The organism is Micromonospora sp. NPDC048063 (genome assembly GCF_043202855.1).
In the GTDB taxonomy this organism is placed as follows: domain Bacteria; phylum Actinomycetota; class Actinomycetes; order Mycobacteriales; family Micromonosporaceae; genus Micromonospora.
In genome coordinates this window covers 679703-734109 of record NZ_JBIDBG010000001.1, presented here as the reverse complement: position 1 = coordinate 734109, position 54407 = coordinate 679703, and the positions used below count along the sequence as shown (strand labels likewise).

Annotated in this window: 56 protein-coding genes (2 of these 56 running past the window's edge); 33 read left to right on the top strand and 23 right to left on the bottom strand. The window is 73.0% G+C overall.

The annotated features are described in order from the left end of the window. Positions 1 to 1682, bottom strand: the 5' portion of a protein-coding gene (locus ACGFZ2_RS03270) for an ATP-dependent Clp protease ATP-binding subunit (RefSeq protein ID WP_393449661.1). The gene continues 874 nt to the left of window position 1, outside the view; the window shows 1682 of its 2556 coding nt (coding positions 1-1682); the start codon lies at positions 1680 to 1682; its stop codon lies off the left edge, out of view. Positions 1683 to 1896: 214 nt separating this feature from the next. Between ACGFZ2_RS03270 and ACGFZ2_RS03265 the strand changes: the two genes are divergently transcribed. From ACGFZ2_RS03265 to ACGFZ2_RS03245, 5 genes are all read left to right on the top strand, one after another. Then, positions 1897 to 2301, top strand: a complete 405-nt coding sequence (locus tag ACGFZ2_RS03265) for a hypothetical protein (protein ID WP_393449658.1) — start codon at positions 1897 to 1899, stop codon at positions 2299 to 2301. A 124-nt stretch (positions 2302 to 2425) separates the two neighbouring features. Next, positions 2426 to 2686, top strand: coding sequence for a hypothetical protein (locus tag ACGFZ2_RS03260; protein WP_089000636.1), 261 nt, complete (start codon positions 2426 to 2428; stop codon positions 2684 to 2686). 9 nt (positions 2687 to 2695) lie between these two features. Next, complete coding sequence (locus tag ACGFZ2_RS03255) at positions 2696 to 3979, top strand: hypothetical protein (protein ID WP_393449655.1); 1284 nt, start codon at positions 2696 to 2698, stop codon at positions 3977 to 3979. Next, on the top strand, positions 3972 to 6635 hold the full coding sequence (locus tag ACGFZ2_RS03250) for an FtsK/SpoIIIE domain-containing protein (RefSeq protein ID WP_393449652.1): 2664 nt from the start codon (positions 3972 to 3974) through the stop codon (positions 6633 to 6635). The genes ACGFZ2_RS03255 and ACGFZ2_RS03250 overlap by 8 nt, the downstream gene beginning before the upstream one ends. Further along, positions 6632 to 7297 carry a hypothetical protein gene (locus ACGFZ2_RS03245; protein ID WP_393449649.1) on the top strand — a complete coding sequence of 222 codons (666 nt, stop codon included), beginning with the start codon at positions 6632 to 6634 and terminating at the stop codon, positions 7295 to 7297. Before ACGFZ2_RS03250 ends, ACGFZ2_RS03245 begins: the two co-directional genes overlap by 4 nt. Before the next feature lie 66 nt (positions 7298 to 7363). Here ACGFZ2_RS03245 and ACGFZ2_RS03240 read toward each other — a convergent pair whose 3' ends face one another. Then, the gene (locus ACGFZ2_RS03240; protein WP_393449646.1) at positions 7364 to 8632 is read right to left on the bottom strand and encodes a cupin domain-containing protein; all 1269 of its coding nucleotides are present in this window, start codon (positions 8630 to 8632) and stop codon (positions 7364 to 7366) included. Between the two features lie 9 nt (positions 8633 to 8641). After that, on the bottom strand, positions 8642 to 8977 hold the full coding sequence (locus tag ACGFZ2_RS03235) for a hypothetical protein (RefSeq protein ID WP_393449643.1): 336 nt from the start codon (positions 8975 to 8977) through the stop codon (positions 8642 to 8644). Between the two features lie 187 nt (positions 8978 to 9164). Here ACGFZ2_RS03235 and ACGFZ2_RS03230 point away from each other — a divergent pair, with 187 nt between their 5' ends. Beyond that, a complete protein-coding gene (locus ACGFZ2_RS03230) occupies positions 9165 to 9911 on the top strand; it encodes a PIG-L deacetylase family protein (protein ID WP_393449640.1) in 747 nt (248 codons plus the stop codon). A 112-nt stretch (positions 9912 to 10023) separates the two neighbouring features. On the opposite strand, the gene ACGFZ2_RS03225 is transcribed toward ACGFZ2_RS03230, so the two are convergent. The 9 genes from ACGFZ2_RS03225 to ACGFZ2_RS03185 form a co-directional block, all read right to left on the bottom strand. Further along, on the bottom strand, positions 10024 to 10452 hold the full coding sequence (locus ACGFZ2_RS03225) for a DUF2267 domain-containing protein (RefSeq protein WP_357695769.1): 429 nt from the start codon (positions 10450 to 10452) through the stop codon (positions 10024 to 10026). Between the two features lie 304 nt (positions 10453 to 10756). Further along, positions 10757 to 11629 carry a DUF72 domain-containing protein gene (locus ACGFZ2_RS03220; RefSeq protein WP_393449637.1) on the bottom strand — a complete coding sequence of 291 codons (873 nt, stop codon included), beginning with the start codon at positions 11627 to 11629 and terminating at the stop codon, positions 10757 to 10759. A 44-nt stretch (positions 11630 to 11673) separates the two neighbouring features. Further along, complete coding sequence (locus ACGFZ2_RS03215) at positions 11674 to 12072, bottom strand: TraR/DksA family transcriptional regulator (protein WP_393262331.1); 399 nt, start codon at positions 12070 to 12072, stop codon at positions 11674 to 11676. A gap of 162 nt (positions 12073 to 12234) precedes the next feature. Beyond that, positions 12235 to 12873 (bottom strand): uridine kinase, encoded by a 639-nt coding sequence (locus tag ACGFZ2_RS03210; protein WP_393449634.1) that lies wholly within the window; start codon positions 12871 to 12873, stop codon positions 12235 to 12237. A gap of 169 nt (positions 12874 to 13042) precedes the next feature. Continuing rightward, positions 13043 to 13648 (bottom strand): winged helix-turn-helix domain-containing protein, encoded by a 606-nt coding sequence (locus ACGFZ2_RS03205; protein WP_393449631.1) that lies wholly within the window; start codon positions 13646 to 13648, stop codon positions 13043 to 13045. Between the two features lie 374 nt (positions 13649 to 14022). Further along, positions 14023 to 14460: a DUF6463 family protein gene (locus ACGFZ2_RS03200; protein WP_393449628.1), complete on the bottom strand. Its 438-nt coding sequence runs from the start codon at positions 14458 to 14460 to the stop codon at positions 14023 to 14025. 115 nt (positions 14461 to 14575) lie between these two features. After that, entirely contained in the window at positions 14576 to 15724 is a 1149-nt protein-coding gene (locus ACGFZ2_RS03195) for a CapA family protein (RefSeq protein ID WP_393449625.1), read from the bottom strand. Positions 15725 to 15897: 173 nt separating this feature from the next. Continuing rightward, positions 15898 to 16572: a response regulator gene (locus tag ACGFZ2_RS03190; protein WP_393449622.1), complete on the bottom strand. Its 675-nt coding sequence runs from the start codon at positions 16570 to 16572 to the stop codon at positions 15898 to 15900. Further along, entirely contained in the window at positions 16569 to 18263 is a 1695-nt protein-coding gene (locus tag ACGFZ2_RS03185; RefSeq protein ID WP_393449619.1) for an ATP-binding protein, read from the bottom strand. The genes ACGFZ2_RS03190 and ACGFZ2_RS03185 overlap by 4 nt, the downstream gene beginning before the upstream one ends. A gap of 99 nt (positions 18264 to 18362) precedes the next feature. On the opposite strand from ACGFZ2_RS03185, the gene ACGFZ2_RS03180 reads away from it, so the two are divergent. From ACGFZ2_RS03180 to ACGFZ2_RS03140, 9 genes are all read left to right on the top strand, one after another. After that, positions 18363 to 19364, top strand: a complete 1002-nt coding sequence (locus ACGFZ2_RS03180) for a Bug family tripartite tricarboxylate transporter substrate binding protein (RefSeq protein WP_393449616.1) — start codon at positions 18363 to 18365, stop codon at positions 19362 to 19364. A gap of 5 nt (positions 19365 to 19369) precedes the next feature. Further along, positions 19370 to 20116 (top strand): tripartite tricarboxylate transporter TctB family protein, encoded by a 747-nt coding sequence (locus ACGFZ2_RS03175; protein ID WP_393449613.1) that lies wholly within the window; start codon positions 19370 to 19372, stop codon positions 20114 to 20116. After that, the gene (locus tag ACGFZ2_RS03170; RefSeq protein WP_393262352.1) at positions 20116 to 21621 is read left to right on the top strand and encodes a tripartite tricarboxylate transporter permease; all 1506 of its coding nucleotides are present in this window, start codon (positions 20116 to 20118) and stop codon (positions 21619 to 21621) included. Before ACGFZ2_RS03175 ends, ACGFZ2_RS03170 begins: the two co-directional genes overlap by 1 nt. Then, entirely contained in the window at positions 21618 to 22010 is a 393-nt protein-coding gene (locus tag ACGFZ2_RS03165; RefSeq protein WP_393262355.1) for a universal stress protein, read from the top strand. The genes ACGFZ2_RS03170 and ACGFZ2_RS03165 overlap by 4 nt, the downstream gene beginning before the upstream one ends. A gap of 50 nt (positions 22011 to 22060) precedes the next feature. Then, complete coding sequence (locus ACGFZ2_RS03160) at positions 22061 to 23221, top strand: MFS transporter (protein WP_393449610.1); 1161 nt, start codon at positions 22061 to 22063, stop codon at positions 23219 to 23221. Positions 23222 to 23607: 386 nt separating this feature from the next. Next, complete coding sequence (locus ACGFZ2_RS03155) at positions 23608 to 24672, top strand: N-acetylmuramoyl-L-alanine amidase (protein ID WP_393449607.1); 1065 nt, start codon at positions 23608 to 23610, stop codon at positions 24670 to 24672. A 682-nt stretch (positions 24673 to 25354) separates the two neighbouring features. Next, complete coding sequence (locus ACGFZ2_RS03150) at positions 25355 to 26185, top strand: inositol monophosphatase family protein (protein WP_393449604.1); 831 nt, start codon at positions 25355 to 25357, stop codon at positions 26183 to 26185. A gap of 178 nt (positions 26186 to 26363) precedes the next feature. Next, a complete protein-coding gene (locus ACGFZ2_RS03145) occupies positions 26364 to 26594 on the top strand; it encodes a hypothetical protein (protein WP_393449601.1) in 231 nt (76 codons plus the stop codon). Beyond that, complete coding sequence (locus ACGFZ2_RS03140; protein WP_393449598.1) at positions 26591 to 27460, top strand: PhzF family phenazine biosynthesis protein; 870 nt, start codon at positions 26591 to 26593, stop codon at positions 27458 to 27460. Before ACGFZ2_RS03145 ends, ACGFZ2_RS03140 begins: the two co-directional genes overlap by 4 nt. A 104-nt stretch (positions 27461 to 27564) precedes the next feature. Here the strand turns inward: ACGFZ2_RS03140 and ACGFZ2_RS03135 are convergent, their stop codons facing one another. Genes ACGFZ2_RS03135 through ACGFZ2_RS03095 form a run of 9 tightly spaced genes read right to left on the bottom strand, consistent with a single transcriptional unit; the run spans position 27565 to position 36253 of the window. Then, entirely contained in the window at positions 27565 to 29319 is a 1755-nt protein-coding gene (locus ACGFZ2_RS03135; protein WP_393449595.1) for a cytochrome bc complex cytochrome b subunit, read from the bottom strand. Continuing rightward, positions 29316 to 30179, bottom strand: a complete 864-nt coding sequence (locus ACGFZ2_RS03130) for a ubiquinol-cytochrome c reductase iron-sulfur subunit (RefSeq protein WP_393449592.1) — start codon at positions 30177 to 30179, stop codon at positions 29316 to 29318. Before ACGFZ2_RS03130 ends, ACGFZ2_RS03135 begins: the two co-directional genes overlap by 4 nt. Then, a complete protein-coding gene (locus tag ACGFZ2_RS03125) occupies positions 30176 to 31036 on the bottom strand; it encodes a c-type cytochrome (protein ID WP_393262374.1) in 861 nt (286 codons plus the stop codon). The genes ACGFZ2_RS03130 and ACGFZ2_RS03125 overlap by 4 nt, the downstream gene beginning before the upstream one ends. 4 nt (positions 31037 to 31040) lie before the next feature. Beyond that, a complete protein-coding gene (locus ACGFZ2_RS03120) occupies positions 31041 to 31430 on the bottom strand; it encodes a c-type cytochrome (protein WP_393449589.1) in 390 nt (129 codons plus the stop codon). Further along, a complete protein-coding gene (locus ACGFZ2_RS03115) occupies positions 31427 to 32326 on the bottom strand; it encodes a cytochrome c oxidase assembly protein (protein ID WP_393449586.1) in 900 nt (299 codons plus the stop codon). The genes ACGFZ2_RS03120 and ACGFZ2_RS03115 overlap by 4 nt, the downstream gene beginning before the upstream one ends. Next, positions 32314 to 32703, bottom strand: a complete 390-nt coding sequence (locus tag ACGFZ2_RS03110) for a hypothetical protein (RefSeq protein WP_393262383.1) — start codon at positions 32701 to 32703, stop codon at positions 32314 to 32316. The genes ACGFZ2_RS03115 and ACGFZ2_RS03110 overlap by 13 nt, the downstream gene beginning before the upstream one ends. Continuing rightward, positions 32703 to 33332 (bottom strand): heme-copper oxidase subunit III, encoded by a 630-nt coding sequence (locus ACGFZ2_RS03105; protein ID WP_393449583.1) that lies wholly within the window; start codon positions 33330 to 33332, stop codon positions 32703 to 32705. The genes ACGFZ2_RS03110 and ACGFZ2_RS03105 overlap by 1 nt, the downstream gene beginning before the upstream one ends. Then, a complete protein-coding gene (ctaD, locus tag ACGFZ2_RS03100; protein WP_393449580.1) occupies positions 33329 to 35257 on the bottom strand; it encodes a cytochrome c oxidase subunit I in 1929 nt (642 codons plus the stop codon). The genes ACGFZ2_RS03105 and ctaD overlap by 4 nt, the downstream gene beginning before the upstream one ends. Before the next feature lie 21 nt (positions 35258 to 35278). Beyond that, positions 35279 to 36253: a c-type cytochrome gene (locus ACGFZ2_RS03095; RefSeq protein ID WP_393449577.1), complete on the bottom strand. Its 975-nt coding sequence runs from the start codon at positions 36251 to 36253 to the stop codon at positions 35279 to 35281. Between the two features lie 202 nt (positions 36254 to 36455). Here ACGFZ2_RS03095 and ccsA point away from each other — a divergent pair, with 202 nt between their 5' ends. From ccsA to hypD, 17 genes are all read left to right on the top strand, one after another. Beyond that, a complete protein-coding gene (gene ccsA / locus ACGFZ2_RS03090; protein ID WP_393449574.1) occupies positions 36456 to 37217 on the top strand; it encodes a cytochrome c biogenesis protein CcsA in 762 nt (253 codons plus the stop codon). After that, on the top strand, positions 37214 to 37621 hold the full coding sequence (locus ACGFZ2_RS03085) for a cytochrome c maturation protein CcmE (protein WP_393449570.1): 408 nt from the start codon (positions 37214 to 37216) through the stop codon (positions 37619 to 37621). Before ccsA ends, ACGFZ2_RS03085 begins: the two co-directional genes overlap by 4 nt. Then, positions 37611 to 39551, top strand: coding sequence for a heme lyase CcmF/NrfE family subunit (locus tag ACGFZ2_RS03080; RefSeq protein ID WP_393449567.1), 1941 nt, complete (start codon positions 37611 to 37613; stop codon positions 39549 to 39551). Before ACGFZ2_RS03085 ends, ACGFZ2_RS03080 begins: the two co-directional genes overlap by 11 nt. Continuing rightward, positions 39548 to 40087, top strand: a complete 540-nt coding sequence (locus ACGFZ2_RS03075; protein ID WP_393449564.1) for a TlpA family protein disulfide reductase — start codon at positions 39548 to 39550, stop codon at positions 40085 to 40087. Before ACGFZ2_RS03080 ends, ACGFZ2_RS03075 begins: the two co-directional genes overlap by 4 nt. After that, positions 40084 to 40971, top strand: coding sequence for a cytochrome c-type biogenesis protein CcmH (locus tag ACGFZ2_RS03070; protein ID WP_393449561.1), 888 nt, complete (start codon positions 40084 to 40086; stop codon positions 40969 to 40971). Before ACGFZ2_RS03075 ends, ACGFZ2_RS03070 begins: the two co-directional genes overlap by 4 nt. Before the next feature lie 264 nt (positions 40972 to 41235). Continuing rightward, positions 41236 to 42642: a hypothetical protein gene (locus ACGFZ2_RS03065; RefSeq protein ID WP_393449558.1), complete on the top strand. Its 1407-nt coding sequence runs from the start codon at positions 41236 to 41238 to the stop codon at positions 42640 to 42642. Beyond that, positions 42639 to 43223, top strand: coding sequence for a hydrogenase maturation protease (locus ACGFZ2_RS03060; RefSeq protein ID WP_393449555.1), 585 nt, complete (start codon positions 42639 to 42641; stop codon positions 43221 to 43223). Before ACGFZ2_RS03065 ends, ACGFZ2_RS03060 begins: the two co-directional genes overlap by 4 nt. Then, positions 43216 to 43572: a hydrogenase/urease maturation nickel metallochaperone HypA gene (locus ACGFZ2_RS03055; protein ID WP_393262411.1), complete on the top strand. Its 357-nt coding sequence runs from the start codon at positions 43216 to 43218 to the stop codon at positions 43570 to 43572. Before ACGFZ2_RS03060 ends, ACGFZ2_RS03055 begins: the two co-directional genes overlap by 8 nt. Further along, the gene (locus ACGFZ2_RS03050; RefSeq protein WP_393449552.1) at positions 43572 to 44111 is read left to right on the top strand and encodes a hemerythrin domain-containing protein; all 540 of its coding nucleotides are present in this window, start codon (positions 43572 to 43574) and stop codon (positions 44109 to 44111) included. The genes ACGFZ2_RS03055 and ACGFZ2_RS03050 overlap by 1 nt, the downstream gene beginning before the upstream one ends. Beyond that, entirely contained in the window at positions 44108 to 45232 is a 1125-nt protein-coding gene (locus ACGFZ2_RS03045) for a hydrogenase expression protein HypE (protein ID WP_393262416.1), read from the top strand. Before ACGFZ2_RS03050 ends, ACGFZ2_RS03045 begins: the two co-directional genes overlap by 4 nt. Beyond that, positions 45229 to 47028: a nickel-dependent hydrogenase large subunit gene (locus ACGFZ2_RS03040; protein ID WP_393449549.1), complete on the top strand. Its 1800-nt coding sequence runs from the start codon at positions 45229 to 45231 to the stop codon at positions 47026 to 47028. Before ACGFZ2_RS03045 ends, ACGFZ2_RS03040 begins: the two co-directional genes overlap by 4 nt. Beyond that, on the top strand, positions 47021 to 47632 hold the full coding sequence (locus tag ACGFZ2_RS03035; protein ID WP_393449546.1) for a hypothetical protein: 612 nt from the start codon (positions 47021 to 47023) through the stop codon (positions 47630 to 47632). The genes ACGFZ2_RS03040 and ACGFZ2_RS03035 overlap by 8 nt, the downstream gene beginning before the upstream one ends. Beyond that, positions 47629 to 48243, top strand: coding sequence for a DUF5947 family protein (locus ACGFZ2_RS03030; protein ID WP_393449543.1), 615 nt, complete (start codon positions 47629 to 47631; stop codon positions 48241 to 48243). The genes ACGFZ2_RS03035 and ACGFZ2_RS03030 overlap by 4 nt, the downstream gene beginning before the upstream one ends. A 14-nt stretch (positions 48244 to 48257) precedes the next feature. Further along, positions 48258 to 48461: a hypothetical protein gene (locus ACGFZ2_RS03025; RefSeq protein ID WP_393449540.1), complete on the top strand. Its 204-nt coding sequence runs from the start codon at positions 48258 to 48260 to the stop codon at positions 48459 to 48461. Positions 48462 to 48494: 33 nt separating this feature from the next. Next, a complete protein-coding gene (locus tag ACGFZ2_RS03020; RefSeq protein ID WP_393449537.1) occupies positions 48495 to 48596 on the top strand; it encodes a DUF6893 family small protein in 102 nt (33 codons plus the stop codon). A 21-nt stretch (positions 48597 to 48617) separates the two neighbouring features. Further along, complete coding sequence (locus ACGFZ2_RS03015; protein ID WP_393449534.1) at positions 48618 to 48890, top strand: HypC/HybG/HupF family hydrogenase formation chaperone; 273 nt, start codon at positions 48618 to 48620, stop codon at positions 48888 to 48890. Positions 48891 to 48901: 11 nt separating this feature from the next. Further along, positions 48902 to 50029, top strand: a complete 1128-nt coding sequence (gene hypD, locus ACGFZ2_RS03010; protein ID WP_393449531.1) for a hydrogenase formation protein HypD — start codon at positions 48902 to 48904, stop codon at positions 50027 to 50029. A 120-nt stretch (positions 50030 to 50149) separates the two neighbouring features. Here hypD and ACGFZ2_RS03005 read toward each other — a convergent pair whose 3' ends face one another. Next, on the bottom strand, positions 50150 to 51259 hold the full coding sequence (locus tag ACGFZ2_RS03005) for an RNA-guided endonuclease InsQ/TnpB family protein (RefSeq protein ID WP_393449528.1): 1110 nt from the start codon (positions 51257 to 51259) through the stop codon (positions 50150 to 50152). Positions 51260 to 51360: 101 nt separating this feature from the next. On the opposite strand from ACGFZ2_RS03005, the gene hypE reads away from it, so the two are divergent. Beyond that, a complete protein-coding gene (hypE, locus tag ACGFZ2_RS03000; protein ID WP_393449525.1) occupies positions 51361 to 52512 on the top strand; it encodes a hydrogenase expression/formation protein HypE in 1152 nt (383 codons plus the stop codon). Between the two features lie 16 nt (positions 52513 to 52528). On the opposite strand, the gene hypF is transcribed toward hypE, so the two are convergent. Continuing rightward, on the bottom strand, positions 52529 to 54407 hold the 3' portion of the coding sequence (hypF, locus tag ACGFZ2_RS02995; RefSeq protein ID WP_393449522.1) for a carbamoyltransferase HypF. Its footprint extends 407 nt past the window's final position; 1879 of the gene's 2286 nt are visible here — the last part of the coding sequence; its start codon lies beyond the right edge, outside the window — the gene reads right to left on this strand; its stop codon occupies positions 52529 to 52531.

Here is a 54407-nt window from a genome sequence, read left to right as displayed (position 1 = left end):
GGGTCGGCCAGCCCCGTCCGCGAGCGGCGGACCGCCTCGGCGACCGCGGTGACCGCGTCGTCCTGGCCGACCACCTTCTCGTGCAGATAACCCTCCAGGCGCAGCAGCCGGTCGCGTTCCTCCTCGGTGAGCTGGCTGGCCGGGATGCCGGTGGCCCGGGAGACCACCTCGGCGATCTCCTGCGGCCCCACCGCCGGCACCTGCGAGGTGGTGCCCTCGTCGCCCCGGGCGCGGCGGATCTGCTCCTCCAGCTCGGCGAGCCGGTCGCGCAGGGTGGACGCCTTCTCGTACTGCTCGTCGGCGACGGCCTGCTCCTTGTCCCGGCGTACGTCGTCGAGCTGCGTCTCCAGCTCGCGCACGTCGGAGGCCGGCGTGCGGGTGCGCAGCCGGACCCGGGCGCCGGCCTGGTCGATCAGGTCGATCGCCTTGTCCGGCAGGTACCGGTCGGTGACGTACCGGTCGGACAGCTCGGCCGCGGCGACCAGCGCCTCGTCGGTGAACCGCACCTGGTGGTGCGCCTCGTAGCGGTCCCGCAGGCCACGCAGGATCGCCACGGTGTCCTCCACGCTGGGCTCTGGCACGAAGACCGGCTGGAACCGGCGGGCCAGCGCGGCGTCCTTCTCGATGCTCTTGCGGTACTCGTCCAGGGTGGTCGCGCCGATCACCCGCAGCTCGCCCCGGGCCAGCGCGGGCTTGAGCATGTTGGACGCGTCCATGCCGCCCTCGCTGCCCGCCCCACCCGCGCCGACCAGGGTGTGGATCTCGTCCAGGAAGACGATCAGCTCCTCGCGGTGCGCGCGGATCTCGTCGATCACCTTCTTCAGCCGCTCCTCGAAGTCGCCCCGGTAGCGGGTACCGGCGACCAGCCCGGCGAGGTCGAGCTGGACCACCCGCTTGCCGAGCAGCGTCTGCGGCACGTCGCCGTCGCAGATCCGCTCGGCGAGGCCCTCCACGATCGCGGTCTTGCCGACGCCCGCCTCGCCGATCAGCACCGGGTTGTTCTTCGTCCGCCGGGACAGGATCTCGACGGCCTGCTCGATCTCGTCGGCCCGGCCGATCACCGGGTCGATCTGGTCGTTGCGGGCCAGGTCGGTGAGGTCCTGGCCGTACTGGTCCAGGGTGGGGGTGCCGCGGTCCGGCTTCGGACCGGCCATCGGCCCGCGCTCGGCGCTGGCCGCCTGCAACGACTCGGGCTGGATCCGGCCGGCGGCGAGCATCCGGCCGGCGGGCGACTCCGGGTTCAGCGGCAACGCCATCAGGATGTGCTCGGGGCCGATGTAGTTCGCGCCCATCGCCCGGGACAACTGGTGGGCGTCGAGCAGCGCCCGCTTCGCCGCCGGCGTCAGCGACAGGTTCGGCGGCACCTCACCCCGGGGCGCGCCGTCGCCGCGCCCGCCAAGCGCGTTCAGCAGGGTGTCCGGGTCGGCGCCGGCGCGGCGGACCAGGTCGCGCAGCGGCTCGCGTTGCAGCGCCGCCCACAGCAGGTGGTCGGTGTCCAGGTCGGTGCTCTGCCGCTGGGCGGCCCGCCGGGCCGCGTCGGCCAGCATCTCCCGGGCGTCGGCGGTCATCAGCCGGGTGATGTCGACCCGGTGCGCGGGTCGGCGCCCACCCTCGCCCCGGCCGAAGTACCGGGCCAGGAACTCGTCCCAGGGGTCGGAGCCGAAGTCACCGGGTCCCATCATGTCTTCCTCCGCTGCTCGGGCGCGGCACGGTCGCCAGGGGCTACCCGGCGGTCGGCGCGACAAACGCCGCCGCCCGCCGAGGCGACCCGCGTACGCCCGGCACGCTGCCGCAGGCGGGGCGTGTAAGGAAGGGCCCCCTGTTAACGCCTGGGGTAGAGGAAGGGTCCCTTCCTTACACCTGTCGGCGGCCGAGGCGGGGTGGCAGGCTGGCGGCATGGAACCGACGCCGCTGCTGATCGTGGACGCCGCCAACGTGGTGGGTTCCCGCCCGGACGGCTGGTGGCGGGACCGCGCGGGCGCCACCGCCCGGCTGCGCGACTCGCTGGCCCGGGTGGCCGACGACGGGCTGCCCCCGGACCTGCCGGCCCCGGTGGAGGTGCTGCTGGTGGTGGAGGGCCGGGCGCGGGACGTGCCGGGCGCGGCCGGGGTCCGGGTGGTCGCCGCGGCGGGGTCCGGGGACGACGCCGTGGTCGAGCTGGTCGCCGGCGCGCCGGAGCGCCGCCGGCTGGTCGTCACCGCCGACCGTGAGCTGCGGGAACGGGTCGCGGCACTGGGCGCCGAGGTGTACGGCCCGCGCTGGTTGCGGGACCGGACCGAGCCCTCCGACGAGTCCCGTTAATCGGACTCACGGTGCTTCCGGTCGACAACCGGTCAGCGGGGCAGGAACACTGACAGGGCGGATGTTCTCTCACCGCAACCGATAGGCTCTAATGGAGGCCTCCCCGCCCCCAGGAGGTTTCGCCGTGGCGAGCGTCGCCGAGCTCAAGGCAGCCATCGATGTCGCGCTCCAACAGATCGGCGACGGCCAGAGCGCCGTGCAGGCGGCCGGCGAGAAGCTGGCCGAGGCGCAGCAGACACTGGCCGGCGCGCTGGAGGGCAGCGGGCACGAGACGGTCGAGGCGGCCCAGTCCTCGCTGACCCAGGCCAGCCAGGAGCTGGAGGAGTGCCTCGCCGCGACACTCGTCGCGGTCGAGCAGGCGCAGCTCTACGTCGCGACGCTCTGAGGCCGGGCCGTGTCCATCGTCGAGGACATCGGCGGGCAGGTCCGCGCCGCCGCCGAGGACCTGCCGCTCGCCCAGCTCGCCCTGGCGTTGGAGAAGTTCGGGCTGGCCGCCGAGCGGCTGCGCTGGGTGCGCCAGGAGTCGGCCGACCCGATGGGTGTGCCGGAGCTGTCCGCCGCCACCGAGCACGCCGAGACCGCCGGCTACGCGCTGCGCGTCGCGCAGGAGCAGCTGTCGGCGTACCTGGCGGCGATCGGGCTGGGCCCCGACGGCGCGCTGGCGCCCGGGCCGGAGCAGCAGCAGCGCCGGCCGGCACACGACGCGCCGCGAGAGGCGGTCCCGGTCGCCCCGGCGCCCGAGCCGGCCGGCGAGGTGAAGCTGCGCCGCTGGTGGTCGGTGCGGGTGGCCGAGCTGACCGGCGGCCGGGAGGGGCCGCCGGACGAGCCCGACGAGCGGGTCGGCGACGCCCGGGAGCTGCTGCGCCGGGTGGTGGGCGGGGTCCGGGCCGGCGACCGGGACCGGCTGCACCGCGAGCTGCGCCGCGCGCACGCCGACGTCGGCCTCGGTCTGGCCGCGCTGGCGCCGCCGCTGCTGCGCGACCTGGCCGGAGAGCTGCTGGGGCACCCGCCGCGCGCCGACGACCTGGGGCGACTGCGCCGTGAGCTGGACGGCCGGGTCCGGGACCTGCTGCCCGGGCTGCCCGCGCCGGTGCTGGACACCCTCCTGACCCGGGTCTGCCGGATGCCGCCGCCGCGGCGCGGCGAGGCGGAGCAGCCGCACGCGGCCGACCCCGCGGTCACCGCCGGGGTGCTGACCGGCGTGCTGCTGGCCCGGCTCGGCCGGGACCTGCCGGTCGAGGGCGAGCGGGACCGGCAGGCCGAGGCCGGCCGGGAGCGGCAGGCCGCCGCCGAGCGGGACCGCCGGGCCGACGCCGCGCGCGACCGGGCCGCCGACGCCGAGTGGGAGCGGCGCGCCGCCGACGCGCGGGACCGGGTGGCCGATGCCCGGAAGCGGGCCGCCGCGGCGTCCGACCGGGCGGCCTCGGCGCACGAGCGGGCCGCCGCGGTACGGGACCGGGCCGCCGCCCGGCGGAACGAGTCGGCGGGCGGCGGCCGGGCCGCCCCTGGCGACCCGCCGGCACGGGGCGGAGCGGGGACACCCGGCGGGCCGGCGGCCGGCCGGGGCGCGCCGGGCGCCGACCGGCCCGGCGCCGGTCGCGCCTGGTCGAGCCCGCCGACGGGTCGGCCCGTGTCCGGCGGGGCCGGGGAGCCACGGCCGCGGGGCGTCGATGGCTGACCGGCGGACGCAGCTGGTCACCCGGGTCCGGGGCATGCTCGGCGAGGCCCTCGGCGCGACCCGGACCCGGCTGTCGACGGCGCAGGCCGAGCTGACCACGGCCCGGGAGCGGCTGGCGAAGGTACGGCGGGCCGCGGCGGTCGTGCCGGAGCGGGTGGGCGCGCAGCGGGACCGCCGGCTGGCCGACATCGACGACCGGCACGCGGCGCGGATCGCCGAGCTGGCCCGCCGCGCGGCGGACGCCGCGCGGCGGGAGGCCCCCGGCGCCGCGTCCGCCGACTGGGCGCGGTGGCGCCCCACCCCGGCGCGGCGGGCCGAGCCGCCCGGCGCGCTGCGGATCGGCACGGTCCGCATCCCGGGCGCGGAACCGGTGCCGGCGCTGGTGCCGCTGCTGGACGCCGGCCACGTGGAGCTGACCGGGGACGACCGGGACGGCGGCGAGGCGGTGGTGTCGGCGCTGCTGCTGCGCGCCGTCGGCCGGGCCGACCCGGGCGCCGTCCGGCTGATCGGCTACGACCCGGAGCACCTGGGCGGCGGGCTGGCCGGCTTCGCCCCGCTCGGCACCGCCGGGCTGCTCACCTTCGTCGGCCCGGGCGGGCTGGCCCGCCTGCTCGACGACCTGGTGGAGCAGATCCGCCGGATCAACGAGACGGTGCTGGCCGGGGAGCACGGCTCGCTGCGCGAGCTGGCCGCCGCGACCGGCCGCCGGCCGGAGCCGTGGCGGGTGGCGGTGCTGCTCGGCGGGGACGAGCTGTCCCGGCACGAGCGCGGCCAGCTCGACCGGGTGGTGCGCACCGGGGCGGCCTGCGGGGTGCACCTGGTGGTCCGGGGTGTGTCGCTGCCCGACGACCCCACGGTGACCCGGGTGACGGTCGACCCCGACGGCGCGCGGATCGGTGGGCTGCCGGTCAGGTCGGACCCGCCGCCGCCCGCGGCCCTGGTCACCGAGACCTGCCGGGACGTGGCGGCGCGGGTGAACGCCGGCCCCGCCCCGACCCCGTTCACCGACCTGCTCCCGCCCCCGGAGCAGATGTGGCGGGAGGATTCGGCGACCGGGCTGACCGCCCCGATCGGCGAGGGGCCGCACGGCCGGCCGGTCCTGCTCACCCTGGGCGACTACCCGCCGCACGCGCTGATCGGCGGCCCGTCCGGCACCGGCAAGACGAACCTGATCTTCGCCTGGATCGGCGCGCTGGCGGCCCGCTACTCCCCCACGGAGTTGGAGTTCTACCTGCTGGACTTCAAGGAGGGGGTCTCCTTCGCCCGGTTCGCCCAGGGCCGACGCGACCCGAGCTGGCTGCCGCACATGCGGCTCGTCGGGATCAACGTCAACACCGACCGGGAGTTCGGCCTGGCGCTGCTGCGCTTCCTCGCCGAGGAGCTGCGCCGGCGGGCCGACGCCGCGAAGAAGCACGAGGTCACCAAGCTCGCCGAGCTGCGCGCGGTCGACCCGACGGGGCACTGGCCGCGGATCGTCGCGGTGGTCGACGAGTTCCAGATGCTGCTGGCCGGGCGCGACGTCGTCGCCCGGGAGGCCGCCGACCTGCTGGAGGACCTGGCCCGGCGCGGCCGGTCCCAGGGCATCCACCTGGTGCTCGCCTCGCAGGACGTGCGCGGCATCGAGGCGCTCTGGGGGCGGCCGGCCCTGGTCGCCCAGTTCACGCTGCGCATCGCGCTGCCCAAGGCGCTGCGGATCCTCGCCGAACGCAACGACGCCGCCCAGTCGCTGCCCCGCCACCACGCGGTCGTCAACGCCGAGTCGGGCATGGCCGAGGGCAACCAGGTGGCCCGCATCCCGTCGGCCAGCGACTGGGAGACGTGGAGCGAGCTGCAGCACCGGCTGTGGCGGATGCGCCCTCAGGACGCCGCCCCGGCCCGGCTCTTCGACGGCGACGCGATCCCCCGGCTCGCCGACGCGCCGGACTTCCGGGCGCTCACCGCGCCGGAGGCGGGCCACCCGCGGACGCCGGTCGCGCTGCTCGGCGAGATCATCGACGTGCAGGCCCGTTCGGCGGTGCTGCGGCTGCCCCGGGCCCCCGGGCGCAACCTGGCGGTGCTCGGCACGCGGGTGGACGAGGCGTGCGCGGTGCTCGACGCGGCGGCCCGCTCGCTGGCCCGGCAGCACCGCCCCGGCACGGCCCGCTTCTCCATCGCCTGCCTCGACCCGGACGCCGACCCGGCCGCCCGTTCCCTCTACGAGGACCTCGCCGACGACGCCGCCTGGTACGACGAGGAGACCGTCGGGGAGCTGATGGCCGAGACCGCCGAGGGGCTGGGCGCGCCGGGCATCCCGCACTACCTGCTGCTGTTCGCGGTCGACGCGGCGGCCGGGGCGCTGGCGGCGCGGGTCGGCCGGCGTACCGGGCTGGAGGAGCTGCGCCGTATCCTGCACGACGGGCCGGAACGGCGTACGCACGTGCTGGCCTGGTGGCGGGGTGTCGCCCGGATGCGCGCCGACCTGGGCGGGCCGGCGGCCCGGACGGACCAGATCGGCGCCTGGGTGGCGCTGGACGCGCACGGCGGCGAACTGGGCTCGTCGCTCTATCCGGGCACCGGCGGCCCGGACTGGTATCCCCGCCCCTGGCGTGGGCTCTTCTTCGACCGGGCGGTGCACCGCACCGGTCAGGTGATCATCCCTTATGGACCGTCCCGATGAACGAACCCGTGACCAGTGAGACGTACGCGGCGCAGCTGCGGCGGCTGGCCGAGCTGACGGCGCGGGTGCGCGACCAGCGGACCGAGGCGCACACCTGGTACGCGCAGCAGTGTGCCGCCGCCGAACGGGCGGTCGCCGAGGCCGAGGCCGAGGTCGCGCGCGCCGAGCGGGAGCTGGTGGCGGCGCGGGAGCTGCAGGAGCGGGTGGACGCCGAGGTCGCCCACCTGTGGCAGCAGCTGCGCGGGCGACTCGGCGGGGGCGGCCGTCGGGCGGGCGGGCCCCCGGCCCCGGCGCCGGGCGCCACGGCGGACCCGGTGACGCTGCTGGACGGCGTACGCGACCTGTTGAACCGCACCCGCCAGCCCGGTGACCTGCCGGGCTCGGTGAACCCGCTGCTGGCGCTCTGCGGTGTGGCCGGCGCCGTGGTCGCGTACGCCCTGGGCGGCGCGGCCCGGGCGGCGGGCGACCGGTACGGCGGCGAACTCGCGGTCGGGCTGCCCGTGCTGGCCCTGGTGGTGACCCTGCTGGGTCCGCTGGTCGGCCTGGTGCCGGCGAAAGCCCTGGCCGACCGCCGGCACGCGGTGCTCGGCCCCCGCCCGGTCGCCGTGGTCCTCGGTGCCGGCCTGCTCACCACGGTCCTGCTGCTCGCCCTCGCCCGCTGACCCCGCGTCGGTGGCGTGGGCGTCAGCGGGCGGTCCGGGTGTCCGTCCCGCGCGCGGGGCGCGGCGTCAGGCGGGGACGACGACGGCCTCCCGAAGCAGTCGGCGGGCCAGGGTGACCCGGTCGGCGTCGTCGTCGAGGCCCGGCAGGTCGCCGACCCGGGTGGCCTCGCCGGTGAGCAGGGCGCGCACCGCCGGCGCGCACGACGCGGGCAGGGTGATGGTGCGGTCGAACAGGCGCAGCGCCATCCGGTCGCCCTGCGGGGCGAGCTGCCAGCGCAGGCCGGGGCGCGGGGCGAGCCGGGTGTCGGCGTCCAGCGCGTCCAGCGCGGCTGCCTGGGCCAGGGGCCGGATCGGCGCCGGCCGGGCGGCCGGCCAGGCGCGCTGGCGCAGCCGGGCGGCCACCGCCGCCGGGTCGGCCCGCAGCAGCCAGTCCCGCAGCGCCTCGACGGTCTCGGTCAGCTCCGGTTCGATCGCGTCCGGGTCGGCCACGTCGGTGCCGAACGGCAGCGTGGCGCGTAGCCGCTGGTCCTCGGCCGCGAGGGCGAGCAGTTCCTCGACCAGGGCGTACCGGGTCAGTGCCCGGACGCCGACGGTCAGGTGCAGCGAGCTGGACTCCTGCGCCTGCGCGCTGTGCAGCCAGCCGCGGGGCAGGTAGAGCGCGTCGCCGGGGCCGAGCACCACGTCGAGCGCGGGCGGGCCGTCGGCGGTGGCGGCGACCTCGTCGGCCCGCCCGCCCCAGGTCTGCTGCTCCAGCGGGTCGGGCAGCACGGGCGGGTGGATCCGCCAGTGCTTGCGGCCGTCGACCTGGAGGACGAAGACGTCGTGGGTGTCGTAGTGGGTGGCGAAGCCCTGGTTGCCGGCCGGGGTCAGGTAGGCGTTGACCTGAAGCGGCTGCCCGACCGCGACGCCGAGGTCGCGGGCGAAGTCGATCAGGGCCGGCCAGGTGCGGTGCAGGCCCTGCAGCACCAGGGTGGCGCCGTCGGTGTACAGCTCCAGGACCCGCTCGTCGAGGACCTGGTCGTCGATCTCGGCCCCGGCGCCGCCGCCGCCGGTGAAGCGCGCCGCCGGGACGAGTTGGCCGTCCTTGGCGATGCGCAGGAACGGGGTACGCAGGCCGCGCCGGCTGAGCAGCTCGTCGGCGTCGGCGGGGCTGAGCAGGTCGGCGAACCCGGCGGGGTTGGGCAGCTCGTCGGCGCGGGACAGCAGCGGTGTGCGTCCCCAGTGGGCGGCGGCGAACTTCGCCGGCTCGACCGACACGCAGCGGGTCAGCGCGGTCGTGGGTGCGGACGGAACCGCCGGGGGGCCGTGGCCGCCCGGCGGGACGATGTGGGTCACGGCGGTCCGTCAGGAGGCGCTGCCGTCGGCGCCGCCGTCCTGCTGGCCGGGGGTGGCACCGCCGTCGGCCGGGCCCTCCGCCCCGCCGTCGGCGCCGCCGTCCTGCTGGCCGGGCGTGGCACCACCGTCGGCCGGGCCCTCCGCGCCCCGGTCCGCGCCCCGGTCAGCGCCCTTGTCGGCACCACGGTCAGCGCCCTTGTCGGCACCACGGTCAGCGCCCTTGTCGGCACCGCGGTCGGCACTGCCGTCGGCGCCGCCGTCCTGCTGGCCGGGGGTCGCGCCGCCGTCGGCCGGGCCCTCAAGGCCGCCGCCGGTGGTCTGCATGTCGTCGTCGTTGAGTGCCATCGGTGCTCCCTCGGATGTGCCGCCCCGCCGTGCGCCGGGGTCCGTCGTGCAGCGGGTGGTACCCCACGCCCGATCTTCTCTAACCACACCGTAGACGTCCTTTTCGGCTCACACCGGCGGTTCGCCGTGCCGGGCGGCAAGCCGGCACCGGCGGTGTCAGGATGGTCAGGCCGACGAGGAGGTGGCGATGACCGAGGGGCCGGGGCCGCTGGAGCCCGTGACCGAGCAGTGGCAGCGCGCGCTGGCGATCGTGGCGCACCCCGACGACCTGGAGTTCGGCGCCGCCGCCGCGGTCGCGCGCTGGACGGCGCAGGGCAAGCAGGTCGTCTACTGCCTGGTCACCAGCGGCGAGGCGGGCATCGACGGGATGCCACCGGCGCAGGCCCGCCAGGTGCGCGAGCAGGAGCAGCGGGCCTCCGCCGCGCTGGTCGGGGTGGACACGGTGGAGTTCCTCGGCCTGCCCGACGGCATCCTGGAGTACGGCGTGCCGCTGCGCCGCGAGCTGGCCGCGGTGGTGCGCCGGCATCGCCCCGAGATCGTCATCACCAACAACTTCCGCGACACCTGGGACGGGGCGTACGCGCTGAACCAGGCCGACCACATCGCCACCGGGCGGGCGGTGCTGGACGCCGTCCGCGACGCCGGCAACCGCTGGGTGTTCCCCGAGCAGCTCGCCGACGGCGTCGAACCGTGGGGCGGGGTACGCCAGGTGTGGGCGGCCTCCTCCCCGCTCGCCGCCCACGGGGTGGACGTCACCGACACCTTCGACCGGGGAGTCGCCTCGCTGCGGGCGCACGACGCGTACCTGGCCGGGCTGGGCGACGGCAGCTTCGACGCCGAGGAGTTCCTCGAGGGGCTGGGCCGGCCCGCCGGCGCCCGGCTCGGCGTCCGCTACGGCGCCGCCTTCGAGGTCTTCCACTTCGACCTCTGGTAGGGCTGCCGCGGCGATCCTGCTCGGCACCACGGTCGAGGCGAACAACGCCTCCGCCGGAACGCGCGAGCGGCCCGCCCCACGCCGGTGGAGCGAGCCCTCGTCGACGCGCCCGTCAGGGAATCATCCGGGCCATGTCCTTGGGCATGGTGTCCTTCACGTCCTGCCACTCGCCCTGGGTCACGTGCCGGCGCAGGGTGTCCAGCACCACCTGCACCACCCGCTCCGGGCCGCCCTCGACGTCGTACGGAAAGCGCTGCCGGACCTCCAGCAGGAAGTCGTCCCGGTTCAGCTTGACCGGCACGTCCATCGGCTTCCAGCCGTCGAAGTAGATCCCCCGCACCACCACCGGCAACTGCGCGGCGAACTCCACGCTCTCCTGCACCGGCATCCGGTCGCGCAACAGGTGCAGCACCGTGCGCATCGCGCAGTAGGACTGGTTGCGTTGCTCCTTCGGCCAGCCGTAGGCCTGCTCGATGTCCCTCAACATCTCGTTGGTCTTCTGCATCGAGGACTCGATTGCCGACTGCAACTGCTCAGCCATCTCTCCACCCCCGTACGTCGGTCTCCCACCGTCGGTCGTCGTCACGTCGCGGCGGCCCCACCGGACCGCGCGGCTGCCGGGTCGGCCTGACCCGGTCGGCGCGCGGCACCCACCGGGCGTCGCCGGACGACCCGACGACGTGCAGCACGGCGCCGCGTCGTCGATCCGGTACCACCCGAACCGTCATCTCCAGCCACCTCCGTGGTGTCGGTTCCGCGGTCGCGGTCGACCGCACGCACCGTCCATGCTGCGCGGCGGCGGGGTGAGCGGGCTTCACCCGGACGGGATGAGAGCAGGGCGCGGCTCAGCCGGCGTCGAGCAGCCCGGCGAGGGTGGCGGCGTTGGTCTGCGCATAGTCGCGGTAGCAGTTGTTGAGGAGAACGTGGGTCTGCTCGGTGGAGTCGGCCAGCTCGCGCAGCTTCGGCGCCCAGTCGCGCAACTCCCGGGCGGAGTAGCGGTAGCCGAACTTCTCGTGGATGTCCTTGCTGGTCCACTTGTCGCTGTGCCCGTGGAAGCGGACCACCGCCAGGTCCGCGGTGGCGGCCAGCACCGGCGGCACCGACGAGCGGTGCCCCTGCGGCATGTCCACGCAGACGTACGCCAGCCGGTGCTGGCGCAGGAAGGCGAGCGTCTCGTCGGCGTTGTCGCCGGCGAACCAGGAGGCGTGCCGGAACTCGTAGACCGGGCGCAGCGGGGCGCAGCGCTTCGCCACCTCCAGGAGGTACTGCTTGTTGTCCCGGCGGATGGTGAACCAGGGCGGGAACTGGAACAGCAGCGCGCCGAGCCGGCCCGCCTCGACCAGCGGGTCCAGCGCGCTGAGGAACCGCGTCCAGACCTCCTCGTACGCCTGCGGCGGCAGGTCGTCCGGGTAGAGGTTCTTCTTCTCCGTGTCGGGCCGGAGGTCCTTGTAGAGGGCGTCGACCCGGGTCGGGTGCCCGGTGAGCAGGCTGAACGCCTTGACGTTGAAGGTGAAGCCGGCCGGGGTGCGCTCGGCCCACAGCCGCGCCGTCCGCTCGGCGGGCGGCGAGTAGTAGGTGGCGTCCACCTCGACGAGCGGGAACTGCCGGGCGTAGTACGCCAGCCGCTTCTCCGGGGTGTCGGCGGTCTGCGGGTACCAGCCGGAGTCCAGCAGCGTGCGGTCGGTCCAGGAGGCGGTGCCCACCTTGATCTCACCCATGGGTGGAGTCCACCGCGTCCCGGACCGACCCGCAACCGCTCGCGTCAGGCCGCCCGGCGCTCCCGGCTCTGCTTGCACTGCACGCAGGTGGTGGCGGAGGGGAAGATCTCCAGCCGCTCGACCGGGATGGCCGCGGAGCAGCCCTCGCAGAAGCCGTAGGTGCCCTCCTCCAGCCTGGTGAGGGCGTGCTCGTACTGGGTGCGGCGGTCGAGGATGGTCCGCAGCAGGGACTGCGCGGTGTCCCGTTCGGCCGTCTTGGTGCCGCTGTCGGCCTGGTCGTCGCCGGCGGTGTCGCCGACCTCCACCAGCCGCAGCACCTGGCTCTGCAGCACCGCCTGCTCGTACTCCGCGGACAGCTCGTCGTAGCGGGCCTGCAGGGAGCGCCGGATCTGGTCGATCTCCGCCTGGGATCGGCCCGTACCGACCTTGTCGTGGACGAGCATCGCTGCCTGCCTTTCTGGGCCTCAAGGTCCGCCGGGGCGCCGGTGCGTGCGCCCGGGCCGTGGTCGTCTGCGCGCGGGTGGATCACCCGTGCTCTGTGAGCCGGCCGAATACCCCGGCCCGCCGACGATCAAACCGGCCACTTTTTCCGGACGTCGCGGCGGTCAGGAGGACACCGCGGACTCCACCAGCGCCGGGTGTCGGGGGTCGTCGGCGCGCACCACGACGTCGGCGAACGAGGCCGGGGCCACCTCGTCGGCGTACCGGGCGAAGGCGGGCAGCGTCCACCGCAGCGCTGGGTCGGTGCGCCGGGCCAGGGCCGCCGGGGAGAGCGCCAGGTGGACCGTGACGTCGAAGGGCAGGCCTCCGCCGAGCAGCAGCGCCCCGCTGACCAGCAGGACGCCCCCGGGTGGCAGGTCGACGTACGCGGCGCGGCTGGCCCGGTCGGCGCGGGCGTCCCAGAGCGAGGGCAGCACCCGCCCGGAGCCGTCCGGCCCGGCCGGGTCGAGCACCTCCCGGCGCAGCCCCGCCTCGTCGACCCACCCCTCGTAGTACACGTCGGGGTTGGTCCGGCCGTGCTCAAGGCGGACGGAGGCGGGGCGGAGGAAGTCGTCGGCGCGCACGTGCAGCACGGGCCGGCCGAGCGCGCGCAGCGGGTCGACCAGCGCGGCGGCCAGCGCGTCCGGGCCGGCGGCGGGCGGGCCGTCGACGGCCACGCGCAGCCGCCCGGCGCTCACGGTGCCGGCGAACCGCTCGGTCAGCTCGGTGACCAGCCGGTCCGGGGTGATGGGACGGATCCGCATCCGACCATCGTGCCGTTACCTGTCAGTGCGCTCTAGCGACTGATCGGCATGTCCCGCCGTGGGCCGACGGCCCCACCGGCCGCCACGCTGCGGGGTGGGGCCGGGAGGGCAGCGCGCCCGGTCGCGACCGGCGCGACTCGCCGGCGATCGGGCCACTGCGGGCGCGAGGTCAGCCGCTGCGGTCGATGGTGACGCGGGCGTCGTCGGCCAGCCGGTAGCCGACGCCGTAGACGGTGGTGACCAACGGGACGTCGACGCCGACCTTGCCGCGCAGGCGGCGGACGTGCACGTCGACCGTGCGCACCCCGGCGTGCTCGTAGCCCCACACCGCGTTGAGCAGCTGCAACCGGGTGAACACCCGGCGGGGGTGGGCGACCAGGTGCAGCAGCAGGTCGAACTCCAGCCGGGTCAGCGACAACGGCTCGCCGTCGCGCAGCACGGAGCGGGACGAGGCGAGGATGTGCAGGGCGGGGATCGTGGGGGCGGTGGCCGGGCGGGACGGCGGCCGGCCGGCCGGCACGGCGTCGGGCCGACGCTCCACGGTGGCGGCCGTGATGGTGCCCTCGCCGCGTTCGAGCATCTCCCGGGCGGCCTCGAGCAGCCGACGGGCGGGTGGGGTCAGCGACTCCTCGCAGGCCAGCGGGATGTTCAGCGTCACCGTGAGCATCGGGGCGGCCGTGTTGGCGGGGCGGCGCTGGCCGCCGGGGGGCCGACCGGGAACAGCGGGCTGGGACGTATGCCATCCGGCGCGCGACGAGGCGGGGCTGACCGACATGGTCCTCCTTGGCTGGTCCGGGTATCTCCCCACGGCCCGGGACGCCGCTTCATCGATGCTTCCCGGCGCCCGCGCGAGGGTCAAGGGGCGGCTACGTTGCATGAATGTGACAATTGACGAACGCATCGGAGCCGAACGCTCGCTCTGCGTACGAAGCCTGATGATTACAGCAGAGCCGCCGGGTTGACCCGATACGGGGGGTCCCCGTCCGGTTCACGTCCGTCGAGGTGACATGTCCCGGCGCGGGTGAACCAGGCCCACCTCGGCACCGCACGGCGGTCGGGCACGCTCCCACGGATGGCGTGGCGAAGCGGCGACATGCACGGAGACGCTGCCCAGGTGGTCACGACCGGCGGCTGCGGTACTGGCGGCGATCAGCGCTGTGGCCGCGCGGCCTCCTCCCGCCCGACCGCCGGCCCCGTTACGCCGCGCCCGGCGCCCCCGCGGCGGGCCAGCAGGTCTTCGGCGATGAGCAGCCCGGCCGGGATGAGGCCCAGCAGGAAGCCGCTGGGACCGACAAGCAGTGCGCATCCGGCCGCCCAGCCGGCCACTGTCCAGCCGACGTAAGCCGGCGCGCGCTCGCCGCGCCGCCCCAGCCGCGCCAGCAGGAGGCCGAACAGGACCAGGGGGACGACGAAGCCCCCGGGCAGCGCCCAGAACACGGACAGGGACGCGTCACCGCCTTCGCCCGAGCGCAGTCCGCCGGTGAGCCACTCGCTCCAGTAGGGGTGGGGCAGGAAGACCGCGGCGTGCAGGACTCCGATGGCCGCCATCGACCATCCGGCGCCGATCGTCAATTTCTTCTTGATCATGCCCCTAGCCTCCGCCTCCTGCCCGGGGCCGCGCCTCCCCGATGAGGGGTGGCCCCCTCCCTCGTGAGAGGGAACATCCACACGGGCGCGTGAAGGGGACGTGAAGCCGACTTGATCATTGGTGCGGCATCCGCAGCCCGGCGGAGAAGGCATCCCGCAGGTCGACGTATCCGTTGATCCGCCGTGCGATCGCGGCGTAGTGCGCCCGACGCGGGGCGGGCACCACCGGGTCGCTCAGCGCGGCGGTCAGGTCGACGACGCGGGCCCGCGGTCGGTACTCCATCCAGGTTGGCAGCACGGTCACGCCGGTGACCTCCCACCCACCGGACGGGGTGCGGGTGAAGGTGAACTCCGGCACGACCGCGTCCTGAGTGTTTTCCGCCGAGCCGTCACCGAACCGGGCGGTCAGGTTTCCCATGCCGTAGGCGACCCATTTTGTGCCGACCTTCTCGAAGGGCTGGACCACGTGCGCATGGTGGCCGACGATCAGGTCGATGTCGGGCGAGGACAGCAGCCGGCTCGCGAGGTCGACCTGGTCGGTGTTCGGTTCGTTCTGGTACTCGGTGCCCCAGTGCATCGACAGGATGACGATCTCCGCGCCGGCGACGCGGGCCCGCCGCGCTTCGGCGAGGATGGCGTCCGCGTCGATCAGGTTGGCCGCCCAGGGCCGTCCCGGCGGCAGCGGGATGTCGTTGAAGCTCAGGGTGTACGAGAGGTGTCCGATCTTGACGCCGCCCACGTCCATGACATTCGGGCGTTGGCTCTCCGCCGCGGTCCGGGCCGTGCCCGTATGCCGCAGGCCCACCCGGTCGAGGTTGTCGAGAGTACGGGCGATGCCCTCGACCCCGGTGTCCAGAGAGTGGTTGGAGGCGGTGGAACAGGTGTCGAAGCCTGCCCACGCGGCGGCGTCGGCCAGTGCGGGGGGCACGCTGAAGTTCGGCCAGCCGGTGAACGGGCCGGTGGGCTCGGCCAGGGGCGTCTCCATGTGGCAGATGGCCAGATCGGCGGCGCTCACGCGGGCGCGGACCGCGGCGAGCACCTGGGTGAAGTCGTGGCCGTCGCGTCCTGCTCGGCGCGCATCGGTGGCTGCCTGCTCGGTGAGCGCGGGGTGTACGAGCAGGTCACCGGCCGCCACCACGGTGAGTGTGTTTCGGGGTCCGGCGCTGGTGGCGGCGGCGCTGGGCGGTTCGCTTGTCGTCTCCCTCTGCGGCGCGTCGCAGCCGGACGCCAGAGCAGCGATCACCAGCAGTGCCACAGCCGACATTCTCCTCATTCAGCACATAATGCCGATGCTTCGCACAGAGCGTCGGGAGAGAGGAAAACGTCCTTCCAGGGAGGAAGGGCCAGATGCCGGCATCGTCCCGGGACGACCGCGGCGAGCCCGGCCAGGCGCCTCCCCGGGGGCGCCAGGTGCCTGCGGCACGGAGCCGTCGATCGTCAGGAGACCCAGACGTAGCGACGCTCCGGGCGGCCGGCGGAGCCGTACCGGAGACTGACCTCCGCCCGCCCGGTGTCGGCGAAGTGTTCCAGGTAGCGACGGGCGCTGACCCGGGAGATGCCCACCGCGTTGGCGCACTCGGCGGCGGAGAGCGTCCCGGCGTGCCCCCGCAGGGCGCGCTCCACCAGCTCGGCGGTCTCCCCACTGAGGCCCCGGGGCAGCGCGGAGGTGGCGATGTGCGCGCCGCTGCGGGACAGCACCCGGTCCACGTCGTTCTGGTCGCTGACCACCGTGGCGCGCAACGAGTTGCGCCGGGCGGCGTACTGCTCCAGCCGGGTCCGCAGCTCGTCGAAGCCGAACGGCTTGAGCAGGTAGTTGACCGCGCCGTAACGGACGGCCCGACGCACCGCCTCGGCCTCCCGGGCCGCGCTGATCACCAGCACGTCGCAGTCGTGCCGGGCGGCCCGCAGCCGGGTCACCACATCCAGGCCGAACATGTCCGGCAGGTAGAGGTCGAGCAGCACCAGGTCGGGGCGGAACTCGTCGACGGCGGCGATCGCCTCCTCGCCCGTGCTGGCCGTGCCCACCACCCGGAAGCCGTCGATGCGCTCGACGAAGCCGCGGTGGATCCGGGCCACCATGAAGTCGTCGTCGACCACCAGTACGTCGATCACCGGCTCACCTCCACTGCCCCGGTCACCGACATCCGGGCCGTGAACATCGCGCCCTCCTCGGTATTCGTCACCGCAACCTCGCCGCCGCGACGGTGGCAGACCAGCCGGGTGAGCGCCAGTCCGATGCCCCGTTCGCCGCCGCGCGCCGCCTTGGTGGTGAACCCGTGCGTGAAGACCTCCTGGGCCAGTTGCGGGGCCACCCCCGGGCCGGAGTCGCGGACCACGATCTCCACCGAGGAGGCGTCCTGGCGCAGTTCGACCTCCACCCAGGCCGGCCCGTCCGGGACGTCACCGCCGTCCGCTCCGGTGCCGTCCGGGCTGCCGGACGGCACCGGGGTCCGGCTCTCCCGGCCGCCGGCCACAGCCTCCACGGCGTTGTCGACCAGGTTGCCCAGCACCGTCGCGACGTCCGCGGCGACCGCCGGCTCCAACCGGTCCAGGCCGGTCCGCTCGGAGATCCGCAGCTCCACCCGGCGCTCGGCGGCCAGCGCCGACTTCGCCATCAGCAGGGCCGCCACCGCCGTGTCCTGGATCCGGCTGGTGACGGTGAGGTCGAGGGAGGCCCGGTGCCGGCTCAGCGCGTCGACGTACCGGACCACCTCGTCGTGCTCGCCGATCTGGATCAGCCCGGAGATGGTGTGCAACTGGTTGGCGAACTCGTGGGTCTGGGCGCGCAGCAGCTCGGTGGTGCTGCGGAAGGAACCGATCTCCTGCTCCAGACGGGCCAGTTCGGTGCGGTCCCGCAGGGTGGTCACCGAGCCGAGCCGACGGCCGTCCTTGCTGACCGTCATCCGGTTCATCACCAGCACCCGGCCGGCGCGCACCACCACCTCGTCCCGGGCCTGCGGCTCGTGGTCGGCGCCGGCCAGCACGTCCCGCAGCCGGCCGGAGATCCTCAGCTCGGCGAGGGTGCGGCCGAGGCAGTGCTCGGGCAGGTCGAGCAGCCGCCGGCCGACCGCGTTGACCAGGGTGACTCGCTGCTGCGGGTCCAGCGCGATCACCCCCTCGGCGATGCCGTGCAGCAGCGCCTCCCGGTGCTCGGCCAGGCCGGCGATCTCCCGGGGCTCCAGGCCCAGGGTCTGCCGCTTGATCCGGCGGGCCAGGAGCCAGGAGCCGACGACCCCGAGCAGGCTGGCGATGCCCAGGTAGGTGAAGAGGTACGACGAGGCGCCCACCAGCCGCTGGGACCATCCGGGCGACGCCTCCCCGATCATCACCACGCCGAGATGCCGCCCGAGGTTGTCCTTGCGGTCGCCGAGCACCGGCACCTGGGCGACCAGCTCCCGCGAGTCGCCGACCGCCAGCTCGCCGGACCAGCTCCGGCCCCGTGCCACCTCGGGGTCGCCGAGCTCGAGCGGGCTCCCCACCAGCGTCGGGTCGGTGGAGCTGACCACCCGGCCCCGGGCGTCGGCCACGGTCACCGAGGTCACCCCGGACTGGGTCAGCGCGTTCTGCACCAGCGGGGCGACGAGTTCCGCCGGCGCCGGCTGGTTGATCCGCTCACGCAGCAGCCGGTTGCCGGCGAGCTGCTCGCCGAGGGCGGCCACCCGCCGCCCCTCCACCCGGTTGAAGGTGGCGGCGGACTGGGCCAGCGAGACGGCGGCCACCGCCACCAGCACGACCACGATGATCGCGAGCTGGAGCACGAGCAACTGCCCGGCCAACGTACGGCGGGGGGTGACCGTGACCACAAAGACCTCAACTTCCGCTGGTGACAGAACGCAGACATAGGGTTCGCCCGGAGGCCATCATCTTGCCGCCGGACTCCTTCGAAACGGAAGAGAAACATGATGGCAACTCGGAGAAAACTGCTGGTCATGGGCGTCTCGGTCGCCACGGCGCTGGCGCTGGGCGCCTGCGGTGCCACCGCGGACAAGAACGAGGGCGGGTCCGGCGGCGGACCCGCCACCGGACTGCGGATCATGGTGCCGAACACCCCCGGCGGCGGGTACGACACCACCGCTCGCACCGCGGCCAAGGTGATGGAGGACGCCAAGATCGCCACCGGGGTGCAGGTCTTCAACCTGCCGGGCGCGGGCGGCACTGTCGGTTTGCAGCGCATGGTGAACGAGAAGGGCAACGGCAAGCTCGCCATGCAGATGGGGCTGGGCGTGGTCGGTGCCTCGTACACCTCGAAGTCGTCGGCGACGCTCACCCAGACCACCCCGCTGGCCAAGATGATCGAGGAGGCCGGCGCCATCGTGGTGCCGAAGGACTCGCCGTACAAGACCATCGGCGACCTCGTCGCGGCGTGGAAGGCCGACCCCAAGGGCATCGCGGTCGGCGGCGGCTCGTCTCCCGGCGGCCCGGACCACCTGCTGCCGATGCAGCTCGCCAAGGCCGTCGGCATCGACCCCCGCCAGGTCAACTTCGTCTCGTACGACGGCGGCGGCGAGCTGCTGCCGGCCGTGCTCGGCGGCAAGGTCGCCTTCGGCGCCAGCGGCTTCGGCGAGTTCCTCGACCAGGTCGAGGCCGGTCAGATCCGGGTCCTCGCGGTCACCAGCGCGGCTCCGATCGACGCGCTCAAGGACGTGCCGACGCTGAAGTCGTCCGGCATCGACCTCGTCTTCACCAACTGGCGGGGCATCGTCGCGCCGCCCGGCATCAGCGACGCCGACAAGAAGGTCTGGATCGACGCGCTGACGAAGATGCACGAGTCGGACGAGTGGAAGGCCGAGCTGACCAAGCGCGGCTGGACCGACGCCTTCGTCACCGGCGACCAGTTCGCCACCTTCCTCACCGAGCAGGACAAGTCGGTGGCGGACCTGCTCGCGCAGCTCGGCCTGGCATGACCGGCATGACCACCCGACCGGAGCGGGGCGGCGACCCGCCGCCCCGCCCGGGCGCCGCCGACGGACCGGTCACCGCGCCGGTGCCGGGCCAGCCGACCGGTCCGGACCCGGCCACGTCGGGCGGGACGCCGACGGTTCCCGGCCCGGACGTGGCGCCCGCCTCCGCGGCGGGACGGCTGGGCGCGGCGCGTACGCCGGTCGGGCCGGCGGAGCCCACGGCCGTGCCGGGCGGTCCCGCCCCGGCCGACGCGGAACCGGCCGCGACACCGCGCCGCGACCGGGCCCAGTACGCCGTCTGCGCCTTCCTCGCCCTCGTCGGCGCGCTGGTCCTCGTCGACGCGGCCCGCACCGGGCACGCGATCAGCACCGCTGACCCGATCGGCCCGAAGCCGGTGCCGATCCTGCTCGGGGTGCTGCTGCTGATCGTCGCCGCGATCTACGCGGTGGACGTGGCCCGTGGCGGCGCCGGGGAGCCGGAGGCCGGCGAGGACGTCGACTTGACCACCCCGATCGACTGGCGGACGGTGCTGCTGCTCATCGGCGCGTTCGGAGTCAACGCGGTGCTCATCGACCGGCTGGGCTGGGTGATCAGCGGGACGCTGCTGTTCTGGGGTTCGGCGTTCGCGCTGGGCAACCGGCACCACGTGCGCAACCTGCTGATCTCCGTCGCGCTGTCGTTGATCACCTTCTACACGTTCGCCATCGGGCTCGGCGTGAACCTGCCCGCGGGCGTGCTGCAAGGGATCCTGTGATGGACAACCTCGGAAACCTGCTCGACGGGTTCGCCAACGTGGTGACCCCGATGAACCTGCTGATCGCGCTGCTCGGGGTCACCATCGGCACCGCCGTCGGCGTGCTGCCCGGGATCGGCCCGGCGATGACGGTGGCGCTGCTGCTGCCGGTCACCTACGGGATGGAGCCCACCCAGGCGTTCATCATGTTCGCCGGCATCTTCTACGGCGGCATGTACGGCGGCTCGACCACCTCGATCCTGTTGAACACCCCGGGCGAGTCGTCCTCGGTGATCACCGCGATCGAGGGTAACAAGATGGCGAAGGCGGGCCGGGCCGCGCAGGCTCTCGCCACCGCCGCGATCGGCTCGTTCGTCGCCGGCACCATCGCCACCCTGCTGCTGGTGGTGGTGACCCCGCCGGTCGTGCGGTTCGCGATCAGCCTCGGCGCGCCCGACTACTTCGCGCTGATGCTGCTGTCGTTCGTGGCGGTCACCGCGGTGCTCGGCGCGTCCCGGGTACGCGGCTTCGCCTCGCTGCTGATCGGCCTGGTCATCGGCACGATCGGGATCGACGCGGTGAGCGGCCAGCAGCGGCTCACCCTGGGCATCCCGCAGCTCGCCGACGGCATCGACGTGGTGGTGGTGGCGGTCGGCATCTTCGCCGTCGGCGAGGCGCTCTGGATCGCCGCGCACCTGCGCCGCCGCGCCGCCGAGGTGATCCCGGTCGGACGGCCGTGGATGGGGAGGCAGGACTGGAAACGGTCCTGGAAGCCGTGGCTGCGCGGCACCGCGTACGGATTCCCGTTCGGCGCGCTGCCGGCCGGCGGGGCGGAGATCCCGACGTTCCTGTCGTACGCCACGGAGAAGAAGCTGACGAGGCACCCGGAGGAGTTCGGCCGGGGCGCGATCGAGGGCGTCGCCGGGCCGGAGGCGGCCAACAACGCCTCCGCCGCCGGCACGCTGGTGCCGATGCTGGCCATCGGCCTGCCCACCAACGCCACCGCCGCGGTGATGCTGGCCGCCTTCCAGCAGTACGGCATCCAGCCCGGCCCGCTGCTCTTCGAGCGGGAGTCGGGCCTGGTGTGGACGTTGATCGCCAGCCTCTTCGTGGGCAACCTGCTGCTGCTGGTGCTCAACCTGCCGCTCGCGCCCGCCTGGGCGCGGCTGCTGCGGATCCCCCGCCCGTACCTCTACGCCGGGATCCTCTTCTTCGCCTCGATGGGCGCGTACGCCGTCAACGCCCAGCCGTTCGACCTTTTCCTGCTGCTCACCCTCGGCCTGCTCGGCTTCGGCATGCGTCGCTTCGGGCTGCCGATCCTGCCGCTGATCGTCGGGGTGATCCTCGGCCCGCGCGCCGAGTTGCAGGGCCGACGGGCGTTGCAGCTCTCCGGCGGCGAGCTGCACGGCCTCATCGGCGGCTGGGTGTCCTGGACGGTCTACGCCGTGGTCCTGGTGGTGCTGCTCTGGCCGGTGCTCGGCCGCTTCGTCGTTCGACCTGTTCGCGAAAGGCTGGTGACCCGATGACGGTGCTGGTGGGGTACGTCCCCTCGGCCCTTGGTGAGGCGGCCCTTCGGGCCGCCGTGGAGCAGGCCCGGTTCCGCGACGAGCCGGTGCTGGTGGTGAACACGTCGCGCGGCGACGCCTACGTCGACCCGCGCTTCGCCCAGGAGGACGACCTGGCCCAGGTGGTGCGAGAGTTGACCGCCGAGGGGGTGCCGCACACCGTCCGCCAGCTGATGCGCGGGCGGGACGCGGCCGAGGAGATCGCGGAGATCGTCGACACGGAGGAGATCTCGCTGGTGGTGATCGGCATCCGGCACCGCACTCCCGTGGGCAAGCTGATCATGGGTTCGACCGCACAGGAGATCCTGCTTCGGGTGCCCTGCCCGGTCCTCGCGGTGAAGGCCGACTGAGTGGAGTGCCCACCACCGTTCACGGGGACCCCGGGCTGACCGGGGTCCCCGTGCGTACCCAGACGGGCCTGCTGCTCGCCCACACCGTCGTGGTGCAGGCGGTCACCTTCATGCTGCGCCCGGCGTCCGCGTACCGGGCGCTGGACCTGGACGTGCCGGCGGCCTGGCTCGGCGTGCTCGGGGCCAGCTTCGCCGTCGTGCCGCTGGTGCTCGCGGTCCCCTCCGGCCACGCGGTCGACCGGTTCGGCGAACACCGGATCGTGCTGGCCGGCTCGGGTCTGCTCGCCGCCGCCGGCGCCTGCTTCGTGCTGTTCGCCGACTCGGTCGCCGGCCTGGTCGTGGCCAGCATGGTCCTCGGCACCGGCCACCTCTTCGCGGTGGTCGGCCAACAGGCGCTGGTCGCCAACCGCACCGCGGCGGACCGGTACGACACGGCTTTCGGCTACTACACCTTCGCCGCCTCGCTCGGCCAGGCGCTCGGTCCCGGCCTCATCGTGGCCTTCGGCGGTGACCGCCCGATCCCGGACACCGGGGCGATCTTCCTCGGCGCCACCGCGCTCACCCTGCCCCTGCTGGTCGCCGCCGCGTTCCTCCGTCCGTCGGCGCACCATCGGCAGGCGGCGGGGCCGGCCGCCGGTGGGCTGGGCGGCCTGCTCCGGCAGCCGGGACTGGTGCGTGCCCTCGCGGTCAGTTGCGTCGTCCTGGCGGCGGTCGACATCACCCTGGTCTACCTGCCGGCCCTCGGTGCGGAGCGGGGCATCGCCGCCGGCACCATCGGCGTGCTGCTGGGGTTACGGGCGGTCGCGTCGATGACCTCGCGGCTGCTGCTCGGCCGGCTGGTCGCCGCCGTCGGTCGGCGCCGGCTGCTCGTCGGCACCGTCGCGATCTCCGCCGCCGGTCTCGGTCTGCTGCTGCCGCCCCTGCCGCTGTGGGCGATGGCCGTGGTGGTCACGGTCTCCGGGTTGGGCCTGGGCGCCGGGCAACCGCTGACCATGTCGTTCCTGGCCGAGGCCGCGCCGCCCGGGCTGCGCGGCCGGGCGATGTCCCTGCGCCTCACCGGCAACCGGCTCGGCCAGGTGCTCATCCCGAGCGCCGCCGGTGCGCTCGCCGCCGGCGCCGGGGCGGCGGGCGTGCTCGCCTGCACCGCCGCCGGCCTGGCCGGCGCGGCCGTCGCCGCGGCCGGCCTGCACCGGCCGCCCCCGGAACCCTGAGCGCGGCCCTCGCTCGCCGAGTGGGGGAATCGGACCTGACGTGGACACCTGGACGACCACCGCCGGCGAGAACGTCTGCGCGCCCGGTCGCTTTCCAAGATCACGAACACGTAAACGTCCTTCCCGAACACATCGACGGTGGTTACAGTCTCCGCCGTGAGGCTTCCATGGACTCCACGCGCGTTGCCGGCGGCGGCAGCAGACGTTGCCGCCACGTCGGCCGAGCGCGCATGCCACCGCTGAACGCGGCCCTTCGACGACGTGGCGTCATCGCGCACGCTCACGTACGCGAGGTTCGCCGGGCGGAGGCAGACGGCGCCAGACCGGTGCCGTGGTGGGCGCCTCACAACTCCCCCAGTGCTCATCCCTCCGTCTGAGAGGCACCCATGCTCAGCAACACCCCCCTGCGGCGCCGTACTCTGTTGGCCGCCGCGGCCGGCGCCGCATTCGCGCCCGTCGTCGCCGGCCAGGCCCGGGCCGCGATCCCCCGCGTCTACATCGACCCGGGGCACGGCGGCACCGACCCCGGCGCGGTCGGTAACGGCCTGCAGGAGAAGGCACTCACCCTCGACATCGCCCTGCAGCTGCGCAGCATCCTGCTGGCCAACTGGAGCGTCGACGTGCGGATGTCACGGACGACCGACGTCACCCGCAGCCTCACCTACCGCACCGACGACGCCAACGCATGGGGCGCCGACCTGTTCGTGAGCGTCCACATCAACTCGGGCGGCGGCACCGGCTTCGAAAGCTACCGGTACCCGACGGCGGACTCGGCTACGGTCAACCTGCACAACGCACTGCACTCGAGGGTCCTCTCGGGCATGCGGACGATCGGTGGGGTCGCCGACCGGGGCCAGCGGACGGCCAACTTCCACGTGCTCCGCGAGACCACCATGCCGGCGGTCCTCACCGAGAACCTGTTCATCGACACCGTCGCCGACGCGAACCTGCTCAAGCGGGCCGACTTCATCACCGCCACCGCCCACGGGCACGCCCAAGGCATCGCGCAGTACCTGGGGCTCGGCAGCACTCCCCCGCCCGCATACAGCACCATCGTGGACAACGCCACCGCGGGTCGCTTCAGCGCGAGCACCAACTGGGGCACCTCGACCTACTCGGCACAGCGGTACGGAGCCGACTATCGGTTCGCCAACCCGGTGGCCGCGAGCGACGCGGCATGGTTCAAGGTCAGCATTCCGCAGTCCGGCAACTACCGCGTCGAGGTGCGGCACCCGGCGGACCCCGGCTACAACAGCGCGACGCCGTACGTGATCGTCACCGCGGCGGGAAACCAGACGGTGCACGTGGACCAGCGCACCAACGGCGGCGTCTGGCGTTCGATCGGCACCTTCAACCTCGCTGCCGCCGACCGCAACCTGGTCGGTGTGAGCCGTTGGAGCAGCGCCGGCGGATACGTGATCGCCGACGCGGTACGGGTCACCCGGGTCTGAGGCGCCGGACTCAGCGGTGAGGGGGAGGGCGTGGCCCGTGCACTGTCGCGCTCCGCGCCCTCCCTCGCGGAGTGATGTGTCGGCGTGGACAACGTGGGCGGCCGGACCGCGTAGGCGTACCCGTCGTAGGACTCGTCTCGCCGACGGTTCCAGCAGCAGGCCCTGGCTTCAGGAATGCGACGACCAGAACTGCCTCGGATACGTCAACAGTTCCGCCCTGCCTTGGGTGCGGCGGGTTCTCGGATTCGGCCAAACGGGGCGCGAGCGCGGTGGCGCGACCGATCCCGTTCGCCGTACCCGTCACGAATGCGACCTTGCCCGCGAAGCTGGCGCCAGCCGTCCTGTCCATCACTGGTTCCTTTCCGCGTTGGAACTCACTCAGCGCGGCGTTCGCTGCCATGGCGGTCGCCCTCCCAGGGGTGGCGCGGTTCGTCAGGGATTGAGGAGGACCTTGATGGCCCGACGCTCGTCCATGGCCTTGTACCCCTCGGCGGCTGACCCGATGGTCCCTGACCGGGCTCCGCTCGGCCGGCCTGCGGCCGAGCGGAGCCCACGGCCCCGAGGACCAGCTACCTGCTGGAGCAGATCGCCCCGCACCATGCTCGCCGGAGAGCTGCTCAGCGCGCCTCGCACGGGCGGAAGCGGGCGGTCGGTGGCCCCGAGATAGGCAAGGATAGTGCCCATGGAAAACGACCTTCTGCTTGCTCGACGTGCCGCCCTGACCGGTGCCGCAGTGGGTCTGCGGTATTTCGCGGCCCTCGCTCAGCTTCCCCGGCAGCTGAAGTCGGACGGCAGCGTAGTGACGGAAGCCGACCGCGCCGTCGAAGCCGCCATCCGAGAGGTCCTGGCCGACACGCGGCCCGACGACGCCGTCCTGGGCGAGGAAGCCGGGCAGAGCGGTGGGGGCAGCCGTCGCTGGATCGTCGACCCGATAGACGGCACCGCGCTGTTCGTCGCCGGTGACAACCGGTGGTTGGTGCTCGTCGCGTTGGAAGAGGCTGGCGAGATCGTCGTCGGGGTGGCCGCGGTTCCCGCGCAGGGGAAAGTCTGGTGGGCGCAGCGGGGCGGCGGCGCGTTCCAAGCGGACTTCTCCGGACTGACACTGACCGACGAGCGACGGATCACCGTTGACGGCGACAGGCCGGACATCCTGCGCGGAAGCCGACTCGGCGTGATTCCCACCGACGATGAACTCTTCCAGGCTGAACGCGAGATGATCGCACCGCTGAGTGCCATGACGTCGACCGCGCCGTGGAGCACCCATGCTGCACTGCTCGTCGCGTCCGGGCAGTTGGACCTCGCCGTCCAGACCCGGGGACAGGTGTGGGACTACGCGGCTACGTCGCTCATCGTCGAGGAGGCTGGTGGGCGCTTCAGCGGGCTTGACGGGCAGGCACAGCCCGCCCCCGGGCCGGCGCTGTTCGCGCGCAGCGGCCTCGTGCACACCGCGGCACTGCAGGTCCTCAACACCGGCGCCGACCGGTTGGCGGACGACCACCGATCGATGCGCTGAGCAGCAGCCCGCCAGCCAAGCCCTTCGACCTTCGCCGACTGCCGCTGCCGCGCTCTGCCACAGTAATCACACCCGGTGAACGCTGATGGTCACCACGACCAGGTGGCCGGGCCCGAGGCCGGTGCCGGGCGCTGCGTTTGTCGGCGGCAGCGAAGGCGAACGACCGCGAGGCGGTACCGTGTCGGAAACCGAAGCGCTGGAGAAGGCGGGCGGAATCGACTTGCAGCACCGACCGACCGAGCTGCCGAAGGCCCGCATCGCCGAGCAGCAACCGGATACCGCGTACGCCCTCAGCGCGCTCGGGCACGACGCCCACCAGGCGCTGTCCCCACTTGTCCGCTGGTCCGACGACTGGGCCGGTGCCCTCGCCGGCCACGCGGCAGTTACCGGCGAAGGAATGCCGGCTTGACTAACTTCTCCCGCCGCGATGTGACGATCGTCGACGCCTGCACGCTCCGGGGACAAGGCGGCAGCCCCACCGCCGTGCTGGTCGACGACCCGGCGCTCGACGATGGCGCACGCCGCGTGGCGGTTCGCGATGCAGGCACCTCACACGCGGCGTTCGTGGACACGGGCACGGACACTGTCCGGTTCTTCACCACGCATGGCGAACTCACCAACTGCGGGCACGGCACCGTGGCCGCTCAAACGTTCCTGCTGCGCCGTCGCGGGGCAACAGAGCATCACGGGCACCAGCGGACCGGCGGCCGCATCTTCGGCACCACGGCGGTCGAGCGCGACGACGGCATCGAGGTGTGGTTCGACCAGGGCCTTATCGGTCTTCAGGACGGCGTTCCCGCGGGCCTCGACGGGGTCCTCGGCGCCCTCGGTATCGGGCCGGACGCCATCGCCACGAACGACACCCCGACCGTCGCATCGCCGGGAACGCCGCGACTGCTCGTGCCCGTCAAGACGGCGCCGATCCTGCGCTCGCTGCGACCGGATCTGCCCCGGCTCGCCGCTGAATGCCGCCGCCTCGGTTACCTCGGCTGCTTTGCCTACACGATGTCTCCGGTCAACGGCAGGGCGATGGCGCGCATGTTCGCGCCCGCCATCGGAGTCGGCGAGGATGTGGTCAACGCCAACAGCAGCGGATGCCTCGCCGCGCATCTTCATGTGACACATGGCCGGAACAGCGTCGAAGTCGAACAGGGACACTCTGCCGGACGTCCGTCCCTGGTGTTCGCCACCGCGACGACCACCCGTGAGGGCATCCTGACCCGGGTCGGCGGGACGGCCGTTGTCCGAAGCAGACTCGAGGGCACGGCGGCCTGACGCATCCGGGCCGTCCGGGCGGGGGTGGCCAGGATGGCGACGAGCGTCAGCGCACCGAGTCCAACTCCGTGGAATCCACCACGATTCCGTCATCGCCGTACCGGTCAGTCCGACGGGCCCGACCGCCCGTCCGGCCCGTCGCGGTCCGGGCCGGAACGGGCCGGTTTGCGCGCCCGCCGCCGCTGGGCCAGGGCCGTCACCAGCAGGGACACCCCGAGCGCGGCGTCGCCCCAGCGGCGCAGCGCGGACCGGAGGCCGGGAGCCGGCGGCGGGGGCCCGGGAACGACGACGCGGCCCACCCCCGGGTACGCCAGCCGGGACGCACGGGCCACCTCCTGCTCCGACTCCCCCGACAGGTTGCCGTGGATGGTGACGTCCCGGGCGTCGTCGCGGTAGCGCCAGCGCCACAGGTCGCCCTCGGACCACATCTCGATCCGCTCGCCCGGCAGGGTCGCCTGTGCGGCGGATTCGGGCGGCTGGTCCGCCCGCCCCGCGTCGCCGCCGCGGCGAGGCCCACCGACGGCCCGCCGCAGGTCGGCGCGGGTGAGATCGCCGATCCCGGCGGCGTCGCCGCGGTTCAGGGCCCGCGCCACCAGGTACGCGAGCAGCCCGGCCGCCACGGGCAGCAGCAGGACCAGCACCTGCAGCAGCGAGCGCACGTCATGGGTCGGCACGTCCAGCAGCCGGGCGACGATGTCGTCGCCCGCGGCGACGGTCAGCACCCCGTAGAACGTGATGGCGGTTACGCCGATGCCGGTGCGCGCGGGGTGGTCGCGGGGGCGGTCGAGCAGTTGGTGCGGCCGGCGGTCCTTCGTGCGCAGCCGCTCGGCGAACGGCCAGGCGTACAGGGCGAGGAAGGTCAGCCCGCCCAGCACCACCCCGGGGACGAACGGGGCGGGCACGAGGTACCCGGCGATTCGGATCTCCCACGGCGGGAAGAGGCGCAGCGCCCCGTCGCCGAAGGCGACGTACCAGTCGGGTTGGGCGGGGGACGTGGCCTCGGACGGTTCGAACGGTCCGTAGATCCACACCGGGTTGATCTGCACCAGCCCGCCGAGGGCGAACAGCACGGCGAGCACCCAGGCGAACAGGGCCAGCGAGCGCAGGGCGTAGCTGGGCCAGAGCCGGGAGCCGACGACGTTGTGTTCGGTCCGTCCCGGACCCGGGAACTGGCTGTGCGTCTGCCGCACGATGATCGCCAGGTGGATCGACACCAGCGCGACGAGGAGGGCCGGGACCAGCAGCACGTGGCTGACGAACATCCGGGGAATCATCTCGTCGGAGGGAAACTCGCCGCCGAGAGCCAGGAACGCCAGCCACGGCCCGACCAACGGGACGGACTCCGTCACCGAGACGAGGATCCGCAGGCCCATACCGGAGAGCAGATCGTCCGGCAACGAGTAGCCGGTGAAGCCGTTGAACAGGGCCAGGGCCAGCATGGTGACGCCGATCAGCCAGTTGATCTCGCGCGGCTTGCGGTACGCCCCAGTGAAGAAGATCCGGCTCAGGTGCACCACGATCGCGGCGACGAAGACCAGCGCCGCCCAGTGGTGTGTCTGCCGGATCAGCAACCCGGCAGACACGTCCCAGCTCAACCGCACCGTCGAGGCGTACGCGGCGGAGGTGGGGACGCCGTCCAGCGGCGCGTAGCTGCCCTGGTAGACGCGGTCGGCGGCGCTGGGGTCGAAGAAGAGGGTCAGGTAGACGCCGGTGAGGATCAGCGCGACGAACGAGTAGAGCGCGATCTCGCCCAGCATGAACGACCAGTGGTCGGGGAACACCTTGGCCAGGGCTCTGCGGGCGACGGGAGACAGCCGCAGCCGGTCGTCGAGGGCGCGGGCGAACCGGTCGACGATCACGGCCGGCCCCAGAAGCCGGCGCCGGGTGGGGCGGTGAAGTCACCGGTGGCGCGCAGGTGGCCGTCCGGACCGACCTCGATCGGCAACCCGGGCAGCGCTCGGGCGGCCGGGCCAGACACCGGACGGGCCGCGGCGAGCAGGTCGAACGAGGACTGGTGGCAGGGACAGAGCAGTTGCCCGGTACCTGCCAGGTAGAGGCGGACCGGGCAGCCGGCGTGCGTGCACAGCAGCGAGTAGACGACCAAGCCGTCGAGGTGACCGCCGGCCGGTGGCCGGGTGAAGCGTCGCGGGTCGAGACGGACCGCGAAGGCTGGCCCGTCACCGGCGTCGACGTCGCCTTCCGGGAAGACCACGACCATCGTGTCCGCCGGCACGTCCTCGGGGCGCAACAGTCGCCCCTCGCGGGTCACCAGCCGCACACCGGACCCCCAGGGCGTGTCCTTCCGTGCCGTCACCGGGCGGGCGCGGTCGAACGGCAGCAGGGAGCGCAGCGGGAAGAGCGCGGTGACGCCGAGGGCGGTCAGCGCCAGCCCGAGCGCGGCGAGCGGGCCACGGCGGCGCAGCGGGCTGTCCTCGGCCGTGAACTCCGCCGCCGCCAGCGCCTGCGTGCGCGGCGGAGGGGTGAACCCGGCGTGCTCCTCGACGTAGCCGCCGGACGGCACGAGCCGCCGCCCCCAGACCGCGAGCCCCACGGCCAGACCGGCGAAGGCCACCGCGAGCGAGACGCCCTCCCACTGCGTCTGGCCGCCGAGGACGTAGGTCACCGCGAAGCCGACCGCTCCGGCGGCGCTGACCAGGAAGGCCGTGACGATGCGGCGGGTCACACCCCGGTCGGGCGGCGGTGCACCGCTGTCGCTCACTCGCCAGCCCTCCCGCCCAGCCAGCGCGCCGCCGCGACGAGCAGTCCCAGCACGACGATCCACGCCACGAGTCCCTCAGCCAGCGGGCCCAACCGGCCCAACGGGTTCCCGCCCCGGTCCAGCCGGTCGCTCTGCAACCTCCGCACGTAGGTGACCACGTCGTTGACCTGCTGGTCGCTGAGAACCTGGCTGGGAAAGACCGGCATCAGACCGGGACCGACCCGCACCGCCTCGGCCACCTGCACCGCGGTCGCGTCGTACAGGGGTGGGGCGATCGATCCGTCGGTCAGGTACGCGCCCGCCCCGGTCGCGCCGTGGCAGGGTGCGCAGGTGGCGGCGAAGATCTCCCGGCCGTTGGTGACGCTGCCGGGTGCGACCTGGGGGATCTGCGGGCCGCCGCCGAAGGTGCCGACGTGGCCGACCAGCGCCGCGATCTCGCCGGCCGAGAACACCGGCTCGGCACGTCGGGGCTGCTGCTGCTCGGTCGAGAGCGGCATCCGGCCGGTGGAGACCTGGAAGTCGACCGAGGCGGGCCCGACACCGATCAGGGAGGGCCCCCGCTGGGCGCCCTGGCCCTGCGGGCCGTGGCAGCTGGCGCAGTGCTGCCGGTAGAGCTCGGCGCCGTGGTCCGTCGGTGCCGACACGGCCGGTGCGGACGTGGACGCCGCCGACGTGGCCGGTGCTGGCGTGGCCGGTGCGGACGTGGCCGGTGCGGACGTGGCCGGTTGGGGGTCGGGCTGCGCCGCGACGCCGGGTCCGGCGGCGAGCGTCAGCACGGCACCGACGGCGAGGGCCCGCCGGGGGTGCAGCCGCACCCTGCGGCCCCGTCCGGCGGTGATCGTTGCTCGTTGGTCCACGGCCTCAGTCCAGTGTGTACAGGTAGGCGGCGATGTCCTGCGCGTCGATCGGGTCGATGCCCAGGTCCGGCATGGCGGTGCCGGGCTCGACCGCCTGCGGGTCGGCGATCCAGTGCCGCAGGTTGTCGGCGTTGTTCGGCAACGCGCCGGCGATGTAGGAGCGGGCGCCGAAGCGGGTCAGGGGCGGGCCGACCAGCCCGTTCGCCCGGTCGATGCCCGGGATGACGTGGCAGGAGCCGCAACCGTGCTCGACAATGAGCTGTGCGCCGCGCTCGGGGAAGCCGACGCGGACCTCCGGCGGTGGCGGCGGGGCGGTGCTGGCGCAGCCGGGCGCGACGAGCACGACCGGCAACACCAGCAGGACCGGCCACAGCGACCGGGTTCTTCGCGTCATCGCGCCCTCGCCCTGGTACGCGTGGTGACGACCGGGCCGCTCGGTTCCGGCGGGGTCACCCGGTCCGGGTTCTGCCGGTGCAGGCGCAGCAGCCAGCGCAGGAAGATGGTCAGCGTCGCGACCAGCACGGCCACGTCCATCGGCGCCCACATCAGCAGGCCCGCCACCTGTTGATCGGTGAGCGGGTCGGGGCCGAGCGCCTCGGCCGGGTAGACCGGTCGCGGCGCGAAGGTGAGCACCGCGCCCAGCGCCGAGGCCGGCAGCATCGTGGCGACCAGGAGCAGCACCGCGATCGGGGCGGGCAGGCGGTGCCGCGGCGCGCCGAGCACCGGCGCCCACAGCAGCCAGGCAGCGGTGACGAAGCAGAGATGCTCGACGGCGTGCACGAGCGGCTGCTGCAGGGCGGCGACGTAGGGCGCGGGCAGGTGCCAGACCCACAGCACCAGCGTCTGCACCCCGCCGGCCAGCGCAGCCGTGGTCACCGGCCGGCGCAGCCACCGGGCGGCGGGGGCGGCCCGGAGCCGGGCCAGTCGTTGCCGTAGCGGTTGCGGGCAGGCGAGGGTCAGCGGCAGCCCGGCGGCGCCGGCGGCGAGCAGCGGCCCGGCGACCAGCAGCAGGACCATGTGCTGGGTCATGTGCCCGGTCAACGACCGCCCGGCCAGGTCGGTCAGCGGAGGGCCCTGCGCGGCGAGCGCGGCCAGCACGCCGAGGCCGAAGGTGGCCACCCGCCAGCCCGGCAGGACGCGTCCCGCGCCGCGGCGCGCCCAGAGCTCGTGCACGCCGCGGCCGTAGCCGGCGGCCAGCAGGGCCAGCGTCAGCACGAGCAGGATGTCGAGCAGCCCGGCCACGACGGACGCCTCCTGCGGCACGCCGCCGGTCGCGGTCATCCCTGGCATGGCGCCAGCACCAGCAGGGCGACCCCGCCCAGGACGATGATGGTCAGGAAGAGCAGGTTCAGCCAGATCCCCACGACGGCGAGCATCCTGGTGCGGGAGACAGACCGGTCCTCGCCGTCCTGGCGGATGCGCCGCCAGGCCAGCCCGGCGGCGAGCAGCGATCCCACGGTGGCCAGCGCCGGCAGCACCACCGCCAGGGTGACGACCAGGCGCAGCGGCACGGCGCCGACGCGCGTGGAGCCGGTGGCGCAGGTGAGTTCGTCGACGCCCCACGCGACGATCAGGTGCACGGCCCAGGCGAGCGCGCCGCCGAGGACCCCGTACCAGAGCAGCAGCCCGCCGGCGAGGCGGGCGCGCTGACCGGGCTGGACGCTCATCACAGCCACGGCGAGAGGTAGACGGTGAACAGGATGGCGGCCCACACCGCGTCGACGAAGTGCCAGTAGATGGCCGTGTTGCGGACGCGGTCGTGGCGGTGGCCCCCAAGGTCGCCGCCGAGCAGCGAGGCGGCGAGCAGCCGGCTCAGCATGGTCAGCCCGACCAGCACGTGCAGGCCGTGGAACCCGGTGATGACGTAGAACAGCGAGCCGTAGACGTTGGTGGTCACGGTGAACTCACGCAGCAGTTCGGCGTACTCGGTGGCCTGCAGGGCCAGGAACGTCAGCCCGAGGAGCAGGGTGGCGGCGACGCCGGTGTTCAGCCGCCGGCGCTGCCCGGTGCGGATGCCGCGTTCCGCCCAGATCAGGGGCAGGCTGCTGGGCAGCAGCACCGCGGTCATCACCAGCGGGCGCAGCAGCGCCGGCTCGGCGATTCCGTCTGGGGGCCACGGCGAACCGTGCTGGAAGCGCAGGTAGAAGTAGCTGCCGAGCAGGTAGGCGAACAGGGTCGCCTCGGTGGCGACGAACATGACCATTCCCCACCAGCCGATGGAGCGGCCGACCGGCAGTTCCGTGGTCAGCGCCTCGGCGCCGGTAGCCGCCGCGATGCCGCCTCGGGCGTCTCTCATCCGGTCACCCCCGGCTCCGCCTCCGGCCTGCGCGGCGGCCAGAGCCAGACGGCCAGCGTCGCGGCGACGGCCAGCGCGGCGGCGGCGGCGACCGGGTACCAGGCGAACAACATCGCGGTGAAGAAGACGAGCAGTTCCACGGCGACCAGGAGCGGCTGCAGGGAGGCCTCGGGCATCTGGACCGTGCGTTCGCGCCGGCCGTCCAGTTCGCTGGTGATCAGCGTCGTCCGCCCGTCGGCGAGGATCCGGTCACCCGTGGCGCCCGCGCCCATCGACTCCATGCTCCGGGCGTCCCACACGGGGTGCAGGCTGTGCACCCGCGGCAGCACCGGGAAGTTGTAGGGCTGGGGTGGTGATGGGGTCGCCCACTCCAGGCTGTCCCCGCCCCACGGATCGGCCGGGGCGGGCCGGCCGCGCCGGATCGCGTGCCCGACCCCGATCAGCACGAGCAGCAGCCCGACCGCGAGGAGGTACGCGCCGGCTGTGCTGACCAGGTTCCACCGCTCCCAGCCCAGCTCTGCGGGATAGGTGTAGACGCGTCGGGGCATGCCCCACAGGCCGTAGAGGTGCATCGGGAAGAACGTGACCTGCATGCCGGTGAACACCAACCCGAAGGCCCACCGGCCGAGCCGCTCGTGGTACATCCTGCCGGTGATCTTCGGCAGCCAGTAGTAGATGCCGGCGAGGATCGGAAACAGCGCGCCGCCGACGAGCACGTAGTGGAAGTGCGCCACGACGAAGTACGAGTCGGTGATCTGCTGGTCGAAGGCGGTGATCGCGAACATGGCGCCGGTGAAGCCGCCGACCACGAAGGTCACCAGGAATCCGATCAGGAACAACATCGGCACCCGGAGGACCAGCCGGCCCAGCAGCATGGTGGCCAGCCAGGCGAAGATCTGGATGCCCGACGGGATGGTGATGATCGTGCTGGCCGCGCTGAAGAAGCTGTAGGACAGCTGCGGCAGCCCGGTGGCGAACATGTGGTGCACCCACACGCCGAAGGAGATGATCGCGATGGACACGATGGAGAGCACGATCAGCGCGTAGCCGACCACGCCCCGGCGGGTGAAGGCCGGCAGCACCGCCGAGACGATGCCCAGTGCCGGCAGCACGATGATGTAGACGTCTGGATGGCCGAAGATCCAGAACAGGTGCTGCCAGAGCAGCACGTTTCCGCCGGCCTCCGGGTCGAAGAAGTGGGTGCCGAAGCGGCGGTCGAGGAACAGCATCGCGTTGTCCAGGTTCAACGCGGGCAACGCGAAGATCACCATGAACGCGGTGGCGACGATCGCCCAGACGAACAGCGGCACCCGGTCGAGCGACATGCCGGGGGCCCGCAGCTTCAGCGCGGTGACGATGAAGTTGATCGAGCCGGCGGTGGTGGCGATGCCGAGGAACAGCAGCCCGAGGGTGTAGACGTCGATGTTCAACCCGGGCAGGCTCTGCTCACCGGCCAACGGCACGTACGCGAACCAGCCGGCGTTCGGGGCCGCGCCGAAGGGCAGGCTGGCCCACATGAACAGCCCGGCGAAGAGGAAGATCCAGTAGCCCAGCGCGTTCAGCTTCGGAAACGCCATGTCCCGCGAACCGATCATGAGCGGGACCAGGTAGTTGCCGAAGCCGAAGAGCATCGGGGTGGCGAACAGGAAGATCATCGCCGTGCCGTGCATGGTGAACAGCTGGTTGTACTCGTCCGGGGAGAGCAGGGTGGACTCGGGGCGGGCCAGTTGGGTGCGCATCGCCAGCGCGCTGGTCCCGGCGAGGGCGAAGAACAGTCCGGCGGTGACCAGGTAGCGCCGCCCGATCTTCTTGTGGTCGACGGTGCCGAACCAGGCGACCAGGGACGGCCGCTCACCCCAGTGCTGTTCCAGCCGCGCCAGGTCCTCGCGGGTCGCGCCGGCCGGCGGTGCGGCAGCGGTCGACATGTCGTCACCTCCCCCGTGTGGTCACTTCAGCGACCGCAGGTACGCGATGAGGTCCGGCAGCCGCGCGGCGTCGATCGGTTGCGGCGGCATGTAGCTGCCGGGTTTGACGGTCTGCGGGTTGGCGATCCAGCCGCCGAGGTGGCCGGCGTCGTTCGGCACCGCGCCGGCGCCGAGGCTCCAGCGGGAACCGACGTCGGACAGGTCGGGACCGGCCTGGCCGTCGGCGCCGGTGCCGCGGATGGCGTGGCAGCCGGCGCAGGTGCCCTGGACGAACGCCTGCCGGCCGCGCTGTTCGGCGTCGGTCCGCGGCTGCCGGGCCGGCGAGCCGAGTCGGGCCAGCCAGGCGTCGAACTGCGGGCGGGGCTCGGCCACCACCAGGAACGCCATGTGCGCGTGCTGGGTGCCGCAGTACTCGGCGCACTGGCCACGGTAGGTGCCCGCCCGCTCGGCCTGCAGCCACGTCTCACGGGTCTCGCCGGCGATCAGGTCGGTCTTGGGCATCAGCTGCGGCACCCAGAAGCTGTGCAGCACGTCCGCGGTCCGCAGCCGCACCCGGACCCGCTCCCCCACCGGGATGTGGAGCTCGTTGGCGGTCGCCCCGTCGGTCCCCGGCACCCGCACCTCCCACCACCACCTGTGGCCGGTGACCTCGATGGTCGGCGCCTGCGGCTCCGGGCCGGCGCCGAGCGCCGCCAGGTCCCGCAGCCCGACGCCGTAGACCGCGACCAGGATGAGCAGCGGAACGCCGGCGCCGGCGACGGCCACGAAGCGCAGTGGCTGGCCGTGCCGGACCCGGGTCGTCGGTGCGCGGCGGAACAGCAGCGCCCAGGCCAGCAGCGCCATCACCTCGACGAAGACCGCCAGGGCTATCCAGAACAGCAGCCACCAGGTCCGCTCGACGCGCGCGGCGCCGGTCCCCGCGGTGTCGAGCGTGGACGGCGCGTCCGTGGCACAGGAGGTCAGGGCGAACAGCGCCGCCAGGGTGCCGAGCGCCATGACGGTGCGACGGTGCGACCGCCGCGCGGTCCCACCGGCCGTCGACGCCGCTGACCTGTCCACCGCCAGGGACGGTAGCGGCACGAACCGCTTTGGTCCGCAATTATGCCAAAAGCCGCCTATCGCCTTCTTTGGACCGCTAGCCTCCTGTTCGAGCGATAGCCAGCGGAAGCGCCCGGTTCGGGGCGCGGACAGGGAGATCATGCACCAGCGGGTCCTCGATCTCGTCGCGGATACCCCGCGGGCCGCCGCCGGCCGCCGCACCCTGGCCTGGATCGCCGGCGGGCTGGCCGCCGCAGCGACCCTGACCGGCGGGTTGGTGGCGCCTGCGGACCAGCTCCAGGGGCAGGCGCAGCGGCTGATGTACCTGCACGTCCCGGCCGCGTGGGTGGCGTACGCCGCCTTCGCGGTCGTCCTGCTCGGCAGCGGCGCCTACCTGCTCAACCGGGATCTGCGGTTCGACCGGCTGGCCCGGTCGGCGGCCGAGATCGGCGTCGTGCTGACCGCCGCCACGATCGCCACCGGCGCCGTCTGGGGCCATCTCGTATGGGGCACCTGGTGGGCCTGGGATCCGCGGCTGGTGAGCAGCGCCCTGCTGCTGGCGGTGTACGCCGGCTACCTGGCGTTGCGCCGCCTGCTCAGCGAGCGGCACGCCGCGGCGGACAGCGCCGACCATCGGGTCGCCCGTTCGGTGGCCGCCGTCGGCGTTGCCGGGTTTCTGTTGGTACCGGTGGTGCACTTCTCGGTCGTCTGGTGGCGTTCCCTGCACCAGCAGGCGACGGTGCTCGCGCCGCAGCGCCCCCCGATCGACCCCCGGATGGGGGCGGCTCTGCTGCTCGCGGTCGCCGCCGCGACGGCCGCCGCTCTCTGTGTCCTGCTGCACCGGCTGGCAGCTCTGGAACGCCAGTCCGCCCCTGTGGTACGGCAGGCGACCGCGGCCCGGACGCCGGTCCGGACGGGATGACCCGCCGCATCGGCCGGATCGCGGTCGGCCTGGTCGGCCTGGCCGCCGGTGCCCTGTTGGCGGCCGCCGCCATGCAGGGCACTCTCACCTACTACCGCACCCCGGCGGAGGTGTCCCGGGATCCGGAGGTCCGTCAGGAACGGCTGCGGGTGGGCGGCCAGGTGGTGCCGGGCTCGCTGCGCCGTGCCTCCGAACGGACGGAGTTCCGGCTCGCGGAGGACGGCCACGAGATCGCCGTGCGGCAGCGCGGTGTGCCGCCGGAGACCTTCCGGGAGGGCGAGGCGGCCGTCGTCGAAGGCCGATTCTCCGCCGACGGGGTCTTCGACGCGGATCAGGTCGTCGTTCGGCACGGCAACGAGTACCGGCCTCCGACAACCCCGGGAGGGCCGGCGGATGGCCGGTGAGCTCGGCACCGCGAGCCTCGCCGCCGGCCTGGTCACGGCCACCCTCGCCGCGCTGCTCTGGCTGCGCGCCGGGCTGTCCGGCGGGCCGGTCAGGGTGGCGCGCGCCGCGACCGTCGCCAGTTTCCTGGCCGCCGTCCTCGGTGGCGCCGTGCTGGAGTACGCCCTGCTGCGCCACGACTTCAGCGTCCGGTTCGTGGCCGAGAACGGTGGACGGGACGTGCCGGTCTACTACACCGTCACCAGCCTCTGGTCGGCGCTGGACGGCTCGCTGCTGCTGTGGCTGGTCGTCCACTGCGCGATCGCCGCGCTGCTGGCGACCCGGGCGTCGCGGTACCCGGCCCGGCTGCACGCGTACGCCATGCTCGTGGTCAGCGCGGTCGGCATGTTCTTCTTCGCGCTGACCTACTTCGCGGCGAACCCGTTCCGGGAGGTGCGGCCGGTGCCGCTCGACGGTCCCGGACCGAACCCACTGCTGCAGCAGCACCCCGCGATGGGGGTGCACCCGCCCCTGCTCTACCTGGGCTACATCGGCCTGGTCGTGCCGTTCGCGTTCGCGCTCGCCGGGCTGCTCGCCGGCCGGGACGGGCACCGCTGGCTGCGCGCCGCCCGGCCCTGGGCCCTGGTCGCCTGGTCGGCGCTCACCGCCGGGATCGGGCTCGGCGCCTGGTGGTCCTACGCGGTGCTGGGCTGGGGCGGATACTGGGCCTGGGATCCGGTGGAGAACGCCTCCCTGTTGCCCTGGCTGACCGCCACCGCGCTGCTGCACACGGCGCTCGGCGGCGCCCGGGCGCGGGCGGGTTGGAACGTCGTGCTGGCCTGCGCGAGCTTCCTGCTGGTGCTGCTCGGCACGTTCCTCACCCGCTCCGGCGCGGTGGCCAGCGTGCACGCGTTCACCGAGTCGCCGCTCGGTCCGATGCTGCTGGGCTTCGTCCTGCTCGCCGTCGCGGTCTCGACCGTGCTGGTGGGGTGGCGGGGCCCGGGTGCGGTCCCGCGGAGGCGCACGCCGGTGCTGTCGCGGGGTACGGCCGTTCTGGTCAACGGGGTCCTGCTGCTCACCATCGCGGCGATGGTGCTGGTCGGCACGATCTTCCCGCTGCTGTCCGAGTCCCTCGGTGGGATCCGGACGGCCGTGGGCCCCCGCTACTACCAGCGGACCGCGGTGCCGCTGGCCGTCGTGGTGCTACTGGTGATGGGCGTGGTGCCCGCGGTGGTGTCGGCCCGGCGGGCGGGCGGGCTGCGCCGGCTGGGCGTGCCATTCGGCATCGCGCTGGCCGTCGTGGCCGTGCTGGGCTGGGCCGGGCGCCCTGGTGCGCCCGCCCTCGCCGCGTTCGGGGCCGCGGCGTTCGTCCTCACCGGCCTGGCGGGGCAGGCCGCCCGGGCCGCCCGCGTCGTGGCGACCGCCCCCCGGCTGGGCGCTGCGAGGCTCGGTGGAGTGCTGGCGCATGCCGGGATCGCGCTGGTCGCCGTCGGGGTCGCCGGCTCGTCGGCGTACGGCAGCAGCGTCGAGCGGGAGATCCGGGTGGGCGAGGCCCTGCGCGTCGACGGGGTCCAGGTGCGGCTGCTGGAGGTGCGTCGAACGGGCGACACGGATCGGATGGCGGTGACCGCCCGGCTCGAGCGCGACGGCGGCGGGACGCTGGCGCCGGCCCTGCGCTACTTCCCCGCCCACGACACCGCCGTCACCGTTCCGCAGGTCCGCACCGGAATGCTCCGGGACGTCTACGTCACGCTGATCGCCGCCAGCGCGGACGGCGGCAGCGCGACCGTACGGCTCGCGGTGAATCCGCTGGTGGCTCTGCTGTGGATCGGTGGCGGGCTGACGGCGGCAGGTGGGCTGCTCGCGGTGCCGGCGGCGGTGCGGCGCCGCCCTGCGCCCGGGGCCGCCGTCCCGACCGCGGCGGCTGTCGAGCGGCCGGAGGTGCGGGTGTGAGAGTGCTCCGCACGCGGCTGTGGCCGGCGCTGGTGCTGGTGGTCACCGCCGCCGTCGGTGCCGGCCTCGCCGCCGGCCTCGACACGCCGGACCGATCGGCGCCGGTCGGCGCCTCGACGGGGGACCCCGCGCCGCCGATCGCGGGCACGACCCTGGACGGGGGCCGGTTCGACCTCGCCGAGGTGCGGGGGCATCCGGTGCTGGTGAACGTGTTCGCGTCCTGGTGCGGGCCCTGCCGCGACGAGCTGCCGCTGCTGGCGGAGGCCGGCCGGCAGGGGCGGCCCGCCGGGTTGCGGGTGGTCGGCATCAACCTGCGCGACGGGCCCGACGCGGTACGGGCGCTGCTGCGCGAGACCGGCGCGGAGGCGATGACGGTGGTGCCGGATCCCGACGGCACGCTGGCGATCGGCTGGGGGGTCCGGGGCGTGCCGGAGACCTTCCTGGTGGACCGGGACGGGCGGGTCGTAGACCGGCGCCAGGGCGTGGTCACCCGGCAGTGGCTGGAACAGCGGCTCGGGCCGCTGCTGGCCGGATGAGGCGGCGTCACGCCCTCGGCGGCGCCGTGCTGGCCGTCCTGCTGGCCGCGGCGGTCCTCGGAATGGTTCGTGCGGGCCAGCCCGCACCACGGCAGGATCCGGTCCGGTCGGTCGCCGTCGGGTTGCGCTGCCCGTCCTGCCAGGGCGAGTCGGTGGCCGACTCGCGTTCCCCGATTGCCGCCGGCATGCGGCAGGTGGTGGCCGACCACCTCGCGCGGGGCCGCGACCCGGACGACATCCGGCGCTGGTTCGTGCAGCGCTACGGCGAGGAGGTGCTGGCCGATCCGCCGGTGCGCGGTGCCGGGCTGCTGCTGTGGGTCGTACCAGCGCTGGCGCTGGTCGGCGCCGGGTACGCCGCGGTTCGGACGCTGCGCCCCCGTGCCCGGGGGGCGCCGGCGCCGGCACCAGCGGAACCGGCGTCGAGCGGCGCGGCGGCCCGCCTGGCCTGGCGGGCCGGCTCGCTCGGTCTGGTCGCCGTCGTCGTGGCGGTGGCGGCCGCCGGGGCCCGCGTCGACGGGTCGACCGGGGGCGGCGCGCCACCGGATCCGGCGGCGGTGGCCGTGCTGCTCGCCCGGGACCTGGAGCAGCAGAGCCGCTTCGACGCGGCGGCGGAGCTGTACCGGCAGGCGTTGCGAACCCGCCCCGACGACGGGGTGCGGCTGCGGTTGGGATTCGCGTTGGTCCGCGCCGGTGACACGGCCGGCGCGGAACGGGAGGCCCGGCAGGTGCTGGCGCGCGTCCCCGATTCGCCGGACGCGCTGCTGGTGCTCGGGCTGGCCCAGCGGCAGTCCGACCGGGCCCAGGCCGAGGTGACCCTGCGCCGCTTCCTGGCCGCCGCCCCGGACCATCCCGCCGCCGCCGAGATCCGCCGGCTGCTCCCCTGACACTCACCCGTGCCCACCCACGCGGGCGACCTCGTTCGCCGGGCGGCACCGGCGCCCGCCTCGCTCCCCCTGCGCCCGCTTGTGCCGTCGGCCTGTCGTCCGTCGGCAGAACGAGCATCCCCAGGTTCGGAGCTGCTCACCCGATCCGGTGAGTGCTGTCGGCACACAGGGACGACGAGCACTTACGGCCACCCGGCCGGATGAACTAGACCAGGGTGACGGCTCACCGGAGCTGGTTCCGCGCACCACGGAGGGGGAAGCACCGTGCAGACGCATCCGCGCGGCGGTGGCATCGACGGCGCCGAGGCGGTCGCGGAGGCGATCCTGTACGAGGGCTACCTGCTCTACCCCTATCGGCGGTCTTCGGGCAAGAACCGCGTCCGTTGGCAGTTCGGTGTCCTCGTGCCCCCCGCCTGGGCGGATGAGCAGGGCCTCGGCGACAGCACGGTGGCGGGTTCGGCCGAGTCACCGTGGCAGCAGACCGAGTGCCTGATGGAGGTCCCGGACACCGCAGTCGTCCGGATCAGGGTGCGCTTCCTGCACCTGCAGAGACGGGTGGCCGAGGAGCGGACGGCCGACGGCGGCTACCGGCCTGTCGACAGGAGAAATGCCGGGAGCCGCGTGGAACTCAGCTTCGACGAGGCCGTACCACAGGAGTTCGACCTCGAAGCGTCGGTCGCCGACCTGCGCCGCGGCCGTCGCCTCGACATCCGGGTCCCAGGCGGCGAGGACGTCGACCTGTTGGTCGACGATCGGGGCGAACCGGCGGGGCGGGTGGTGCGCCGGCGATGGCCGTTGTCCGCATCGGTCACCATCTCCGCCGTGCCGTGTCAGGCGCCCTTCCGGTTGCTGCGGCTCCGGATACACGTCGAGAACACGGACCGGACGACTCCGGCAGCCAGCCCACGCGACGAGGCGTTGCGGTGTTGCCTGCTGGCGACCCACACCCTGGCCTCCGTCAGTCAGGGTCGATTCCTGTCACTGCTCGACCCGCCCGAGTGGGCGGCGCACGCGGCGAAGGAATGCCGCAACGTGCACACCTTCCCCGTGCTGGCCGGCGAGGTCGGCACCGCTGACGTCCTGCTCTCGTCGCCGATCATCCTCTACGACCATCCGCAGATCGCACCGGAGAGCCCGGGCGATCTGCACGACGCGACCGAGATCGACGAGATCCTCTCGCTGCGTACGCTCACGCTCACCGACGCCGAGAAGCGGGAGGTGCGGGCCACCGATCCCCGGGCCGCCGCGATCCTCGACCGCGTCGACGCCATGCCGCCCGAGGTGTTCGCGCGGTTGCACGGCGCCGTTCGGAGCCTGGAGCCCGTGCGGCGAGACGGCGGTACCGCCACCTCACCACGCTGGTGGGAGCCCGGTGCCGATGCGGGGATCGCGCCGGAGAGCGACACCGTCCTGGTCGGTGGCACCCTGCTGTCCCGGGGCAGCCGGGTTCGGTTGCGCCCCCGGAAACGCGGCACCGACGCGCACGACATGTTTCTGGAGGGCCGCACCGGCCGGGTGGAGCAGGTCCTGCTCGACGTCGACGGGTCACGGTTCCTGGCCGTGACGGTGGACGACGACCCGGGCGCCGAACTGCACCAGTGGTACGGGCGGCTACGCCATTTCCGTGCCGAAGAGGTCGAGCCGTTGGCCGGCGAGGTGGAGGCGCCGTGAGGAGCAACGGCAGCGGGCGGATCCTGGTCGCCGGCATCGGCAACATCTTCCTCGGCGACGACGCCTTCGGCGTCGAGGTCGTCCGGCGCCTCCGGGACGCTGTCCTGCCGGAGATGGTGGATGTGTCCGATTACGGCATCCGGGGGATGCATCTGGCCTACGATCTGCTGGACGGCCGCCACGACGTGTTGGTCATGGTGGACGCGTTGCCACTGAACGAGGCGCCTGGCACGTTGGCCGTCCTCCAGGTGGACCTCGACGACCCTGGCTGGACGCTGGGGCCGGCGGACGCGCTGGCGGCGCCGGCTGCCGACGGGCACGGGATGGATCCGGAGTCGGTGCTCCGGTTGCTGCGCAGCCTGGGCGGCACCGTCGGCCGCGTCCTGGTCGTGGGGTGCCAGCCCGCTGTCATGGACGAGCGCATGGAACTGTCGGCGCCGGTCGCCGAGGCTCTCGACGAGGCGGCCCGGATGGTGGTCGGGGTCGTGGAGGAGGAAGCCGCACGGCTCGGTGCCGCGGCGGAGCAGCGGGAGCCAACCCAGCAGACGTCAGCCGAGAGGGAGGTGACCGCGCATGCATGAGACGGGGCTGTCCGAGGCGATCGTGACCGCCGCGGTGCGCAGAGCCGCGGGCCGCCGGGTCACCGGGCTACGGGTGCGGATCGGGGGTCACCCGGTGGACCCGGAGATCGTCGCGCAGGGCATCCAGTTGGCCGCGGCCGGCACCATCGCCGCGGACGCCGCCGTCGACCTGGTCCTGGAGCCGATGACGGTGACGTGCCATGACTGCGGTCGCAGCGGGCCGGTCGACGACCACCTCGCGATGGTCGCCTGTCCGGGGTGCGGCGGCGTGGACATCGATGTCACCGGCAGTGACGACGTCGTCCTGGAGTCCATCACCGTGAACTCCGGCGCACGAAAGCCGGCCTGATGGACGCCGTCGAACTGCTGCGGCATGACCACCGCGTGGTCGAGCAGTTGTTCCGAGACTATCGGGCGGCGGCCTCCGACGCCCAGCGGCGCGGGGTGGTCGACGTCCTCATCCGGGAGCTGTCGAAGCACGCCGCGCTCGAGGAGGTCCTCTTCTATCCCTTCGCCGCGAAGGTGTTGGACGACGGGCAGGTCGACGGACACCTCGCGGGGCATGCGCCCATCAAGGAGCTGCTGCTTCAACTGGACCGGTGCGGGGCCGGCGATCCGGCGCAGGACCAGCTGATGGAGCGGCTGGCGTCCGCCGTCGCCCGGCACGTGCGTGACGACGAGAACCAGCTCATGCCGCTGCTGTGCCGGCAGGCGGACGAACAGGCACTCCGCGAGCTGGGGCAGGAGATCGACCGGGGCAAGCAGCGCGCTCCCACGCGTCCGCACCCGCACGCACCGGACAGGCCTCCGGCGCTGGCCCTCGCGGCGCCGCTGGCAGCCATCTACGACCGGCTTCGGGACCGGATGCAAGGGAGGCCCCGCACATGACGCAGGGGATGCGCGACACCGGCGCGGTGATCCCGCACGAGAACGGGTTTGACGAGGTCACCGTTCTCTGGATCTCCGAGGGCATGAGTTGCGACGGAGATTCCGTGTCGATGACCGCCTCCGGTCAGCCGGCGATCGAGGACATCGTCCTCGGGCTCGTTCCCGGTCTGCCGAGGGTCAACCTGCACAACAAGGTGCTGTCGCCGACGGCCGGCGGCGAGGAGTTCCTGGCGCCGTACCGGAAGGCGGCTCGTGGGGAGATGATCGAGCCGTTCATCCTCGTCATCGAAGGATCGATCCCGAACGAGAACATCAACGGCGACGGGTACTGGACGTCGTTCGGCAACGACGAGAACACCGGTGAGCCGCTGACCTTGAACTGGTGGATCGACCGGCTCGCGCCGAAGGCCTGGGCGGTCGTCGCGGCCGGCACGTGCGCGACGTACGGCGGCATCCACGCCATGGCGGGCAACCCGACGGGGTGCATGGGCCTGGCCGACTATCTCGGGTGGGACTTCCGGTCCCAGGGCGGCTTGCCGATCGTCAACGTGCCCGGCTGCCCGATCCAGCCGGAGAACTTCATGGAGACCCTGACCTGGGTGCTCTACCACGCCGCCGGCTCGGCCCCGCCTCCGCCGCTGGACCACATGCTGCGGCCGCAGTGGCTGTTCGGCAAGACCGTGCACGAGGGCTGTGACCGGGCCGCCTACTACGAGCAGGCCGACTTCGCCAAGGACTACAACTCGCCCAAGTGCCAGGTGAAGATCGGCTGTTGGGGGCCGGTCATCAACTGCAACGTCCCGAAGCGCGGCTGGATGGGCGGCGTCGGTGGCTGCCCCAACGTCGGCGGCATCTGCATCGGCTGCACCATGCCGGGATTCCCCGACAAGTTCATGCCGTTCATGGACATGCCTCCCGGTGGCAGCCTGTCGACGCTGCTCATCAAGCCGTACGGCGCGTTGATCCGCCGGCTGCGCGGCATCACCAACGTGACCGCCAACAAGGAACCGAAGTGGCACCACAACGGCCCGGAGCTCACCAGCGGCTACAACCCCCGGTGGCGCCCGTACGGCCCGGCGGACCCCCGGCGTCAGGCAGCAGAGGAGAGGTACCGACCGTGACAGCGACGGAAGCCAAGAAGGCCACCGGCCAGAAACCCGGCGAACTGGTGGAGATGGCCTGGGATCCGATCACCCGGATCATCGGCAACCTCGGCGTCTACACGAAGATCGACTTCGCGAACCGCGTGGTCGCCGAATGCCACACCACGTCGTCGCTGTTCCGCGGCTACTCGGTATTCATGAAGGGGAAGGACCCCCGCGACGCCGGCTTCATCACCAGCCGGATCTGCGGCATCTGCGGCGACAACCACACGACCTGCTCCGTCTACGCGCAGAACATGGCGTACGGCATCAAGACCCCGCCCCTGGCCGAGTGGATCATCAACCTCGGCGAGGCCGCCGAGTACATGTTCGACCACACCCTGTTCCAGGACAATCTCGTCTTCGTCGACTTCTGCGAGGCGATGGTCAAGCAGACCAACCCGAGTGTGCTGGCCCGCGCCGAGAAGACCCCGGCACCGGGCCGGGACATCCACGGCTACCGGACGATCGCCGACATCATGCGGGCCTACAACCCGTTCGAGGGCGAGGTCTACAAGGAGGCGCTGAAGGTCAGTCGGACGACCCGGGAGATGTTCTGCCTGATGGAGGGCCGGCACGTCCACCCGTCGACGGTCTATCCCGGCGGCGTCGGCACGATGCCGCAGCCGACGCTGTTCACCGACTACCTGAGCCGGCTGATCAGCATCCTGGACTTCGTCAAGAAGGCCGTCGCCATGAACGACGACATCTTCGACTTCTGGTACGAGGCGCTGCCCGGCTACGAGGAGGTCGGTCGCCGCCGGGTCCTGCTCGGCTGCTGGGGCGCGTTCCAGAACCCCGACGTCGTCGACTACCGCTACGAGACCATGACGACCTGGGGACGGGCGATGCACGTCACGCCTGGCATCGTCGTCGACGGCAAACTGCTCACCACGGACCTGGTCGACATCAACCTCGGCATCCGGATCCTGCTCGGCAGCTCCTACTACAAGGACTGGGCCGGCCAGGAGGAACCGTTCGTCAAGTACGACCCGCTCGGCAATCCGGTCGACATCCGCCATCCCTGGAACCAGACCACCCTGCCTGACCCGCAGAAACGCGATTTCGACGACAAGTACAGCTGGGTGATGAGCCCCCGCTGGTTCGACAGGAGCAGCGGGGAGCATCTCGCGCTGGACACCGGAGGCGGCTGCTTCGCCCGGCTGTACACCACGGCGCTCGCGAAAATGGTCGACACCCCGTACGTCAAGTCGACCGGGCAGAGCGTGCTGATCTCGCTTCCGAAGAGCCAGCGGCTGCCCGAGATGACGTTGGAGTGGAAGATCCCGCGCTGGTCGAACGCGCTGGAGCGGGACCGCTCACGGGCCTACTTCATCGCGTACGCCGCGGCGATGTCGCTGTACTTCCTGGAACGGGCGATGGAGCGGATGCGCGGCGGCGACATGCGGGTCTTCGCCGAGTTCGACGTGCCGGACGAGGCCATCGGCTGTGGCTTCCACGAGGCCGTCCGGGGCACCCTGTCGCACCACCTCGTGATCAGGGATCGCAAGATCGCCAACTACCACCCGTACCCGCCCACGCCGTGGAACGGCAGTCCCCGCGACAGCTACGGCACACCCGGTCCGTACGAGGACGCGATCCAGAACATGCCCATCTTCGAGGAGAACGGCCCGGAGAACTTCAAGGGTGTGGACATCATGCGGGCGGTGCGCAGCTTCGATCCGTGCCTGCCGTGCGGGGTGCACATGTACGTCGGCGGCGGTCGTACCCTCAAGAAGATCCACTCGCCGATGTTCGGCGCGTCCCATGGGTGAGCAGCCGGAGGTCCAGCGGCTCGACGACGCGGCCGTCGAGCCGCGGCTGGCCCGCCTGGACGCCGCGCTCGGCCAGCTTGAGCAGACCCCCGGCCGCACCGCCGAGCTGGCGTTGGAAGCGGTCGAGATCCTGACCGAGGTGTACGGCGAGGCGCTGGCCCGGGTCACCGATCTCGCCGCCGACAGCGCCGGCCCGCTCGACCGGCTCACCGACGACGAGCTGCTGCGGCACCTGCTGCTGCTGCACCGCATCCACCCGGATCCGCTGGAAGGGCGCGTGGCCCGTGCGGTCGACGATCTCCGGCCGCAGCTGCGCGCGCAGGGTGCCGAGATCGCGTTGGTCGGTGTCCAGGACGAGGTGGCGCGGATCAGCCTGTCGGCGAGTTCGTGCGGCGGTGGCGGCGCTGCGCTGCGTGACCTGGTGCGGGAACAGGTGTTGACGTTCGCGCCGGAGCTGTCCGCGGTGGACGTGGCGGCGCCCGCGCCGGCTCCGGCGCTGATCCCGGTCGCCGCCCTGTGGCAGCGGCCGGACCGGACCGCGGAGGCGACGACGAGCGAGGTGGAGCAGGCCGCGGGGCCGCTGGCGTTGGACAGCACGGCATGACGGCCGGCGCCCTGCAGCGGGCGATCCGTCGCGCGAGACAGCGCGCGGCGGCGGTCGAGCGCTGCGGCATGTGCGCCGGGCCGGTCGGCCCGGAACACCGGCACGTGTGGGACGAGCAGGACGGGGAGCTGATGTGCGCCTGCACGCCGTGCTCCCTTCTGTTCGACCGCGAGGCGGCCGGCGCCGGCCGGTACCAGCTCGTCCCCACCCACGGCAGACGGTTGACCGGCCTGTCCGTTGCCGAACTCGGCGTGCCGGTCGGTTTGGTGTTCTTCGTGAAGCGGCAGGACGGCCGAGTGCTCGGTCACTACCCGAGTCCGCTCGGCACCACCGAGTCGGAGATCGATGCCGGCGCCTGGCGGGCGATCGAGGCACTGTCACCCGCGCTGGCCGAGCTGAAGCCACGGGTCGAGGCGTTCCTGGTGTGGACGGGGCCGCCGCGCGGCGACGGCCAACAGTGGGTGGTGCCGGTCGACGACTGCTTCCGACTTGTCGCGCTGATCCGCCGGCACTGGACGGGCATGTCGGGGGGAAGCGCGGTGTGGCGGGAGATTCCCGGGTTCTTCGACGATCTCGGCCGACGACACGATCGGCCGTCCGGCAACGACTGATGAAGGAGGCGGGAATGGGCGAGATCCGGGTGGGCGATCCCGATGTCGAACTCGACGCCCCGGCGCACACCAAGGGTGTGGAGGAGGGCAACTCGCGGCGGAGGAAGCAGTCAGGCCATCACGAGGACGGGACGGTGGACGCCCGTCGCTCCACCGGCATCCGACCCGGAAAGCACGAGCCGATCCTGCCGATCATGCCGAACCTGCCGCCGGGCTGAACCGGCCCGGCGGAGACCCGAAGGAGGTGAGCTGTGCGGAAGCTGTTGGTGCTGCTGGTTGGCGCGGCCGTCATGGGGATGTTCTGGAAGGAACTTCCCGCGCTGCGGCGCTACATCAAGATCGAAAAGATGTGACCGGAGAGGACGAGTAGCTCGATGTGCCTTGGAATCCCGGGCGAGATCGTCGAAATCAAGGCGGGCCGCGACGACCTCGCCATCGTCGACGTGGTGGGTGTTCGGCGGGCGATCAACATCGGCCTGCTCGGCCCGGACCAGGTCGGTATCGGCGACTGGGTGCTCGTCCATGTCGGCTTCGCCATGTCGAAGATCGACGAAACCGAGGCGGCCGCCACGTTGGCCATGTTGAACGGCCTCGGACAGGCCTACACCGACGAGCTGCAGGCGCTCGCCGAATCCGATATCAGCTAGGGAATCACCAGATGCGTTTCGTCGACGAGTACCGCGATGCGGACAAGGCCCAGGCGTTGGCCACGCAGATCGCCGCCTTGTGCGAGCCCGGGCGGCAGTACAAGTTCATGGAGGTCTGCGGCGGGCACACGCACACCATCTACCGGCACGGGCTGGAGGACTATCTGCCCGAGAACGTCTCGCTCGTGCACGGCCCCGGCTGCCCGGTCTGCGTGATCCCGATGGGCCGGGTGGACGACGCCATCGCCATCGCACACCAGCCGGGCGTCATCATGACAGCGTTCGGCGACATGATGCGGGTCCCCGGCGGCAGCGGCTCGTTCCTCGACGCCAAGGCGGCCGGCGCGGACATCCGGATGGTGTACTCGCCGTTGGATGCGCTGAAGGTCGCGCGGACCAACCCCGACCGCAAGGTCGTCTTCATGGCGATCGGGTTCGAGACCACCTCGCCGTCCACCGCGATGACCGTGCTGCGGGCGGCCGCCGAAGGGATCGACAACTTCTCGGTCTTCTGCAACCACGTCACCATCCTTCCGGCGATCAAGGCCATCCTCGACTCACCCGACCTGCGCCTCGACGGCTTCCTCGGCCCCGGGCACGTCTCCACCGTGATCGGGTGCCGACCGTACGAGTTCATCGCCCACGACTACGGCAAGCCCCTGGTCTGCGCGGGTTTCGAGCCGCTGGACCTCCTGCAGTCGGTCTTCATGCTGCTCACGCAGCTCGCCGAGGGCCGCTGCGAGGTGGAGAACCAGTACACCCGGGTGGTGCCCTGGGACGGCAACCTGCGGGCGCTGGAGGCGATCGGCCAGGTCATGCAGCTGCGGCCACACTTCGAGTGGCGCGGTCTCGGGTTCATCTCGCACTCGGCGCTGCGGATGCGGGACGAGTACGCGGCCTACGACGCCGAGCGGATCTTCGACGTTCCCGGGGTGCGCGTGGCGGACCCGAAGGCCTGCCAGTGCGGCGAGGTGCTCAAGGGTGTGCTCAAGCCCTGGGAATGCAAGGTGTTCGGCACCGCGTGCACGCCGGAGACACCCATCGGCACGTGCATGGTCTCGTCGGAAGGCGCCTGCGCCGCGTATTACAACTTCGGCCGCTTCACGCGGCAGCGGGTGGCGGAGGCGACGCGGGTTTGACATCCTCCCGGCCCTGGAGGGCCGGGATTCCCCCTGGTCGCCCGTGGGGTTTCCTGCTTCGTCGCCGACTGCCCGCCCGGAGGGACTCCGTTGAGGTCTTACATCAGCTCCACAGGCGTTTTACCTGTCCGCCAGCCCGGCGGCCAGGAGGTTTCTCGCGGCGTTGATGTCCCGGTCATGGGTCGCACCGCACGGGCATTGCCACGTACGGATGGTCAACGGCAGGGATTCGGTGAGTTGCCCGCAGTCCGCGCACAGCTTGGACGACGGCAACCAGCGGTCCACCGTCACCAGGGTGCGCCCGTACCAGGCGGCCTTGTACTCCAACATGGCCCGCAGATCCGACCAGGCCGCGTCGGAGATCGCGCGAGCCAGCCGGTGGTTACGCAGCATGTTCCGCACCGTCAGGTCTTCGATCACGACCGTTTGGTTCTCACGGACGAGTCGAGTCGACAGTTTGTGCAGGTGGTCCCGTCGCCGATCGGCGATTCGAGCGTGAATCCTGGCGACCTTGAGTCGGGCTTTGGCCCGGTTGGCCGAGCCTTTCTCCTTGCGCGCGTGTTCCCGCTGGGCCTTGGCGAGTTTCCGCCGGTCGGCCCGCTCGTGACGGGGGTTGGTGACCTTCTCCCCAGTGGACAAGGTCACCAGGCTGGTCAGCCCCACATCGACGCCAACCGCCGTATCCACCGATGGGAGCGCCTCGACGGTCGGGTCCTCGACAAGCAGGGACACGAACCAGCGGCCGGCCGCGTCTCGAGACACGGTGACGGTGGACGGTACGACGCCCTCGGGCAGCGGACGCGACCACACGATGTCCAGCGGGGCGTCCATCTTCGCGAGAGTCAGTTGCCCGTCCCGCCAGCGAAACGCCGACCGGGTGTACTCGGCGCTGGCCCGGGACTTCCTCTTGGACTTGAAACGGGGGTATCGGGCGCGTTTGGCGAAGAACGCCGCGTAGGCGGCGTGCAGATGCCGCAACGCTTGTTGCAGCGGAACGCTGGACACCTCGTTGAGGAACGCCAGATCCTCGCCGCGTTTCCATTCGGTCAGAGCCGCCGACGATTCCGCGTAGCTGATCGAGCGGCGTTGGGTGGCGTATGCGCGGGTCCGCATCTCGAGGGCTTTGTTGTAGACCAGACGCACGCACCCGAAGGTGCGGTGGAGCTGTTCGGCCTGCTCACCGGTGGGATAGAAGCGGTACTTGTATGCCCTCTTCACCACCCCGCCCACATTTCACATTCTAGCGGTCCATTGTGTTACGCGATCATTGAGGGGAGGGAGCGGCGTTTCCTCCCGGCCCTGAACGGCCGGGTTCCCACGCCGCAACTCTGATGACGACAGAACGTACCGCCGGGTGGGCCGAGCGCGCGGTGGCCGAGGCCGAAGCGGCAGTCGACCGGGAGCCCGGGCGACTGTCGCCCGAGCAGCAGGTCCTGCAGCGCATCGAACGGGCGCGCCGGCGCAAGCCGAAGATCAGGGAGGATCTCGTCACCCTCGCGCACGGCGCCGGCGGGAAGGCGACCCACACCCTGGTCGAGGGGCTGTTCGTCGAGGCGTTCCGCAACCCGACGCTCGAGGCGCTCGACGACGGGGCGGTGCTCTCCGTGGCTGGCGGCCGGCTCGCCTTCACCACCGACTCGCACGTCGTGTCCCCGCTGTTCTTCCCCGGGGGTGACATCGGCGACCTCGCCGTGAACGGCACGGTCAACGACCTCGCGGTCAGCGGCGCCCGCCCGTTGTACCTGTCGGCCGGCTTCATCCTCGAGGAGGGCTTTCCGGTCGCCGACCTGCGTCGGATCGCCACCTCGATGGCCGTCGCGGCGCAGCGGGCCGGGGTGCAGGTGGTCACCGGCGACACGAAGGTGGTGCAGCGCGGCAAGGCCGACGGCTGCTACGTCAACACGGCAGGGATCGGCGTGGTGGAACGGCCGGTGATGCTGGGCGCCGCACAGATCAGCCCTGGTGACGCGATCCTCGTCTCCGGGCCGATCGGTGATCACGGTGTCACGATCATGCTCGCCCGCGGCGAGCTGGACATCGAGGCCGACCTCGTCTCCGACACCGCGGCGCTGCACGGTCTCGTGGCGGCCCTGCTGGACGCCGCCCCCGGGGTGCGGCTGCTGCGCGACGCCACCCGCGGCGGAGTGGCGACCATCCTCAACGAGGTGGCGCAGGCGGCAGGGGTCGCCGTGGTCGTCGACGAGGCGGCCGTACCGGTACGTCCCGCCGTGACCGGGGCGTGCGAACTGCTCGGCATCGATCCGCTCCACGTGGCCTGTGAGGGACGCTTCATCGCCGTGGTGGACGGCGCGCAGGTGGACGTGGCGCTCTCGGCGCTGCGGGGGCATCCGCTCGGCGAGGACGCCGCGGTCATCGGCCGGGTCGCCGCCGACCCGCCCGGGATCGTACTGCTCAAGACGGTGTTCGGCGGCACCCGCATCGTCGACATGCTGGTCGGGGATCCGCTGCCGCGCATCTGCTGACGCGGCGGTCGTCGGCTCAGCCGGACGGGGTGGCCCGGTGCCGGGCCGCGGCCACCACGGCCTGGCCGAGGGAGATACCGCCGTCGTTGGGCGGCACCCGCGAGTGCACGAGCACCCGGAACCCCTCCGCCTCCAGGCCGCACACCACGAGGTCGAGCAGCAGCACGTTCTGGAAGACGCCGCCGGACAGCGCGACGCTTGCCAGACCCGTGCGTTCGCGGACGGCTCCGGCCGCCCGCACCACGGCGTCCGCCAGTCCGTGGTGGAAGCGCGCGGCGATCCGGCCGGGGTCCACACCGGAGAGCAGGTCGTCGACCACGCACCGGACCAGGCCGCGTCCGACGTCGGCGAGCGGGGTCGTCCCGGCCGCCTCGACCCGGTAGCCGCCGCGTTCGTCGCGACGAGCCCGCTGCTCCAGGGCGATCGCGGCCTGGCCCTCGTACGTGACGCGGTCCCGCAGGCCGAGGATCGCCGAGACGGCGTCGAACAGCCGGCCCGCGCTCGAGGTACGCGGCGAGTTCGTCCCGCTCCGCGCCAGCGCCACCATCACGGGCCACCGCCGCTCGTGTCGCCGCAGCACCGCCAGGTCGGGCACGGCGTCGCCGTAGATGTCGTCGAGGTACGCCACCGCCATCCGCCACGGCTCGCGGATCGCCGCGGCCCCGCCCGGCATCGGCATCGCGCCCAGGTGGCCGACCCGCTCGAACCCGATCAGGTCCGCGACGAGCACCTCACCTCCCCAGAGGGTGCCGTCCGGGCCGAACCCGAGGCCGTCGAAGGCGACCCCGATCACCGGGCCGCGTTCGCCGTTGTCGGCCAGGCAGGACGCGACGTGGGCGTGGTGGTGTTGGACGCCGACCAGTTCGACGTCATCGCGCTGGAGCGCGTACTTCGTCGACAGGTACTCGGGATGCAGGTCGTGGGCGACCATCTCCGGTCGGACGTCGAAGAGGCGGCTGAAGTGCTCGATCCCGTCGGTGAACGCGCACAGTGTCTCGTAGTTCTCCAGGTCGCCGATGTGGTGCGAGACGAACGCACGCCGTCCCTTCGCCACGCAGAAGGTGTTCTTCAACTCCGCGCCGCACGCCAGTACCGGTCGGTCGAACCGCCACGGCACCGTTACCGGGGCGGGCACGTAGCCGCGGGACCGCCGCACCGGCAGCTCGCGGCCCCGGAACACGCGCACCACCGAGTCGTCGGTGCGGACGTGGATGCGCCGGTCGTGGACCAGGAAACCGTCGGCGATCCGCGCCAACCGCTGCCGCGCGTCGTCATCCCTGTGGGCGATGGGTTCGTCGGAGGTGTTGCCGCTGGTCAGCACGATGGGCATGCCGAGCCGGCCGATCAGCAGGTGGTGCAGCGGCGTGTACGGCAGCATGACGCCCAGGTCGCGGTTGTCCGGTGCCACCGACGCGGCGACCGGTGCGTCGGCGCGGCGTGGCAGCAGCACCACGGGACGGCGTGCACCGGTGAGCACCCGCGCGTCTGCCGGCGTCAGGTGGACCAGGGTGCGCGCCGCCCGGAGGTCGGCGGCCATCACGGCGAACGGTTTCTCCTCGCGGCGCTTGCGGGCGCGCAGGGCCGACACCGCCCGTTCGTCGTCGGCACGGGTCGCCAGGTGGTAGCCGCCCAGCCCCTTGACCGCGAGGATCCGGCCGTCCCGCAGCCACCGTGCGGCGGTGTCCACGGGATCGCCGACGACAGGGGCGCCGTCCGCGTCGACGAGCCGGAGAGCCGGGCCGCACTCCGGACAGCACACCGGCTCGGCGTGGAAGCGTCGGTCTCCAGGGTCTGCGTACTCGGCGGCGCAGCCGGCGCAGAGTGGGAACTCCCCCATCGTGGTGGCGCGCCGGTCGTACGGCACGTCCGTCACGATCGTGAACCGCGGCCCGCAG

Excerpts from the sequence above, each read along its gene's own strand:
- ACGFZ2_RS03265 (WP_393449658.1), top strand. The coding sequence starts at position 1,897 with ATGGAACCGACGCCGCTGCTGATCGTGGACGCCGCCAACGTGGTGGGT.
- ACGFZ2_RS03250 (WP_393449652.1), top strand. The coding sequence starts at position 3,972 with ATGGCTGACCGGCGGACGCAGCTGGTCACCCGGGTCCGGGGCATGCTC.
- ACGFZ2_RS03245 (WP_393449649.1), top strand. The coding sequence starts at position 6,632 with ATGAACGAACCCGTGACCAGTGAGACGTACGCGGCGCAGCTGCGGCGG.
- ACGFZ2_RS03235 (WP_393449643.1), bottom strand. The coding sequence starts at position 8,977 with ATGGCACTCAACGACGACGACATGCAGACCACCGGCGGCGGCCTTGAG.
- ACGFZ2_RS03230 (WP_393449640.1), top strand. The coding sequence starts at position 9,165 with ATGACCGAGGGGCCGGGGCCGCTGGAGCCCGTGACCGAGCAGTGGCAG.
- ACGFZ2_RS03225 (WP_357695769.1), bottom strand. The coding sequence starts at position 10,452 with ATGGCTGAGCAGTTGCAGTCGGCAATCGAGTCCTCGATGCAGAAGACC.
- ACGFZ2_RS03220 (WP_393449637.1), bottom strand. The coding sequence starts at position 11,629 with ATGGGTGAGATCAAGGTGGGCACCGCCTCCTGGACCGACCGCACGCTG.
- ACGFZ2_RS03215 (WP_393262331.1), bottom strand. The coding sequence starts at position 12,072 with ATGCTCGTCCACGACAAGGTCGGTACGGGCCGATCCCAGGCGGAGATC.
- ACGFZ2_RS03210 (WP_393449634.1), bottom strand. The coding sequence starts at position 12,873 with ATGCGGATCCGTCCCATCACCCCGGACCGGCTGGTCACCGAGCTGACC.
- ACGFZ2_RS03205 (WP_393449631.1), bottom strand. The coding sequence starts at position 13,648 with ATGTCGGTCAGCCCCGCCTCGTCGCGCGCCGGATGGCATACGTCCCAG.
- ACGFZ2_RS03200 (WP_393449628.1), bottom strand. The coding sequence starts at position 14,460 with ATGATCAAGAAGAAATTGACGATCGGCGCCGGATGGTCGATGGCGGCC.
- ACGFZ2_RS03195 (WP_393449625.1), bottom strand. The coding sequence starts at position 15,724 with ATGTCGGCTGTGGCACTGCTGGTGATCGCTGCTCTGGCGTCCGGCTGC.
- ACGFZ2_RS03180 (WP_393449616.1), top strand. The coding sequence starts at position 18,363 with ATGGCAACTCGGAGAAAACTGCTGGTCATGGGCGTCTCGGTCGCCACG.
- ACGFZ2_RS03175 (WP_393449613.1), top strand. The coding sequence starts at position 19,370 with ATGACCACCCGACCGGAGCGGGGCGGCGACCCGCCGCCCCGCCCGGGC.
- ACGFZ2_RS03170 (WP_393262352.1), top strand. The coding sequence starts at position 20,116 with ATGGACAACCTCGGAAACCTGCTCGACGGGTTCGCCAACGTGGTGACC.
- ACGFZ2_RS03165 (WP_393262355.1), top strand. The coding sequence starts at position 21,618 with ATGACGGTGCTGGTGGGGTACGTCCCCTCGGCCCTTGGTGAGGCGGCC.
- ACGFZ2_RS03155 (WP_393449607.1), top strand. The coding sequence starts at position 23,608 with ATGCTCAGCAACACCCCCCTGCGGCGCCGTACTCTGTTGGCCGCCGCG.
- ACGFZ2_RS03150 (WP_393449604.1), top strand. The coding sequence starts at position 25,355 with ATGGAAAACGACCTTCTGCTTGCTCGACGTGCCGCCCTGACCGGTGCC.
- ACGFZ2_RS03120 (WP_393449589.1), bottom strand. The coding sequence starts at position 31,430 with ATGACGCGAAGAACCCGGTCGCTGTGGCCGGTCCTGCTGGTGTTGCCG.
- ACGFZ2_RS03115 (WP_393449586.1), bottom strand. The coding sequence starts at position 32,326 with ATGCCAGGGATGACCGCGACCGGCGGCGTGCCGCAGGAGGCGTCCGTC.
- ACGFZ2_RS03110 (WP_393262383.1), bottom strand. The coding sequence starts at position 32,703 with ATGAGCGTCCAGCCCGGTCAGCGCGCCCGCCTCGCCGGCGGGCTGCTG.
- ACGFZ2_RS03105 (WP_393449583.1), bottom strand. The coding sequence starts at position 33,332 with ATGAGAGACGCCCGAGGCGGCATCGCGGCGGCTACCGGCGCCGAGGCG.
- ctaD (WP_393449580.1), bottom strand. The coding sequence starts at position 35,257 with ATGTCGACCGCTGCCGCACCGCCGGCCGGCGCGACCCGCGAGGACCTG.
- ACGFZ2_RS03095 (WP_393449577.1), bottom strand. The coding sequence starts at position 36,253 with ATGGCGCTCGGCACCCTGGCGGCGCTGTTCGCCCTGACCTCCTGTGCC.
- ccsA (WP_393449574.1), top strand. The coding sequence starts at position 36,456 with ATGCACCAGCGGGTCCTCGATCTCGTCGCGGATACCCCGCGGGCCGCC.
- ACGFZ2_RS03085 (WP_393449570.1), top strand. The coding sequence starts at position 37,214 with ATGACCCGCCGCATCGGCCGGATCGCGGTCGGCCTGGTCGGCCTGGCC.
- ACGFZ2_RS03080 (WP_393449567.1), top strand. The coding sequence starts at position 37,611 with ATGGCCGGTGAGCTCGGCACCGCGAGCCTCGCCGCCGGCCTGGTCACG.
- ACGFZ2_RS03070 (WP_393449561.1), top strand. The coding sequence starts at position 40,084 with ATGAGGCGGCGTCACGCCCTCGGCGGCGCCGTGCTGGCCGTCCTGCTG.
- ACGFZ2_RS03055 (WP_393262411.1), top strand. The coding sequence starts at position 43,216 with ATGCATGAGACGGGGCTGTCCGAGGCGATCGTGACCGCCGCGGTGCGC.
- ACGFZ2_RS03050 (WP_393449552.1), top strand. The coding sequence starts at position 43,572 with ATGGACGCCGTCGAACTGCTGCGGCATGACCACCGCGTGGTCGAGCAG.
- ACGFZ2_RS03045 (WP_393262416.1), top strand. The coding sequence starts at position 44,108 with ATGACGCAGGGGATGCGCGACACCGGCGCGGTGATCCCGCACGAGAAC.
- ACGFZ2_RS03035 (WP_393449546.1), top strand. The coding sequence starts at position 47,021 with ATGGGTGAGCAGCCGGAGGTCCAGCGGCTCGACGACGCGGCCGTCGAG.
- ACGFZ2_RS03030 (WP_393449543.1), top strand. The coding sequence starts at position 47,629 with ATGACGGCCGGCGCCCTGCAGCGGGCGATCCGTCGCGCGAGACAGCGC.
- ACGFZ2_RS03025 (WP_393449540.1), top strand. The coding sequence starts at position 48,258 with ATGGGCGAGATCCGGGTGGGCGATCCCGATGTCGAACTCGACGCCCCG.
- ACGFZ2_RS03015 (WP_393449534.1), top strand. The coding sequence starts at position 48,618 with ATGTGCCTTGGAATCCCGGGCGAGATCGTCGAAATCAAGGCGGGCCGC.
- hypD (WP_393449531.1), top strand. The coding sequence starts at position 48,902 with ATGCGTTTCGTCGACGAGTACCGCGATGCGGACAAGGCCCAGGCGTTG.
- hypE (WP_393449525.1), top strand. The coding sequence starts at position 51,361 with ATGACGACAGAACGTACCGCCGGGTGGGCCGAGCGCGCGGTGGCCGAG.